General features: G+C 63.4%; 55 protein-coding genes and 1 tRNA gene (1 of these 56 only partly in view). 26 read left to right on the top strand and 30 right to left on the bottom strand.

The annotated features are described in order from the left end of the window. The first annotated feature begins 337 nt into the window (after nt 1-337). Nucleotides 338-547: a cold-shock protein gene (locus tag FNA46_RS17980; protein WP_143126589.1), complete on the top strand. Its 210-nt coding sequence runs from the start codon at nt 338-340 to the stop codon at nt 545-547. Between the two features lie 355 nt (nt 548-902). Here FNA46_RS17980 and FNA46_RS17985 read toward each other — a convergent pair whose 3' ends face one another. Then, complete coding sequence (locus FNA46_RS17985; RefSeq protein WP_143126590.1) at nt 903-2,285, bottom strand: dipeptidase; 1,383 nt, start codon at nt 2,283-2,285, stop codon at nt 903-905. Between the two features lie 50 nt (nt 2,286-2,335). Then, the gene (locus tag FNA46_RS17990) at nt 2,336-2,839 is read right to left on the bottom strand and encodes a MarR family winged helix-turn-helix transcriptional regulator (protein WP_143126591.1); all 504 of its coding nucleotides are present in this window, start codon (nt 2,837-2,839) and stop codon (nt 2,336-2,338) included. A 556-nt stretch (nt 2,840-3,395) separates the two neighbouring features. Between FNA46_RS17990 and polA the strand changes: the two genes are divergently transcribed. Further along, nucleotides 3,396-6,389, top strand: a complete 2,994-nt coding sequence (polA, locus tag FNA46_RS17995) for a DNA polymerase I (protein WP_143126592.1) — start codon at nt 3,396-3,398, stop codon at nt 6,387-6,389. 37 nt (nt 6,390-6,426) lie between these two features. Here polA and FNA46_RS18000 read toward each other — a convergent pair whose 3' ends face one another. The 10 genes from FNA46_RS18000 to mepA form a co-directional block, all read right to left on the bottom strand. Then, entirely contained in the window at nt 6,427-6,720 is a 294-nt protein-coding gene (locus FNA46_RS18000) for a hypothetical protein (RefSeq protein WP_143126593.1), read from the bottom strand. 106 nt (nt 6,721-6,826) lie between these two features. Beyond that, entirely contained in the window at nt 6,827-7,435 is a 609-nt protein-coding gene (gene phnN / locus FNA46_RS18005; RefSeq protein WP_143126649.1) for a phosphonate metabolism protein/1,5-bisphosphokinase (PRPP-forming) PhnN, read from the bottom strand. Beyond that, nucleotides 7,435-8,574 carry an alpha-D-ribose 1-methylphosphonate 5-triphosphate diphosphatase gene (locus tag FNA46_RS18010; RefSeq protein ID WP_143126594.1) on the bottom strand — a complete coding sequence of 380 codons (1,140 nt, stop codon included), beginning with the start codon at nt 8,572-8,574 and terminating at the stop codon, nt 7,435-7,437. The genes phnN and FNA46_RS18010 overlap by 1 nt, the downstream gene beginning before the upstream one ends. Beyond that, entirely contained in the window at nt 8,571-9,284 is a 714-nt protein-coding gene (locus FNA46_RS18015) for a DUF1045 domain-containing protein (protein ID WP_143126595.1), read from the bottom strand. The genes FNA46_RS18010 and FNA46_RS18015 overlap by 4 nt, the downstream gene beginning before the upstream one ends. Before the next feature lie 323 nt (nt 9,285-9,607). Next, entirely contained in the window at nt 9,608-10,243 is a 636-nt protein-coding gene (locus FNA46_RS18020; RefSeq protein WP_143126596.1) for a 2,3-bisphosphoglycerate-dependent phosphoglycerate mutase, read from the bottom strand. Nucleotides 10,244-10,270: 27 nt separating this feature from the next. Beyond that, on the bottom strand, nt 10,271-11,092 hold the full coding sequence (gene dapB, locus FNA46_RS18025) for a 4-hydroxy-tetrahydrodipicolinate reductase (protein ID WP_143126597.1): 822 nt from the start codon (nt 11,090-11,092) through the stop codon (nt 10,271-10,273). A gap of 77 nt (nt 11,093-11,169) precedes the next feature. Beyond that, nucleotides 11,170-12,954 (bottom strand): ABC transporter ATP-binding protein, encoded by a 1,785-nt coding sequence (locus tag FNA46_RS18030; RefSeq protein WP_143126598.1) that lies wholly within the window; start codon nt 12,952-12,954, stop codon nt 11,170-11,172. A 126-nt stretch (nt 12,955-13,080) separates the two neighbouring features. Next, nucleotides 13,081-14,103 (bottom strand): glucokinase, encoded by a 1,023-nt coding sequence (locus FNA46_RS18035; RefSeq protein WP_143126599.1) that lies wholly within the window; start codon nt 14,101-14,103, stop codon nt 13,081-13,083. Nucleotides 14,104-14,178: 75 nt separating this feature from the next. Continuing rightward, nucleotides 14,179-14,553, bottom strand: a complete 375-nt coding sequence (locus FNA46_RS18040; protein ID WP_143126600.1) for a methylglyoxal synthase — start codon at nt 14,551-14,553, stop codon at nt 14,179-14,181. Nucleotides 14,554-14,697: 144 nt separating this feature from the next. Then, nucleotides 14,698-15,729 (bottom strand): penicillin-insensitive murein endopeptidase, encoded by a 1,032-nt coding sequence (mepA, locus tag FNA46_RS18045; protein WP_425468780.1) that lies wholly within the window; start codon nt 15,727-15,729, stop codon nt 14,698-14,700. Nucleotides 15,730-15,946: 217 nt separating this feature from the next. Between mepA and FNA46_RS18050 the strand changes: the two genes are divergently transcribed. The 8 genes from FNA46_RS18050 (at nt 15,947) to pncB (ending at nt 24,568) form a co-directional block, all read left to right on the top strand. Continuing rightward, on the top strand, nt 15,947-17,785 hold the full coding sequence (locus FNA46_RS18050; protein ID WP_143126601.1) for an extracellular solute-binding protein: 1,839 nt from the start codon (nt 15,947-15,949) through the stop codon (nt 17,783-17,785). A 140-nt stretch (nt 17,786-17,925) separates the two neighbouring features. Further along, a complete protein-coding gene (locus FNA46_RS18055) occupies nt 17,926-19,011 on the top strand; it encodes a microcin C ABC transporter permease YejB (RefSeq protein ID WP_143126602.1) in 1,086 nt (361 codons plus the stop codon). Then, the gene (locus FNA46_RS18060) at nt 19,011-20,165 is read left to right on the top strand and encodes an ABC transporter permease (protein ID WP_143126603.1); all 1,155 of its coding nucleotides are present in this window, start codon (nt 19,011-19,013) and stop codon (nt 20,163-20,165) included. Before FNA46_RS18055 ends, FNA46_RS18060 begins: the two co-directional genes overlap by 1 nt. Nucleotides 20,166-20,235: 70 nt before the next feature. After that, nucleotides 20,236-20,526, top strand: a complete 291-nt coding sequence (locus FNA46_RS18065; protein ID WP_143126604.1) for a hypothetical protein — start codon at nt 20,236-20,238, stop codon at nt 20,524-20,526. Beyond that, on the top strand, nt 20,523-21,020 hold the full coding sequence (locus FNA46_RS18070) for a type II toxin-antitoxin system VapC family toxin (protein ID WP_143126605.1): 498 nt from the start codon (nt 20,523-20,525) through the stop codon (nt 21,018-21,020). Before FNA46_RS18065 ends, FNA46_RS18070 begins: the two co-directional genes overlap by 4 nt. Then, complete coding sequence (locus FNA46_RS18075) at nt 21,017-22,645, top strand: ABC transporter ATP-binding protein (protein ID WP_143126606.1); 1,629 nt, start codon at nt 21,017-21,019, stop codon at nt 22,643-22,645. The genes FNA46_RS18070 and FNA46_RS18075 overlap by 4 nt, the downstream gene beginning before the upstream one ends. A gap of 121 nt (nt 22,646-22,766) precedes the next feature. Then, nucleotides 22,767-23,063 (top strand): hypothetical protein, encoded by a 297-nt coding sequence (locus FNA46_RS18080; protein ID WP_143126607.1) that lies wholly within the window; start codon nt 22,767-22,769, stop codon nt 23,061-23,063. Between the two features lie 197 nt (nt 23,064-23,260). Further along, a complete protein-coding gene (gene pncB, locus FNA46_RS18085) occupies nt 23,261-24,568 on the top strand; it encodes a nicotinate phosphoribosyltransferase (protein WP_143126608.1) in 1,308 nt (435 codons plus the stop codon). A 53-nt stretch (nt 24,569-24,621) separates the two neighbouring features. On the opposite strand, the gene FNA46_RS18090 is transcribed toward pncB, so the two are convergent. Beyond that, nucleotides 24,622-25,017: a DUF1236 domain-containing protein gene (locus FNA46_RS18090; protein ID WP_143126609.1), complete on the bottom strand. Its 396-nt coding sequence runs from the start codon at nt 25,015-25,017 to the stop codon at nt 24,622-24,624. 218 nt (nt 25,018-25,235) lie between these two features. Here FNA46_RS18090 and FNA46_RS18095 point away from each other — a divergent pair, with 218 nt between their 5' ends. Together FNA46_RS18095 and FNA46_RS18100 are read left to right on the top strand one after the other, a co-directional pair. Beyond that, on the top strand, nt 25,236-26,354 hold the full coding sequence (locus FNA46_RS18095) for a carbohydrate kinase (RefSeq protein WP_143126610.1): 1,119 nt from the start codon (nt 25,236-25,238) through the stop codon (nt 26,352-26,354). Between the two features lie 2 nt (nt 26,355-26,356). Further along, the gene (locus FNA46_RS18100) at nt 26,357-27,283 is read left to right on the top strand and encodes a pseudouridine-5'-phosphate glycosidase (RefSeq protein ID WP_143126611.1); all 927 of its coding nucleotides are present in this window, start codon (nt 26,357-26,359) and stop codon (nt 27,281-27,283) included. Between the two features lie 63 nt (nt 27,284-27,346). Here FNA46_RS18100 and FNA46_RS18105 read toward each other — a convergent pair whose 3' ends face one another. Beyond that, nucleotides 27,347-28,294: a nucleoside hydrolase gene (locus FNA46_RS18105; protein ID WP_143126612.1), complete on the bottom strand. Its 948-nt coding sequence runs from the start codon at nt 28,292-28,294 to the stop codon at nt 27,347-27,349. A 199-nt stretch (nt 28,295-28,493) separates the two neighbouring features. On the opposite strand from FNA46_RS18105, the gene FNA46_RS18110 reads away from it, so the two are divergent. After that, a complete protein-coding gene (locus FNA46_RS18110) occupies nt 28,494-29,267 on the top strand; it encodes an SDR family NAD(P)-dependent oxidoreductase (protein WP_143126613.1) in 774 nt (257 codons plus the stop codon). Nucleotides 29,268-29,330: 63 nt separating this feature from the next. Here FNA46_RS18110 and FNA46_RS18115 read toward each other — a convergent pair whose 3' ends face one another. Genes FNA46_RS18115 through FNA46_RS18125 form a run of 3 tightly spaced genes read right to left on the bottom strand, consistent with a single transcriptional unit; the run spans nt 29,331 to nt 32,688 of the window. Continuing rightward, nucleotides 29,331-30,551, bottom strand: coding sequence for an SAM-dependent methyltransferase (locus tag FNA46_RS18115; RefSeq protein ID WP_143126614.1), 1,221 nt, complete (start codon nt 30,549-30,551; stop codon nt 29,331-29,333). Further along, nucleotides 30,548-31,348 (bottom strand): DUF1365 domain-containing protein, encoded by an 801-nt coding sequence (locus tag FNA46_RS18120; protein ID WP_143126615.1) that lies wholly within the window; start codon nt 31,346-31,348, stop codon nt 30,548-30,550. Before FNA46_RS18120 ends, FNA46_RS18115 begins: the two co-directional genes overlap by 4 nt. Continuing rightward, nucleotides 31,345-32,688: an NAD(P)/FAD-dependent oxidoreductase gene (locus FNA46_RS18125; protein WP_143126616.1), complete on the bottom strand. Its 1,344-nt coding sequence runs from the start codon at nt 32,686-32,688 to the stop codon at nt 31,345-31,347. The genes FNA46_RS18120 and FNA46_RS18125 overlap by 4 nt, the downstream gene beginning before the upstream one ends. Nucleotides 32,689-32,711: 23 nt before the next feature. On the opposite strand from FNA46_RS18125, the gene FNA46_RS18130 reads away from it, so the two are divergent. From FNA46_RS18130 to FNA46_RS18140, 3 genes are all read left to right on the top strand, one after another. Continuing rightward, nucleotides 32,712-33,482: a sigma-70 family RNA polymerase sigma factor gene (locus tag FNA46_RS18130; protein ID WP_342782397.1), complete on the top strand. Its 771-nt coding sequence runs from the start codon at nt 32,712-32,714 to the stop codon at nt 33,480-33,482. Next, complete coding sequence (locus FNA46_RS18135) at nt 33,479-34,162, top strand: ChrR family anti-sigma-E factor (protein WP_143126617.1); 684 nt, start codon at nt 33,479-33,481, stop codon at nt 34,160-34,162. The genes FNA46_RS18130 and FNA46_RS18135 overlap by 4 nt, the downstream gene beginning before the upstream one ends. Nucleotides 34,163-34,496: 334 nt before the next feature. Further along, nucleotides 34,497-34,898, top strand: coding sequence for a DUF2177 family protein (locus FNA46_RS18140; protein ID WP_143126652.1), 402 nt, complete (start codon nt 34,497-34,499; stop codon nt 34,896-34,898). A 181-nt stretch (nt 34,899-35,079) separates the two neighbouring features. Here FNA46_RS18140 and FNA46_RS18145 read toward each other — a convergent pair whose 3' ends face one another. The 8 genes from FNA46_RS18145 to FNA46_RS18180 form a co-directional block, all read right to left on the bottom strand. Then, nucleotides 35,080-35,895 (bottom strand): glycosyltransferase family 2 protein, encoded by an 816-nt coding sequence (locus tag FNA46_RS18145; protein ID WP_143126618.1) that lies wholly within the window; start codon nt 35,893-35,895, stop codon nt 35,080-35,082. Further along, on the bottom strand, nt 35,888-36,322 hold the full coding sequence (locus FNA46_RS18150; protein ID WP_185969901.1) for a GtrA family protein: 435 nt from the start codon (nt 36,320-36,322) through the stop codon (nt 35,888-35,890). The genes FNA46_RS18145 and FNA46_RS18150 overlap by 8 nt, the downstream gene beginning before the upstream one ends. Beyond that, nucleotides 36,319-37,482: an FAD-dependent oxidoreductase gene (locus FNA46_RS18155; RefSeq protein WP_143126620.1), complete on the bottom strand. Its 1,164-nt coding sequence runs from the start codon at nt 37,480-37,482 to the stop codon at nt 36,319-36,321. The genes FNA46_RS18150 and FNA46_RS18155 overlap by 4 nt, the downstream gene beginning before the upstream one ends. Further along, the gene (locus FNA46_RS18160) at nt 37,479-38,543 is read right to left on the bottom strand and encodes a hypothetical protein (RefSeq protein ID WP_143126621.1); all 1,065 of its coding nucleotides are present in this window, start codon (nt 38,541-38,543) and stop codon (nt 37,479-37,481) included. The genes FNA46_RS18155 and FNA46_RS18160 overlap by 4 nt, the downstream gene beginning before the upstream one ends. Next, nucleotides 38,540-39,391, bottom strand: coding sequence for a sugar phosphate isomerase/epimerase family protein (locus tag FNA46_RS18165; RefSeq protein WP_143126622.1), 852 nt, complete (start codon nt 39,389-39,391; stop codon nt 38,540-38,542). Before FNA46_RS18165 ends, FNA46_RS18160 begins: the two co-directional genes overlap by 4 nt. Continuing rightward, complete coding sequence (locus FNA46_RS18170; RefSeq protein ID WP_210245897.1) at nt 39,388-40,188, bottom strand: hypothetical protein; 801 nt, start codon at nt 40,186-40,188, stop codon at nt 39,388-39,390. Before FNA46_RS18170 ends, FNA46_RS18165 begins: the two co-directional genes overlap by 4 nt. A gap of 379 nt (nt 40,189-40,567) precedes the next feature. After that, complete coding sequence (locus tag FNA46_RS18175) at nt 40,568-40,834, bottom strand: hypothetical protein (RefSeq protein ID WP_143126624.1); 267 nt, start codon at nt 40,832-40,834, stop codon at nt 40,568-40,570. 222 nt (nt 40,835-41,056) lie between these two features. Further along, nucleotides 41,057-41,146: transfer RNA gene (locus FNA46_RS18180), tRNA-Ser, on the bottom strand. Nucleotides 41,147-41,369: 223 nt separating this feature from the next. On the opposite strand from FNA46_RS18180, the gene FNA46_RS18185 reads away from it, so the two are divergent. The 10 genes from FNA46_RS18185 to deoA all read left to right on the top strand — a co-directional run bounded on the left by FNA46_RS18185 (nt 41,370) and on the right by deoA (nt 50,707). Beyond that, nucleotides 41,370-41,684, top strand: coding sequence for a hypothetical protein (locus tag FNA46_RS18185; RefSeq protein WP_143126625.1), 315 nt, complete (start codon nt 41,370-41,372; stop codon nt 41,682-41,684). Between the two features lie 43 nt (nt 41,685-41,727). Beyond that, entirely contained in the window at nt 41,728-42,381 is a 654-nt protein-coding gene (gene msrA, locus FNA46_RS18190; RefSeq protein WP_143126626.1) for a peptide-methionine (S)-S-oxide reductase MsrA, read from the top strand. Nucleotides 42,382-42,622: 241 nt separating this feature from the next. Beyond that, nucleotides 42,623-43,615 carry a BMP family lipoprotein gene (locus FNA46_RS18195; RefSeq protein WP_143126627.1) on the top strand — a complete coding sequence of 331 codons (993 nt, stop codon included), beginning with the start codon at nt 42,623-42,625 and terminating at the stop codon, nt 43,613-43,615. A gap of 79 nt (nt 43,616-43,694) precedes the next feature. Continuing rightward, on the top strand, nt 43,695-45,206 hold the full coding sequence (locus tag FNA46_RS18200) for an ABC transporter ATP-binding protein (protein ID WP_185969902.1): 1,512 nt from the start codon (nt 43,695-43,697) through the stop codon (nt 45,204-45,206). 13 nt (nt 45,207-45,219) lie between these two features. Continuing rightward, nucleotides 45,220-46,323, top strand: a complete 1,104-nt coding sequence (locus tag FNA46_RS18205; protein ID WP_143126629.1) for an ABC transporter permease — start codon at nt 45,220-45,222, stop codon at nt 46,321-46,323. 10 nt (nt 46,324-46,333) lie between these two features. After that, nucleotides 46,334-47,305, top strand: coding sequence for an ABC transporter permease (locus FNA46_RS18210; RefSeq protein WP_143126630.1), 972 nt, complete (start codon nt 46,334-46,336; stop codon nt 47,303-47,305). A gap of 2 nt (nt 47,306-47,307) precedes the next feature. After that, nucleotides 47,308-47,700: a cytidine deaminase gene (locus tag FNA46_RS18215; protein WP_143126631.1), complete on the top strand. Its 393-nt coding sequence runs from the start codon at nt 47,308-47,310 to the stop codon at nt 47,698-47,700. Continuing rightward, nucleotides 47,697-48,500, top strand: a complete 804-nt coding sequence (locus tag FNA46_RS18220; RefSeq protein WP_143126632.1) for a purine-nucleoside phosphorylase — start codon at nt 47,697-47,699, stop codon at nt 48,498-48,500. The genes FNA46_RS18215 and FNA46_RS18220 overlap by 4 nt, the downstream gene beginning before the upstream one ends. Nucleotides 48,501-48,623: 123 nt before the next feature. Further along, entirely contained in the window at nt 48,624-49,394 is a 771-nt protein-coding gene (deoC, locus tag FNA46_RS18225; RefSeq protein WP_143126633.1) for a deoxyribose-phosphate aldolase, read from the top strand. A gap of 2 nt (nt 49,395-49,396) precedes the next feature. Further along, complete coding sequence (deoA, locus tag FNA46_RS18230; protein ID WP_143126634.1) at nt 49,397-50,707, top strand: thymidine phosphorylase; 1,311 nt, start codon at nt 49,397-49,399, stop codon at nt 50,705-50,707. A gap of 84 nt (nt 50,708-50,791) precedes the next feature. Here deoA and upp read toward each other — a convergent pair whose 3' ends face one another. From upp to FNA46_RS18255, 5 genes are all read right to left on the bottom strand, one after another. Further along, the gene (gene upp / locus FNA46_RS18235) at nt 50,792-51,421 is read right to left on the bottom strand and encodes a uracil phosphoribosyltransferase (protein WP_143126635.1); all 630 of its coding nucleotides are present in this window, start codon (nt 51,419-51,421) and stop codon (nt 50,792-50,794) included. A gap of 78 nt (nt 51,422-51,499) precedes the next feature. Beyond that, nucleotides 51,500-52,513, bottom strand: a complete 1,014-nt coding sequence (locus FNA46_RS18240) for an adenosine deaminase (RefSeq protein WP_143126636.1) — start codon at nt 52,511-52,513, stop codon at nt 51,500-51,502. Continuing rightward, on the bottom strand, nt 52,510-53,730 hold the full coding sequence (locus FNA46_RS18245) for a phosphopentomutase (protein WP_143126637.1): 1,221 nt from the start codon (nt 53,728-53,730) through the stop codon (nt 52,510-52,512). Before FNA46_RS18245 ends, FNA46_RS18240 begins: the two co-directional genes overlap by 4 nt. A gap of 93 nt (nt 53,731-53,823) precedes the next feature. Beyond that, nucleotides 53,824-54,426: a TadE/TadG family type IV pilus assembly protein gene (locus tag FNA46_RS18250; protein WP_143126638.1), complete on the bottom strand. Its 603-nt coding sequence runs from the start codon at nt 54,424-54,426 to the stop codon at nt 53,824-53,826. Next, a protein-coding gene (locus tag FNA46_RS18255; protein ID WP_143126639.1) for a TadE/TadG family type IV pilus assembly protein crosses the window boundary here: on the bottom strand, nt 54,423-54,561 show its final stretch. It continues 491 nt past the right edge of the window; 139 of the gene's 630 nt are visible here — the last part of the coding sequence; its start codon lies off the right edge, out of view — the gene reads right to left on this strand; its stop codon occupies nt 54,423-54,425. Before FNA46_RS18255 ends, FNA46_RS18250 begins: the two co-directional genes overlap by 4 nt.

Genomic DNA, 54,561 nt, shown 5'->3' on the forward strand with positions numbered 1-54,561 from the left:
TGGCAACACCTCCTCCTCCCGGTTGCCGGTCAGTTTCTGAAGCCTGGCGCTCCTCCTCCCGCGCCAGGCTTCTTTCGTTTCAGCCAATCCTTATAAAGCTTGTATTCCAGTCGTTTCAGCGATGGGACGTGCAGTCCGCATGCTCTCTGCGACCATCATGTCGCGTGGGCCGGTCTTGACACCGTACCCCCGCCGACGTTACCTGAGGCGCATCGATATTTGTTTGACGAGCGGCACGACGCGCTGACGCGCGAGACCTTTCCTGCAAATTCGACATTCCGCGCTCCCTGCATTCGTGCGAGGGGCAAGTCAACGTTGCGAGCGAAAGGACTTCGTAATGGCTACTGGTACTGTAAAGTGGTTCAACGCCACCAAGGGTTTTGGCTTCATCCAGCCGGATGACGGCGCACAGGACGTTTTCGTCCATATCTCGGCTGTTGAGCGCGCTGGTCTCTCCGGCCTCAAGGACGGCCAGAAGATCGCCTACGAACTGGTCACCGACAAGCGTTCGGGCCGCGTTTCGGCTGATCACCTCAAGGCAGCCTGATCAGGCCTGTCTGACGCATTTTTGCGAGATTTCTGAATGGCGCCCTTGCAATCGCGGGGCGCCATTCCCATTTCAGGATCAAGCGGCAAGACGATCGATGTCGGCAGCAGCAGGCTGCACCGTCCATCAGCAAGGGTGAATATCTTTACGGGATGTTAACCGAAGCGAGCGACGATGAGACATCAGCGATGGCAGACGCCGTCGCGATCGACATGCCAACCCCGTTTCGTGGCTGACCACGGATGTACTGGCAGGACAGAAACGGGAAGGAAAGGTCGGGTTGCTCCCGGCCTTTTTGCTTTTTGGGGCTTCCCGTCTGCAGGACAGGCGGGAGGCCCTTTTGCGCTGCTGCGAATCAGAGCGCGTCCAGAATGCGGATCCAGGAACGGATGCCCTTGTGGAACGAGGTAAGATCGTACTTCTCGTTCGGCGAATGGATGCGGTCATCGATCAGGCCGTAACCGACCAGCAGCGAATCCATGCCGAGATAGGTCTGGAAGTCGCCGACGATCGGGATCGAGCCGCCCATGCCCACCACCACGGCCGGTTTCGGCCATTCCTCCGACAGTGCCGATTTCGCCTTGGTCAGCACCGGCGAATCGAAGGCCAGCTGGATGGCGGGGGAGGCGCCGTGTTCGTGGAAGTCGACGCGGCAATCGGCCGGCAGCTTCGAGCGCACATAGGCGCGGAAGCTCTCGCGGATGCTCGCCGGATCCTGCGTGCCAACCAGGCGGAAGGACACCTTGGCGGAGGCCTTGGCGGCAATCACCGTCTTGAAGCCTTCGCCGGTATAGCCGCCCCAGATGCCGTTGACTTCGCAGGTCGGGCGGGCCCAGGTCAGCTCCAGCACCGAGCGGCCCTTTTCGCCTGATGGTTCCGACAGGCCCACCTCGCCGAGGAAGCTTGTGGCATCGCGGCCGAGCGTTGCCCAGCTGGCCTTGATGTTTTCCGGCGTTTCCTCGACGCCATCGTAGAAGCCGTCCAGCGTCACGCGGCCGGTCTCGTCGCGCAGGCCGGCCAGGATCTCGGCCAGGATGTGGATCGGATTGGCGGCGGCACCCCCGAACAGGCCGGAATGCAGGTCGCGGTCGGCGGCCGTGATCGTCAGTTCCTCGCCGACCAGCCCGCGCAGGGTGGCGGCGATCGCCGGCGTTTCGCCGTCCCACATGCTGGTGTCGCAGACCAGCGCATATTCGGCCTTCAGTTCGTCCCGGTTGGCCTCCAGGAAGGGCTTCAGCGAGGGCGAACCGGATTCCTCTTCGCCTTCGAACAGGATGGTGATCGTCACCGGCAGCGCGCCGTGGACCTCCTTGTAGGCGCGGCAGGCCTCGACGAAGGTCAAGAGCTGGCCCTTGTCATCGGAGGTGCCGCGGCCCGTCACCACCTTGCGGCCATTGCCGAGATCCTTGATCTTCGGATCGAAGGGATCGCTTTCCCAGAGTTCGAGCGGATCGACGGGCTGCACATCGTAATGGCCGTAGAACAGGACGTGCGGGGCATCGGCGCGGCCGGCCGCGTGGTGTGCCACCACCATCGGGTGGCCGGGCGTATCCCGCACCGAGGCATCAAAGCCCAGTTCCGTCAGCGCTGCGACCAGCCATTCGGCCGCCCTGCGGCATTCGGCCTTGTAGGCGGGATCGGTCGAGATCGAAGGGATGCGCACGAGGTCGAACAGCCGCTCGAGGCTTGAGGAGAGATTGCTGTCGGCCCGGGCGAGAACGGTGGAAAGATCGGTCATTGCGAAGACTGCCTTGCGGGGAATATTGGCGAAGGCCGTCAGGTTAGCGGTTATTCCCCCGCGAGGGAACCACCGGTGGCCGCTTTGTCGGCGACCTGGCTTTGCTCGCGCTCCGGTATCCGATCCATGCGCCGGGCATTGGCAATCGCCATGCGCATGTATTCCAGCAAAAGCTCCCGCTCGAAGCGGCGGAAGCCCGAAAAGACCTCGTCGTCGGCGCAAGCGGCCGCATCGGTCGCCACCGGTTCCAGCGCCCGCCCCTGCTCGGTCAGCCGCACGATCTGGGCGCGCCGGTCGGCCGGATGCGGGCTGCGCCGGATCAGCCCGTCGCGTTCCATGCGGGCCAGCGTATTGGCAAGTGTCGCCTGTTCCACCTCCAGCCTGTCCAGCAGTTGCCGCTGCGTGAGGCCGTCTTCCTGCCACAGGGCAAGCAGCACGGGAAACTGTCCGGGAGAAAAGCCGAGCGCTGTTGCCCGCTTCTGCAGGGCGCGTGAGAGACCCTTGGCCAGCTGCGTGGCCAGATACAGTGCCGAATCCGAGCGTTCAAAGCCCATGCCGCCGACAACCTCTCGTCCTGTCTCTGCCGAGACAGCGGGCTGCCGTGCCGCTGAAGACGGCCCGGCCGAGCCCGGCACGGGCCTGCGTCTAGAGGGGAGCAGGCGCTTCGCTGCAACCACAGGATAGATAGCACGATATTCTTTGGTGCTTGCCTTGGCAACCACGCCCTTGTTCGGGTGCCACATGCAAAAACCGCCACGGCCGGAGGGGACGGCCGTGGCGGCGGATGAGAGGACAAAGGCCCGGAGAGGGGGTAAGGCCTTTGTCCGGTCTGACGCGGCGGGGGACAAGCCTGCAGTCAGACGGCGGCGTGATCAGTGCCGTCTTCAGGGAAATGGCCGTCACAATGCGGCTTTTCAAGGGAAGCTCCGATGACGGCCGGGTAACGTTGCGGTGAGCGGCTTTTCCATCCGCAGCCCCTGCCGGTCGGAGGGTTGCACGGTCGGCATCGGTCGGTGTTGCGGTCTGCCTGATTGGTACAGCCTGCTTTTTTGCCGGGCGCATCGCGCCTGCGCAATGGACCTTTGGCCTGCATCGCGCTATCCATCGCCCATGAAAAAAGGCGATCACCTCTTCCTCGTAGACGGTTCCGGCTTCATCTTCCGGGCCTTCCACGCGCTTCCCCCGCTGACGCGCAAGAGCGACGGCCTGCCGGTCGGCGCCGTCTCCGGTTTCTGCAACATGCTGTGGAAGCTGCTCACCAATGCCCGCGATACCAGCGTAGGCGTCACGCCGACGCATTTCGCCGTGATTTTCGACTATTCGTCGAAGACGTTCCGCAAGGAACTCTATCCGGACTACAAGGCCAACCGCTCCGCGCCGCCGGAAGAGCTGGTGCCGCAGTTCGGGCTGATCCGCCAGGCGACGCGGGCCTTCAACCTGCCCTGCATCGAGACCGACGGTTTCGAGGCCGATGACATCATCGCCACCTATGCGCGGGCGGCGGAGGCGATCGGCGCCGATGTCACCATCATTTCCTCCGACAAGGACCTGATGCAGCTGGTGACGCCGAACGTCCACATGTACGACAGCATGAAGGACAAGCAGATCGGCATCCCCGACGTCATCGAGAAATGGGGCGTGCCGCCGGAAAAGATGATCGACCTGCAGGCGATGGTCGGCGATTCCGTCGACAACGTGCCGGGCATTCCCGGCATCGGTCCGAAGACGGCCGCCCAGCTGCTCGAGGAATTTGGCGATCTCGACACGCTGCTTGCCCGCGCCTCCGAAATCAAGCAGGTCAAGCGTCGCGAAAATATCGTCGCGAATGCCGATCTGGCCCGTCTTTCCCGCCAGCTGGTGGCGCTGCGCACCGATGTCCCGCTCGAGCTTGGCCTCGATGCGCTGGTGCTGGAAAAGCAGGACGGGCCGAAACTGGTCGCCTTCCTGAAGGCCATGGAATTCGGCAGTCTGACGCGCCGCGTGGCGGACGCCTGCGATTGCGATGCGGGCGCCATCGATCCGGCCACCGTCACCGTGGAATGGGGGGCGGAGGCCCGCGGCCCGGATCTCGATCCGGGGGCAGGCGACGCACAGGCTGTCGATCCGGCGCCTTCCGGTCCAGTCGCCGACGCCCGTCCGTCCGCCTCGGAGAAAGCCGAGGGCGCAAGGGCCGCAGACCTTGCAAGTGCCCGCCATGAAGCCTTCATGGGTAAACCCATCGATCGTGCCGGCTATGTGACGATCCGCGATGTCGCGACGCTGAAGAGCTGGGTCGCGGCCGCGCGCGAAACGGGTCTCGTCGCCTTCGACACGGAAACCACCTCGCTCGATCCGATGCAGGCGGATCTGGTCGGCGTTTCGCTCGCCGTTCAGGACAACGCTGCATCGCCCGCCGCGGGTCCGATCCGTGCCGCCTATCTGCCGCTCGGCCACAAGGCCGGCGGCGACGACCTGTTCAGCGACGGCGTGAAGCTCGTCGAGGGGCAGGTGCCGATGGCCGAGGCGCTGGCACTCCTCAAGGATCTGCTGGAAGATCCGTCCGTCCTCAAGGTCGCGCAGAACCTGAAATACGATTATCTCGTCATGAAGCGGCACGGCATCACCATGGTCGGCTTCGACGACACCATGCTGATCTCCTACGTGCTGGAAGCGGGTGTTGGCGCGCATGGCATGGATACGCTTTCCGAGCGTTGGCTCGGCCACACGCCGATCGCCTACAAGGACGTGGCCGGCTCCGGAAAATCCGCCGTCACCTTCGATCGGGTCGATATCGACAAGGCGACCGCCTATGCGGCGGAAGATGCCGATGTGACGCTTCGGCTCTGGCTTGTGCTGAAGCCGCGGCTGGCGGCCGAGGGCTTGACCCGCGTCTACGAGCGTCTCGAGCGGCCGCTGGTGCCGGTGCTGGCCCATATGGAAGAGCGTGGCATCACCATCGACCGGCAGATTCTCTCGCGGCTCTCCGGCGAACTGGCGCAGAAGGCGGCAAGCTTCGAGGACGAAATCTACGCGCTTGCCGGCGAGCGGTTCAACATCGGTTCACCCAAGCAGCTGGGCGATATCCTGTTCGGCAAGATGGGGCTGCCCGGCGGTTCCAAGACCAAGACCGGGCAGTGGTCCACCTCGGCCCAGGTGCTGGAGGATCTGGCCGCGCAGGGTATAGAGCTGCCGCGCAAGATCGTCGACTGGCGCCAGCTGACCAAGCTGAAGAGCACCTATACGGACGCGCTGCCCTCCTATGTGCATCCTGAAACGAAGCGCGTGCACACCAGCTATTCGCTGGCTTCCACCAGCACGGGGCGCCTGTCTTCCTCCGAGCCGAACCTGCAGAACATTCCGGTGCGCAATGCCGAGGGCCGCAAGATCCGCACGGCCTTCATCGCAACCCCCGGCCACAAGCTCCTCTCGGCCGACTACAGCCAGATCGAACTGCGCGTGCTGGCGCATGTTGCGGACATTCCGCAACTGCGTCAGGCGTTTGCCGATGGTATCGACATTCACGCCATGACTGCCTCGGAAATGTTCGGCGTTCCCGTGGAAGGCATGCCGTCGGAGGTGCGTCGCCGTGCCAAGGCGATCAATTTCGGCATCATCTACGGCATTTCCGCCTTCGGCCTTGCCAACCAGCTCGGCATCGAACGCTCGGAAGCGGGCGACTACATCAAGAAATATTTCGAGCGCTTCCCGGGCATCCGCGACTACATGGAAAACACCAAGGCCTTTGCCCGCGAGCACGGCTATGTGGAAACCATCTTCGGGCGGCGCGCGCATTATCCCGAAATCAAGTCCTCCAACCCCTCGGTGCGGGCCTTCAACGAGCGCGCGGCGATCAACGCCCCGATCCAGGGATCTGCGGCCGACATCATTCGTCGGGCCATGGTGCAGGTCGAGCCGGCGCTCGCCCGCATGGGTCTTTCCGAGCGTGTGCGGATGCTGCTGCAGGTGCATGACGAACTGATCTTCGAGGTGGAGGACGAGGCGATCGAGGCGGCGATGCCCGTCATCGTGTCGACCATGGAGCATGCCGCCATGCCGGCGCTCTCCATGCGGGTGCCGCTGAAGGTGGATGCGCGTGCGGCCCATAACTGGGACGAAGCCCACTGAGGTTGACGCATGACAATGCAGGCCGTTCGGCCTGCACTCAGTTCAGGCTGGCGGGATAAAGCGACGAAAGGGCGGTGCCGAGCAGGCTGCGTGCATAGTCCTGTGCCGATTTCTGGCATTGCTGCGAAAGGCCGAGTTCGTCACAGCGGTGGTCGACCGTCTGCAGGATGAGCTGCATCAGGCTGTTGGCCTGTTCCCTGTCGGCCGTCTCGGATGTGTCCATCACCATGGCAAGTGCCGACATGGTAACGATTTCCAGGACCACGAGGCGGGCTTCCAGAGCCGTGATCGCTTCATAGGTCGGCATGTCCCGGATCGTGGATTGCGCCATCTGGACTCCTTTTTGGAATGCGTGCCACTCACCGGCCGCTCTTTCTGCCTGCCGCCAGTCTAACGAGGGAATAACCTCTGTGCCACTCCCGCATTTCAGGGAGCTTTCAGGCTTTGTGCAGCGCTTTCGAAAGAATATCCACGAGTTTGCTTCCCGCGCGCGCGATGTCATCACTGTTGTCGATGGTCACCACACTGTAATCGCCGACGACGGACAGCTGCGCTCGCTCCAGTCTTGCCAGAATATCCTCCCGTGTTTCTCGTCCGCGGACCACAAGACGCTCGGCCAGGATCTCCGGACGCGCGGTAATATTGATCACCAGCAGGTTCTTGTAGGCCTCCTGGAAGTGCGGCAAAGCGGAGCGGGAACCATTGGCGACCAGCACCATGCCGGCGGCCAGTTCCGCCTGTGTGCGGCGTGGAATGCCATAGTGGAGGCCGTGCGCCATCCAGGATACGGCAAAGCCGCCCGCCTGTTCCATGGCGGCGAAATCCTCGGAGCTGACCCCTTCGTGATCCTCGCCGCCGGCATCGGCGGGCCGGGTAATGAAACGGCGCACGAAGCGAAGGCGCGGCTCGTCGCGAAAATGAGCCGCCGCAAAGGCCATCAGCGTATCCTTGCCCGCGCCGCTCGGGCCGACGACGACGGCCATGGTGCCGCCTCCAGCGGCATGTTCCGGTGTGCCGGCTGCGGGTTTCTCCTCTGTACTGCCCATCACGCCACCCGTCGTCCTGCACGCCAGACCGAGCGACTGACCGGAACGCCTTCCTGCCGGTGGACCCGCACCAGATCGGCGCGCAGGCCGGGTGCAATGCGGCCGCGATCCGTGAGGCCGACCGTCTTGGCAGGGGTCGCGCTCACCATGGCGATTGCCTGCGGCAGTGACAGCCCTTCAACGGTATCGGCCAGAATGAAAGGCGCGTGCAGGAGGCTCAGCGGCACGTAATCGGAGGAGAGCACGTCGAGCACGCCGAGATCCGCGAGGTCGCGGGCGGCGATATTGCCGGAATGGGATTTGCCGCGCACCACATTCGGTGCCCCCATCAGCACGCTCATGCCCGCCGCATGCGAGGCGCGCGCCGCCTCCAGGCTGGTCGGAAACTCTGCCAGCCGCACGCCATGGCCCCTGGCCTCTTCCACATGGGCAAGCGTCGCATCGTCATGGCTCGCGACCGTGATGCCGCGTTCGGCGCAGCGCGCCGCCAGTTCATCACGGTGCTTGGCCGAATAGCGTTCGGAGGCGTCTTTTCTGACCTTCATGAAGGCCTCGAACGCCTCGTCCGAGAGGCCGCGCTTCTTCTTGTAGAAGAAGACATATTGCTCCAGCGACTGGAACTGGCGCTGGCCGGGCGCATGGTCCATCAGCGAGGCAAGCCGCACGCGGGGATCACCCTCGAAATCGGAAAACTGGTCGATCACGTCGGCGCAGGGCACCTCGCAGCGCAGGTGGATCAGGTGCTCGGCCCTGAGACGCCCGGCCGCTTCGGCCGCCTCGATCGCATCGGCAAGGCGCCGCATCTCGCCGCGCTCGAAGCCACCATCCTCATCCGAGCCGAGGCGCAGGCAATCGAAGACGGTGGTGATGCCCGATGTCGCGATCTGTGCATCATGCGCCTGGATGGCGGCTGTCGTATCCCAGCGCACGCCGGGACGGGGCGAATAATGCTGTTCCAGATGGTCGGTGTGCAGTTCCACCAGGCCTGGAATCAGGAAATCTCCTTCGAGATCCTCGCCGGTCGCAAGCACACCTTCCGAAATATCTGCGATCTGTCCGTCAATGATCTGAAGGGCGCCATCGACGATCCTGTCTTCGAGGACGATGCGGGCGTTTTTCAGGATAAGTTCCTGGCTCATGCGTGGCTCCTGTCGGTATTCGGCGTGCCGCCGAGGGGGGCATGGCGGTCAACACGGAAGGGGGCACCCCGCGTGGGTTCCACGAAGAGGCCGAGATGGGCAATGGGAAGCGGCCGGCCGATAAAGGTGGAAAAGCGGGATTCGAGAAGCGCACGCATTCCTGGGCGTGCATCTTCCGGCACGGGCCCCGTCAGCGTCATGTGAAAGCGGAATTCCTCGAAGACGTAAGGATAGCCCCATTCGTCGAGCAGGGCGCGCTGACGCTCGGTGAGCCGCTCCGGCTTGCGTCGCGCCACATCCTCCGGCGACAGCGGCGCACGAAACGGCTCGAAGGCGCGGGTGATCTCGGCGCAGAGCGCGTCGATTGCCTGCGAATCGCCGTCCGGCACCAGCGCGAAGAAGGGGCCGATCCCCGCCAGGCAGAGTTTCGGGATCGTCACAGGTGCCGTTCGATTGCAGAAGGTGTCGAAGGCTTCGGCAAGATCCTCCACCGTCTTTTCGGAGGAAAGCGTGAAGGGGGCCTTCAGCGTGGCGTGAAAGCCGTAGCGGCGCGGCTCCGCCGTCAGCGCCTGCCATTCCTCCAAGGGAAGGCCTGAATCGGCGGGTGGCGAGATACCCTGTTCCGAAAATGCGTCGCGGCCGAGCCAGAGGGCTGCGGCACGGTTCAACGGATCATCCTGGGGCGGAGCGAAATAGACGGCATGGCGCATGAGAGGGAGACTCACCCGTGACTGGGGACTGGAAGAAGGTCCCTCTAGCGGAAAGCCGTGACGCAACGATGTCAAGCATCAACATTCCCGAAACGGATTCGTGCAACTCTTTATGCCGCTCGTGCATTGAAAGGCAGGCACGACACGCAAAACGGGAGAATTCGCATGGAACCCGGCATCCTCATCGGCACCTTCCTCTCTGTCCTCGCCGCCAGCGGCCTGATCAGCGCCTACTGGTACGGCCGCTGACGGCAGCTGCGATCCCCAATGAAAAGGCGCCGCCGGATGCCGGCAGCGCCTGAGAAAGACTCTGGCGGGATGTGTCAGTGGGCGCCGGACATGTCGCCCAGCACGTCCTTGGAGGCGACGGTCGAATCGGCATTCAGCTTGTAGACCATCGGCACACCCGTCGCGAGGTTGAGCTTCAGGATCTCTTCCTTCGACAGACGGTCGAGCACCATCACCAGCGAGCGCAGCGAATTGCCGTGGGCGGCCACCAGAACCGTTTCGCCGCGCAGCACGCGCGGAAGAATTTCCGTCATGAAATAGGGCCAGACGCGGGCGCCGGTGTCGCGCAGGGACTCGCCGCCGGGCGGCGGCACGTCATAGGAGCGGCGCCAGATGTGCACCTGCTCTTCGCCCCACTTTTCGCGGGCATCGTCCTTGTTGAGGCCGGAGAGGTCGCCGTAGTCGCGCTCGTTCAGCGCCTGGTCGCGAATGGTTTCGAGATCCGGCTGGCCGACCTTTTCGAGAACGATGCGGCAGGTCTCCTGGGCGCGCTTCAGCGCCGAGGTGAAGGCGATGTCGAACTTGATGCCGTAATCTGCCAGCGCCTGGCCGCCGGTCTCGGCTTCCTTTACGCCAAGCTCCGTCAGGTCGGGGTCCTTCCAGCCGGTGAAAAGGTTCTTCAGGTTCCAGTCGCTCTGCCCGTGGCGAACGAGGACGAGGGTTCCGCTCATGTATGCCTCCAGTATGGGATCAAAGGATCAGTGGGACAGCCCGAGGACGTCGAGCATGGAAAACAGGCCGGGCTTCTGGTCGCGCGCCCAGAGCGCCGCCGCCACCGCGCCGCGGGCGAAGATCGAGCGGTCGAGTGCCGAGTGCGAGAGGGTAACGAGTTCGCCTTCGCCGGCCAGGATCGCCGAATGCTCGCCGACGACCGAACCGCCGCGCAGCGTGGCAAAGCCGATGGAGCCCACGGGACGGGCGCCGGTATGGCCGTCGCGCACGCGCACCGAACTGGATTTGAGATCGATGCCGCGACCCTTCGCAGCCGCTTCGCCGAGCAGCAGCGCCGTGCCGGAGGGGGCATCCACCTTGTGCTTGTGATGCATTTCGAGGATCTCGATGTCCCAGGCGGATGGCGGAAGCGCGCGCGCGGCTTGCTCCACGAGAACGCCGAGCAGGTTGACGCCGAGGCTCATATTGCCGGATTTCACGATGCGGGCATGGCGGGCAGCGGCTGCAATGCGCGCTTCGTCATCCTCGCCGCAACCGGTGGTGCCGATCACATGCACGATGCGGGCCTGCGCCGCCAGCCCTGCAAATTCCACCGTGCCGGCCGGCGAGGTGAAGTCGATCACCCCATCGGCATGCAGGAAGGCCTGCAGCGGATCGCTGGTCACCGGTACGCCGAGCGTTCCCGCGCCTGCCAGTTCGCCGGCATCCTTGCCGATGAAGGGGGAACCTTCCCGCTCGATGGCGGCATGCAGCGCAACGCCCTGCGTTTCCTTGATGACGCGGATGATGGTCTGGCCCATCCGTCCGGCGGCGCCGACCACCACCAGCTTCATGTCATGCTCGCTCATGCGGAAATGCGGCTCCCTGTCGTGTGGATCTGGCGTGGCGAAGGGCTCGCCGGAAGGTGCGGTCCATGGGGCGCCCGTCAGACGGGCGCCTGCAGATTGTTGAGGCGAGCGTAAAGCCCGTCCGGGCGGCGCGCAAGGCTCTCGTGGTTGCCTTCCTCCATCACCCGTCCCTCGGCCATCACGATGATCTTGTCGGCCTTGACGATGGTGGAGAGGCGATGGGCGACGACGACGACGGTGCGGCCCTTCATGGCCGTGTCGAGCGCCTTCTGCACGGCCGCCTCCGATTCGTTGTCCAGCGCCGAGGTCGCCTCGTCGAGGAGCAGGATCGGTGCCCGGCGGACCAGCGCGCGGGCAATCGACAGGCGCTGGCGCTGGCCACCGGACAGCGTCACGCCGTTTTCGCCGACCGGCGTCTCGTAGCTCTGCGGCTGGGCCAGGATGAAGTCATGGGCGTAGGCGAGGCGCGCGGCCTCCTCCACCTCCGCATCACTCGCCTCCGGGCGTCCGTAGCGGATGTTGTCGCGGATCGTGCCCTCGAACAGGTAGGGCTGCTGCGACACATAAGCCAGGTGTTGGCGCAGCGACGCCTTCGTGACCTGCGAAATGTCCTGGCCATCGATCAGAATGGCGCCTTCGGACGGGTCATAGAAACGCGGAATGAGCGAGATGATGGTCGATTTTCCGGCACCGGAGGGGCCGACAAGCGCTGTCGTCTTGCCGCCTTCGGCGACAATGTCGACGGCTTTCAGGATCGCGTCGCCCTCGCCGTAGCGGAAGGTGACACCCTTCAGTTCCACGCGGGCCTCGCTCACCACCAGGTCCGGCGCGCCGGGCCGCTCGCGCTGCTGCGGCTGCAGGTCGAGAAGCGCGTAGATCATCCGGGCATTCACGACGGCACGTTCCATCTGCACCTGCAGCTTGGCGAGCCGGCGGGCCGGATCATAGGCCATCAGCAGCGCGGTGATGAAGGCGAAGAAGGCGCCCGGCGGTACGCCATCATAGATCGAGCGGAAGGCGGCATAGCCGACGACGCTGGAAATCGACAGGCCGGCAAAGGTTTCGGTCAGCGGCGAGGTGCGTTCCGTCAGCCGGGCAATGCGGTTGGAACGGTTTTCGGCGGCATCGATGATGCCGTTGACCTTGCGGCTGAGTTCCTCTTCCATCGTGAAGGCCTTGACGATGGCAATACCCTGAATGGTTTCCTGCATCGCGCCGAGCACGTGGCTGTTCAGCTCGACCGATTCGCGGGTGGCGCTGCGCAGGCGCCTCGAGACGTAGCGCAAGGCATAGAGCAGCGGCGGCGCCACGCCGAAGACGATCAGCGACAGGATCGGATCCTTGGTGATCATCACGAAGATCAGCGCGATCAGGCTGAGAAAATCGCGGGCGGTCGAGGTGACCGTGAGGTTCAGGACGTCGCGGATGCCGTTGACGTTCTGGCTGATCTGGGCGGCGAGATGCGCCGAGCGGGACTCGCTGTAGAAGCCGACCGACAGCTTCATCAGGTGGGTATAGAGCCGCTTCTGATATTGTGCGACGATGTTGTTGCCGATCTTGGAGAGCGTGACGGCCTGCCCGTAGCTCGCCAGGCCTCGCAGAACGAAGGCGATGAAGATCGCGCCACAGATGATCCAGACCAGATCGGCGCGCTTGTTGGCGAAGGCCTCGTTCACCACCGATTCCATGATCCAGGCGGTAAAGGCGGTCGATAGAGCCACGGCGACGAGACACAGAATGGCGAAAAGATAACCGCGCACATGTTCACGGCCGTTTTCGGCGATGATGCGTTTCAGCACGCTGGTCAACGTACCGGAATCGAGCTGTGCATTGCGTTGCTGGGCTTTTTCGGCTTCTTCCAACAAGATGGTCCTATCATAGAACGCGGCATTCTTGTCCGCGAGGCGGTCTTACCCAGTCGCGGCAGGCTTGGCTAGCGCCCGGCCACGATTCCGGGTTCCTGTTGCATTCGCGCCTTGATCCTGCGCTCAACCGCGCCAGCGGCGTCCGTCTGTCGAGATGCCGAAATGGCCGGGCGTGCGGGCAAACGAGGCAAGACCGGCGAGTGCTGCCTGCGGATGGGTGACGACGAAGGTCGGGATATGCCGCATCAGCGCCGTGTGCGGGGCCTTGTCCTCGAAGGCGGCGCGGAATTCCGGGCGCTTGAGGGCAGGCACGATCTTCTGCGAGATGCCGCCGGCCAGATAGACGCCGCCCTTCGCCATCATCACCAGCGCCATGTCGCCGGCCACACGGCCGAGATAGGTGACGAACAGCACCAGCGTTTCGGCCGCCTGGGCGTTCTCGCCGGACAGGCCGTGGGCCGTGATATCCGCCGGCACGGACAAGACCGGCGCGACGCCATCAGCGGCGCAGACGGCGCGGTAAAGGTTCACGAGACCGCGTCCGCAGAGGATCTGTTCGGCCGAAACACGGCCCTCGATGCGCTCGATATGCGGAAACACCGCGGCATCACGCGCCGTGCGCGGACCGAGATCCACATGGCCGCCTTCGCCGGGCACCGGAAACCACATGTCGCGGGCATGCACGAGGCCGGCAACCCCAAGCCCGGTTCCGGGGCCTAGCACCACGCGCGAGGCCAGCGGCGCGGAGGAGACGGTGCCGACCGTCTCGCGCGCCTCTTCCGGCAGTGTCGCGACCGCCAGCGCCTGCGCCTCGAAATCGTTGATGACGAGAACGTCGCCGAAGCCGAGGTCGCCGATCAGGATCTTCGGCCGAACCACCCAGTCGCAATTGGTGAGCGGAATCTCGTCGCCCTCGATCGGACCGGCAATGGCCAGGATTGCCGAGCGCGGCTTCATCGATGTCTTGTCCAGCACGTCCTTCTGGATGGCTTCCTCGATGGTCGGGAAATCGGCCGTACGGATATTGGGAAACTGCATCGGTTCTGCGAAGGCGTCCGTCAGGATCCAGAACCGCGCATTGGTGCCGCCGATGTCGCCGATCAGGATCGGGAAGGCGGGCTTGTCAGTGTCCAGCGTTCTTGCCATCACAAAGGTTCCGTCGTTGCAGCCGTTCATCGGCCTATTCGCGCCAGGGTTTCACCGGCGGTTCTAGCGGTGGTCTTACTGGAAATCGATCAGCTTTTCAGCCGTGGCGCGGTTGAGGGCCATCGGAATGTCGTAGACGGTGGCGAGCCGCGTCAATGCCTTGACATCCACGTCATGGGGCAGCGGCGTCAGGGGATCGGTGAAGAAGATCAGCATCGAGACTTCGCCGGTGGCGATCATCGCGCCGATCTGCTGGTCGCCACCGAGCGGACCGCTTTTCAGCCGCGTCACGTCGAGGCTCGGCGCTGCCTCCAGCACGCGTCCGCCCGTCGTGCCCGTCGCGACGATGCGAAACTGCGACAGTGCCCTCTCGTGCTGTCTGGCGAAGGCGGCCATCTCGTCCTTCTTCTGGTCATGCGCGATGAGTGCGATGCAGGGTCTGTCCGCCACGGGCCTATCCTTGGATGTTCCTCTCCAGGCCGGTTTCTATACCGAACAGGGGGCGCAAGAAAAGGCTTTAAAACGATTTATATGCGGATCGCCGGTGGCATTCACCCTGGCTGTCGCGCGCCTGCCGCAAGGGTGTTCCACGCTTTACTGCGCGGGCCTTGCGCGCGGCATCGGCACGTCTTCCGAGGGCGTGGGGCCATTCGCGTCATCCGCCTCCGGCCCGGCCTGCATCGGCGCCATGGCGGCGCTTGGCATTGTCCCGGCGGCGGCCGGTGCCGACAGCAGGGCAGCGCAGGCGCGTGGCAGATCCGACACCATCACCGGGCGCGGCGGCGCCGGAGGCTTCTTCTTCGGATCGGGTTTGGCCCAGGGCTCGTCAGTGAACCACCAGGCAAGCGACTTGTCGCAGCCGTCGCCGGCTGCCACCGGCGCCTGCGGCTTGCAGCTGGCAAGGCCGGGCGGGCAGGTGAGGCGGATGTGGAAGTGTTCGTCATGGCCGTACATCGGCCGCACCTTGCCGAGCAGCGACCGGTCGCCGGTCCAGCTCTCACAGAGCTTCTTCTTGATCGCCGGATTGACGAAGATGCGTTCCACCTGCGGATAGCTTGCCGCCGTCATCACCAGCCGCGCGGCCGTCGGCGTGAACCTGCGGGTATCGACGGTCAGGAACTTGCTCTTGTCCAGCATCGAGGTGAAGGGCAGCGTTTCGCGCTGCTGGCGGGTCAGACGCTGCTCCGGCATCGGTGTGAACCAGACATCCACATCGAGCCCGATCTGGTGCGAGGCATGGCCGGAGGCCATTGGCCCGCCGCGCGGCTGCGACATGTCGCCGACGAGGATGCCGTTGCCCCAGCCGATGCGCGCCGCATCCTGCGACAGGCGCTCCAGCAGGGAAACCGTTTGCGGCATGCCCCAGTGGCGGTTGCGCGACAGGCGCATGGCCTGCCAGTGCGGCCCGTCATCGCCAAGCGCCACGGCACCCGAAATGCAGCCTTTGGCATAGGAACCAATCGGCGTGGGAGCGCCGCCGCTGGGGGCGGCAACGGCACCAAAGGCCTTCTTGGCCTCCTGATCGGCAAGGGCAGCCGCCGGAAAGGTGGCGGGAAGCGAAAAGGCCGTCAACAACAGAAGCGCGGTGGCGGCCATGCGGCGGGACAGGGGGCAAGACGTCGGCATCAGATCCAGGACTGCGAGAAGCGGCGGAGGCGCCCGCCGGGTTGCGCCCGATTCTAGACTGATTTGGGCGTATGGTGAATGCTCACCCGATGAGGAAGGCGAGACGATGGCGCATTTCCTTCTAGATCGTCAAAAGCTTGTGAGGCAAGGCAGGCTGTACTCTGGCCGGCTTTGCCTTATGCTTCGGAGAATTCAACAACGACGAAGGGACCGGTGAATGCTGCTGGCGCGCATCCGCAAGACATGTCTGGTTTTGACCTGTGCCGCGATGGCACTCGTTCCGATCGCGGCAGCCGCCGAAGAGCAGACATGGCACCATGCGATCGGCACGCTGGAGCCACCGAAGCTGCCCGCCGATTTCAAAGCGCTTCCCTACGTGAATACCAAGGCGCCGAAACAGGGCGAACTGAAGCTTGCGGACGAAGGCACCTATGACAATTTCAATCCGCTGGTGGACAAGGGCAATCCGGCCTCCGGCACGGGACTTCTCTTCGATACGCTGCTGACCTCCTCCGAGGACGAGATCGGCGTGCGCTACGGCCTGCTGGCCGAGGCTCTGACCTGGCCGGAAGATCGCTCCTCCGTGACCTTCCGGCTGCGGCCAGAGGCAAAGTGGGCGGATGGCCAGCCGGTGACGCCGGATGATGTGGTCTTCAGCTTCGAGAGCGCCAAGGCCAACAGCAATCTGCTCGCCAATTACTATCGTCATGTCACCTCAGCCGAAAAGACTGGCGAGCGCGAGGTCACCTTCCGCTTCGACGAGAAGAACAACAAGGAACTGCCCGCCATCGTCGGCGAGTTCCCGATCCTGCCCAAGCACTGGTACGCGGCAAAGGATGCAAAAGGCAATCCGCGCGATGTCTCCAAAGGCAGCCTCGAGCCGCCGATGGGCTCCGGCCCCTATCGGATCGCCTCCTTCCAGGCAGGCGCCACCATCCGCTACGAATTGCGTGAGGATTATTGGGGCAAGGACCTGCCGATCAATATCGGGCAGAACAATTTCCGGGTGATCAGCTATACCTATTTCGCCGACAGTGACGTCGAGTTTGAGGCCTTCCGGGCCGGCAACATCGATTATCGGCAGGAAAACAGCTCCAGCCGCTGGGCGACCCGCTATGATTTCGATGCGGTCAAGGATGGCCGCATCAAGCGCGAGGCGCTGCCCAATGCCTTCCGCGCCCGTGGCATTATGCAGGCCTATGTGCCCAACCTCAGGCGTGACCAGTTCAAGGATGCGCGTGTTCGCGAGGCCTTGAACTATGCCTATGACTTCGAGGATCTGAACAAGAATCTTGCCTATGGCGGGCTGAAGCGTGTCGACAGCTTTTTCTGGGGCACGGATCTGGCCTCGTCCGGCCTGCCGCAGGGCAAGGAACTGGAGATCCTCGACAGCCTCAAGGACAAGGTGCCGGCCCGTGTCTTCACCGAACCCTACACCAACCCGGTGAATGGCGATCCGCAGAAGGTGCGCGACAACCTGCGCAAGGCGATCGCGCTGTTCAAGGAGGCGGGCTGGGAGCTGAAGGGCAACCGCATGGTCAACGTCAAGACCGGCCAGCCGATGCGCTTCGAGATCCTGCTCAACAATCCCTCCATGGAACGCACCGTGCTGCCCTATGTGGCAAGTCTCAAGAAGATCGGCATCGATGCCAGCATCCGCACCGTGGATTCCTCGCAATATGTCAACCGCGTGCGCGCCTTCGACTTCGACATGATCTTCGGCGTCTGGGCCCAGACGATGGATCCCGGCAACGACCAGCTGGTCTACTGGGGGTCTGCCGCCGCCAGCCAGCCGGGCTCGATGAACTATGCCGGCATTGCCGATCCGGCGGTCGATGACCTGATCCGCCGGATCATCCAGGCTCCGACGCGCGAAGATCAGGTGGCCGCGGTGCATGCGCTCGACCGCGTGCTGCTGGCCAACCACTTCGTCATTCCGATGTTCTATTCCGGCGAAAGCAAGATCGCCTACTGGGCCAAGCTTGCCCATCCGGAACCGCTTCCGGAATATGGCATCGGCTTCCCCGCCCTCTGGTGGGCCAAGGGTGCGGAATGAACCGCTAAAATGCTTGTGCGACGGCGGCCGGACAGGCCACATAGAGACATGCTGATTCTTGCCCCAGTCACGACGAAGGAACCGGACCCCCTGATGCCGAACGAGATCTGCGGCGCTGACCGCCGAACGGGAGACGCCTGATGGGAGCCTATATCCTTCGCCGTCTTCTCCTGATGATCCCGACCATCATCGGCATCATGGGCATTTCCTTCCTCGTGGTGCAGTTTGCGCCCGGCGGGCCGGTGGAACAGGTGATCGCCCAGATCCAGGGATCCGACAGCGGCGACCGCCTGTCCGGTGGCGCGTCGGATCTGCAGCCGGCCGGCGGCGGCGGCGAGGAGGCGCGCTACCGTGGTGCGCAGGGTCTCGATCCCGAACTGATTGCCCGGCTGGAAAAGCAGTTCGGCTTCGACAAGCCGCCGCTCACCCGCTTCCTCGACATGATGTGGAACTATATCCGTTTCGATTTCGGCGAGAGCTTCTTCCGCAACACGCCGGTGCTCGATCTCATCATCGACAAGCTGCCGGTCTCGATGTCGCTTGGCGTCTGGATCATGATCGCTTCCTATGCGATCTCGATTCCGCTCGGCATCCGCAAGGCGGTGAAGGACGGCTCGACCTTCGACGTCTGGACTTCCGGCATCATCATCATCGGCTATGCGGTGCCGAGCTTCCTGTTCGGCATCCTGCTGATCGTGCTGTTTGCCGGCGGCTCCTTCTTCGACTGGTTCCCGCTGCGCGGCCTCGTGTCGGACAACTGGAGCGACCTGCCCTGGTGGCAGAAGATCCTCGACTATTTCTGGCATCTGACGCTGCCGCTGATCGCGCTGTCGCTCTCGGCCTTTGCCACCACGACCCTGCTGACGAAGAACTCCTTCATCGACGAGATCAAGAAGCAATATGTGGTGACCGCGCGCGCCAAGGGCCTCAGTGAACGGCGGGTGCTCTATGGCCATGTCTTTCGCAATGCCATGCTGATCGTGATCGCCGGCTTTCCGGCCTCCTTCATCTCGGCCTTCTTCACCGGTTCGCTCCTGATCGAGAACATCTTTTCGCTCGATGGGCTCGGCCGCCTCGGCTATCTCGCCGTCATCAACCGCGATTATCCGATCGTGTTCGGCACGCTCTACATCTTCTCGCTGCTCGGCCTCGTCGTCGGTCTGGTGTCCGACCTGATCTACACCTGGATCGACCCGCGCATCGATTTTGAAAAGAGGGAGGTGTGATGAGCGCTCCCGCATCCGCCATTGCTCGCGATACCGTGGCCGCAACGCCGCCCGCCCGCCGCCGGCTGTCGCCGACCAATCTGCGCCGCTGGCAGAATTTCAAGGCCAACCGGCGCGGCTACTGGTCGTTCTGGATCTTCCTGGTGTTGTTCGGCCTGTCGCTGTCAGCCGAACTCATCGCCAATGACCGGCCGATCCTCGTCTCCTACAAGGGCGAGCTTCTGGTGCCGGTCTTCGTCAATTATCCCGAGGAAAAGTTCGGCGGCTTCCTGGCGACGACCGATTACCGTTCCGACTTCATCCAGGAAGAAATCAACGCCAATGGCTGGATGGTCTGGCCACCGGTGCGCTACTCCTACCAGACGGTGAACTCGGAAATTCCCCATTCGGCGCCAACCCAGCCCTTCTGGCTGATGGGCGCCGAGGAACGTTGCAGCGCCTATCCGAAGGGTGTCGACGATCCGAAGTGCACGCTCGGCAATCTCAACTGGCTCGGCACCGATGACCAGGCGCGCGACGTGCTGGCCCGCCTGATCTACGGTTTCCGCATCTCGGTTCTGTTCGGGCTGGCGCTGACGGTGCTCTCGGCGCTGATCGGTGTCACGGCTGGCGCCATCCAGGGCTTCTTCGGCGGCTGGACGGATCTCCTGATGCAGCGCTTCATCGAGATCTGGTCGTCGATGCCCTCGCTCTACATTCTGCTGATCATCGCCGCCATCCTGCCGCCCGGCTTCTTCGTGCTGCTCGGCGTGATGCTGCTGTTCCAGTGGGTCGGCTTCGTCGGCGTGGTGCGCGCCGAATTCCTGCGCGCCCGCAATTTTGAATATGTGCGGGCGGCCCGTGCGCTCGGTGTCGGCGACTGGACGATCATGTTCCGCCACCTGCTGCCGAATGCCATGGTTGCGACCCTGACCTTCCTGCCCTTCATTCTCTCCGGCTCCATTGCGACGCTCACCTCGCTCGATTTCCTCGGCTTCGGCATGCCGCCAGGCTCGCCCTCGCTCGGTGAAATGATCGCCCAGGGCAAGAACAACCTGCAGGCGCCCTGGCTGGGGCTGACCGCCTTCTTCTCCATGTCGGTCATGCTGTCGCTGCTGATCTTCATCGGCGAAGCCGTGCGCGATGCCTTCGATCCGAGGAAGACCTACCGGTGAGGAAGGGTCGCGTTATTCTCGTTGTGAGGCTATATTGGCGAAGGCGTCACGCCTGCCCGAGGTCGCTTGGATGAACAAGATCGTTCTGGAGCATTACCCGATTTCCAAACTTCCGGAAGAGATGCGGACCGGACTACCCGATGCCGAGTCGGCGCGTGTGACCGTTGAGGTCATGCCGGATGAGGTCGACCCTCTGAAGTCGTTCTTCGACCTGAAGGACGAGGAGGTTGATCCTGGTGAAAACCTCATGAAGCTTCTGAAGCATCGTGAGGATTATCCGGAACGCTATCGTCATGGCACATCCATGGCTGAAGCGGTGCAGCGCATTCGCGAGCTACGCGACGAGTGGGATGACGAATGAGGTCACCTGCCCGTCTGTACCTCGACACGAATATCCTCATTCTGTTCAAAGAAATTCAAGGCCCGGAGCAGGAAAGGCTCGCTGCCCTTCTGGCTGCCTGCCGCAGCTTGGGCAACATACCCTTCACAAGCATGCTGACCTACAGCGAGCTGCTTGTGAAACCGCTGGCGAATGGCAACCGCGACCTGATCGAAACTTACGAAGGCTGGATGGGCCGTGCTTCCTGGCTGAACACGGTTCCGATATCTTCGAAGGTTCTTTTGATCGCTTCGCTCATCAGAGCCGGTTCACGCAAGACGAAGCTTCCGGACGCCATTCACCTCGCAAGCGCCATTGTCGCGGGATGTGGCGTCTTCCTGTCAGCTGATACAGGTCTATCGGACATTGACGAACTCGTTCACCCGCTGCGCGGCAAATTGCCGATCACGCCCTTGACGGTGCAGCGCCCCGACGAGCCAACCCTCACGACCCTTCTGGAAAGTCTGATTGCATGACCAACGCGCTCCTCTCCGTCCGCGATCTGTCCGTCGCCTTCCATCAGGGAGGCAGCCAGACTCTCGCGGTCGATCGGGTCTCCTTCGAGATCGGCGAGGGGGAAGTGCTGGCGCTCGTCGGCGAAAGCGGATCGGGCAAGTCGGTCACCGCCAATTCCGTGCTGCAGTTGCTGCCCTATCCCTCGGCCAGCCACCCGTCCGGAAAAATCCTGTTCGATGGCCGCGATCTGCTGACGGTGTCGGAGCGGGAACTGCGCGACGTGCGCGGCAACGACATTACCATGATCTTCCAGGAGCCGATGACCTCGCTCAATCCGCTGCACACCATCGAGCAGCAGGTGGGCGAGATCCTTGAACTGCATCAGGCGATGACGCCGCAGGCGGCGCGCAGCCGCACGCTGGAGCTTCTGGCCGAGGTCGGCATCCGCGAGCCGGAAAAGCGGTTGAAGGCCTATCCGCACGAACTGTCCGGCGGGCAGCGCCAGCGCGTGATGATCGCCATGGCGCTCGCCAACCGGCCGAAGCTGCTGATCGCCGACGAGCCGACGACGGCGCTCGACGTGACGGTCCAGGCGCAGATCCTCGAGCTTCTGAAGAAGCTGCAGCGCGATTACGGCATGTCCATCCTGTTCATCACCCATGATCTCGGTATCGTGCGCCGCTTTGCCGACCGTGTGTGCGTGATGACCAAGGGAAAGATCGTGGAAACCGGGCCGGTCGAGCAGGTCTTTCGCGATCCGCAGCATGACTATACCCGTCACCTCCTGTCGTCCGAGCCGCGCGGCGAGCCGCCCGAGGCCGATCCCTTGCGAGCGGTCGTGATGGAGGGCCGCAACATCCGGGTCTGGTTCCCGATCAAGGCCGGGTTCCTGCGCCGCGTGGTCGATCATGTGAAGGCGGTGGACGGCATCGACGTGACGCTGCGCGCCGGCGAAACGGTGGGCGTTGTCGGCGAAAGCGGGTCAGGCAAGACGACGCTCGGCCTGGCGCTCGCCCGTCTGATTTCCTCCGAAGGGCGTGTCAGTTTCATCGGCAGCGATATCGGCCGCTATTCCTTCCGCCAGATGCGTCCGCTGCGCGACCGGCTGCAGGTGGTTTTCCAGGATCCCTATGGGTCGCTCAGTCCGCGCATGTCGGTGGGCGAAATCATCGCCGAGGGCCTGAAAGTGCACCAGCCGCGGCTCTCGTCCGAAGAGCGCGACCGTGCCGTGGCCGCCGCGCTGGACGAGGTCGGCCTTGATCCTGCGACGCGCTGGCGCTACCCGCACGAATTCTCCGGCGGCCAGCGGCAGCGTATCGCGATTGCCCGCGCCATGGTCTTGAAGCCGCGCTTCGTGATGCTGGACGAGCCGACCTCGGCGCTGGACATGACGGTGCAGGCGCAGGTGGTGGATCTGTTGCGCGATCTGCAGAAGAAGCACGATCTCGCCTATCTCTTCATCAGCCATGACCTGAAGGTGGTGCGGGCGCTGGCCAACCACGTCATCGTGATGCGGGCCGGCAAGGTGATGGAGGAAGGTCCATCGCAGGAGATTTTTGCCGCTCCGAAGAGCGATTACACCCGCGCGCTGATGGATGCCGCCTTCAACCTGCGCGCTGTCGAGGCCGCAGCCGTCGCGCAGTAGCTTGCGGGAACCCTCGTAGCCGGCGAGAAGCCTGTGCTGGCGGGAACAAAGAGGATCGCTGCCGGTTTGCTCTTCCATCCTGCGCCGCCCTTCTGGCGGTGTGCTGCCGGAGGAATGTCCCATGAGCGATCGAAACGAGACGGACCGCCGCCCCTTTCCGCGCGAGAATGACGTGGCTTCCGTCACGCCGTCGGCCGCCCCCGAAGCGCCGCTGAGCGCCACCGAGGCGCGGCAGGGCCGGCGCGGCATGCCGGTCATGGTCGTGCTGGGAGCCAGCCTTGTGCTCGCCATGCTCGCCTGGGGCGGCGTGGAATGGTGGGCGCAGACCAACGAACCGCCGGCCGAGCAGACTGCCACGCCGCCCGCCGGCGACAATACGCCCGTCAATCCCGATGCACGGCCTCCCTCGACACCGTGAGGGCGCATGCTATCGGCGGACCTCGCCTGTCGACAGCATCCAGGCGGGTGGCACGGACCAACATCAATCGATTTGATGATCGGGTCACTGGACTTTGATCCCCGTTTTTTCGATAACGTGCGGGGAGGTTGTCGGCCGATGCCTCTGATGTTGAGGGAAGGAGCCCTCTGCCGGATACGGCGAGGGCAAAGGCAGCCATGGCAGCAAAGACCGATATCGCCAGACGCGTGTATAACCACACGTGGAAGCTCGACCCCATCGTTCGCAGCCTGATCGATACCGATTTCTACAAGCTGCTGATGCTCCAGATGATCTGGAAGCTCTATCCGGATACGGATGTCACCTTTTCCCTGATCAACCGCACCAAGAGCGTGCGGCTGGCGGATGAGATCGACGAGCAGGAACTGCGCAACCAGCTGGACCACGCCCGGTCCCTGCGATTGTCGAAGAAGGAAATGATCTGGCTCGCCGGCAACAGCTTCTATGGTCGCTCGCAGATCTTCGAGCCGGAATTCCTGGCCTGGCTCGCAAATTATCGCCTGCCGGACTACGAGCTTTCCAAGCGTGACGGCCAGTATGAGCTGACCTTCCATGGCCGCTGGACCGATACCACCATGTGGGAAATTCCGGCACTTGCCATCATCAACGAGTTGCGGTCGCGGGCGGCAATGAAGTCGCTCGGCCCCTTCACGCTCGATGTTCTCTATGCGCGTGCCAAGGCGAAGATGTGGGAAAAGGTGGAGCGGCTCCGGACGCTGCCGGGCCTGCGCATCTCCGATTTCGGCACCCGCCGCCGCCACAGTTTTCTCTGGCAGCGCTGGTGCGTCGAAGCGTTGAAGGAAGGCATCGGCCCAGCCTTTACCGGCACCAGCAACGTGCTTCTCGCGATGGATTCCGATCTCGAAGCCGTCGGCACCAATGCGCATGAACTGCCGATGGTGGTGGCCGCGCTTGCCAATACGGATGAGGAACTGCGCGCGGCGCCCTACAAGGTCTTGAAGGACTGGAACCGTCTCTATGGCGGCAACCTGCTGATCGTGCTGCCGGATGCCTTCGGCACCGCCTCCTTCCTGCGCAATGCCCCCGAATGGGTGGCGGACTGGACGGGGTTTCGCCCGGATAGCGCCCCGCCGATCGAGGGCGGCGAGAAGATCATTGCCTGGTGGCAGAAGATGGGGCGCGATCCCCGGCAGAAACTGCTGATCTTTTCCGATGGCCTCGATGTCGATGCGATCATCGATACCTATCGCCATTTCGAAGGCCGGGTGCGCATGGGCTTTGGCTGGGGCACCAATCTCACCAACGACTTTGCCGGCTGCGCGCCGCGTGAAATCGACGGGCTGAAGCCGATTTCCATCGTCTGCAAGGTGAGCGAGGCGAACGGCCGACCGGCAGTCAAACTCTCCGACAATCCCCGCAAGGCGACCGGCACGCCGGAAGAGGTGCAGCGCTATCTGCGTTTCTTCGGCCAGGAGGACCGCGTGGAACAGGCTGTTCTGGTATAGAACCGGGAAGGCGGCCTCCGTCTGGAACCCGCCCACGTTCTTGATGCTGGAGATCACTCGAGGATCTGCACGACCGTGTGTGTTTTCGGGTCGACAATCACCCGCTGCTCATTGACCACGGCATAGGCGTAGTCACGGTGCTCCGGAACCGGCGTCAGCACGACCGTTTCCGGGATCGGCTTGCCAACCACAATCTGGCGCTCGACTATCACCGGCTCGGGGGCTGGCTGGGCGCGCACATAGGTCACAACCTCCTGCGGCGGCGGGTCAATGGCGGTGCCGATGGCAGCGCCGGCAATGCCGCCGACTGCGGCACCAATCGGGCCGCCGACGATGGCGCCAGTGATCGCGCCACTGGCGGCGCCCGTCGTCGTCCCATCCTGCGCTGCAGCAAAATTTGCGAAACCTGCTGCGAGAGCAGCAGTTGATGTCAGTAGAAACTTACGCATACGGTTTCTCCTCTCGGGTCAAGGGCGTGGCAGGACAACACGCGCGCCCGCAATTCGTTCCGCCCGCTGCATCATCTTCCACCGTTCCGGCGCAGGGGATGGGACGCTGCTGCACCGCGGCATCTGACGTCCGACGTCGCGGATAAGATCCACAAAACAGATGTTGACATGAAAAACAAAAGTTACGATAAGTTGCCCGACGAGAGATCGAGGCTTCCATGGAAGAACTGAGCGCCCAGGAAAACGCCGTCCTGACGATGATCCGGGACAATCCCTTTGCCGGCCAGCAGGAGATTGCCGACCAGCTGGGCCTTGCCCGGTCCACGGTGGCGGCGCATGTGGTGCAGCTCGTCAACAAGGGCTATATCCTCGGCCGCGGCTATCTTCTGCCGGAGCCTTCGCGGGCGGTGTGCATCGGCGGCGCCGTGTTCGATCGCAAGTATCGCGCCCGTCAGGCCATCATTCCCGAAACCTCCAATCCGGTCGATGGCGCCAAGAGCTTTGGCGGCGTGGCCCGCAATGTGGCGGAAAATCTGGCGCTGCTCGGCACGCCGGTCAGCTTCATTTCCATCCTCGGCGAGGATGAGACCGGCAGCGCCATGCTCGCGCATCTGAGGGAACGCGGCGTGGATGTCAGTCAGGTCGTCACCGTCCGCGAGCGCCCGACGGCCGAATATGCGGCCGTGCTGGATCCGGCCGGCGATCTGGTGCTGGGGCTTGCCGATATGGGCATTTTCGATTTGTTCCAGCCCGGCCATATCGACCGCGCCTGGTCGCATCTTGCCTCCGCAAGCCTTGTGTTTGCCGATTGCAACCTGCCGGCTGTGACGCTGCAGCATCTCATCATGCGGCGACAGGGTGCCCGCTTCCGGCTGGCGATCGATGCCGTCTCGACGCCGAAGGTGGTGCGGTTGCCGGAGGATCTGACCGGTATCGACCTGCTGTTCATGAATCTCGACGAGGCGAACGCGCTGCTTTCCCGGCAGGGGAAACCGCGCGTGGAGGACAGTTTCCAGGCCGCAGCCGCTCTTACCCGGCTCGGCGTCACGGAGGCCATCGTCACCATGGGACCCCGCGGCGTCGCGGTGGCGGCCGGCGAAACGGTGTGTCACGTGCCCGCCGTCCATGCCAAGCCTGTCGACATGACCGGCGCCGGCGATGCGATGATTGCCGCGACGCTGCATCGCCTTCTGGCCGGCGACGAGACGGCCCGGGCCGCACGAATGGGCGCGCTGCTTGGCGCGCTGACCACAGAAACGGCTTCCAGTGTGCATGCGGAGCTTTCGCCCCGCTTCCTGGAGGCAAACCTCCATCGGCTTGCCGAAGAGAAAGGATGATCATGACCCTTCTGAAACCGAAACTCAGCCGTGAGGTTGCCGATGCGCTTGCCGCCGGTGGTCCCGTCGTGGCGCTCGAATCGACCATCATCACCCACGGCATGCCCTATCCGGCCAATCTGGAAACGGCGCTCGCGGTGGAAGCCGTCGTGCGCGAGAACGGTGCCGTACCGGCGACCATCGCCGTGATCGATGGCGAGCTGCGCGCCGGTCTCGAGCAGGCCGAACTGGAAGCGCTTGCCCAGGCCAAGGGTGTGGTGAAGGCTTCCGGCCGCGATCTGGCGGCTGCCATGGTGCGCAAGGCCTCGGCCGGCACCACGGTCTCTGCCACCATGCTGCTCGCCGATCTCGCCGGCATCGACATCTTTGCGACGGGCGGCGTCGGCGGCGTGCATCGCGGCGCCGAGCAGACCTTCGACATTTCCGCGGACCTGACCGAACTCGGCCGCACCAAGACCGCCGTCGTCTGCGCCGGCGTGAAGTCCATCCTCGATATCGCCAAGACGCTGGAATATCTGGAAACCCAGCGCGTGCCGGTCATCGCTTACGGCACCGAGGAATTCCCGGCCTTCTTCACCCGCCAGAGCGGCTACAAGGCCGATCACCGCCTCGATACGCCGGAAGAGATCGCACAGGCCATGCACCTGCACCACAGGCTCGGCACCGGCACCGGCCTGATGATTGCCAATCCGATTCCGGAAGCCTTCGCCCTGACGCCGGACTTCATCGACGGCACCATTGCCGACGCTGTCCGTGAAGCGGATGAAAAGGGCATTGGCCGCAAGGAACTCACCCCCTTCCTGCTCGCCCGCATCAACGAACTGTCGAAGGGCGAAAGCCTGAAGGCCAATATCGCGCTGGTGAAGAACAATGCCGCCCTCGCCTCCCGCATGGCGGTTGCCTATGCGGCGCTGAAGAAGAGCGCCTGACAGACATGACAGCAAAAAGGGGCGTCGGCACGCAGCCAATGCCCCTTTTCTTGATCTTGAGGATCAGCCCTTGGCCGGCAGCCGCGCCAGGCGTTCGGTCAAGAGCGCGTAGAAGCCGTCGGCATCGACGTGGCGCATGAACGTGGCATTCTTTGGCCGGTCGGTCACGCCCCACCAGTCGGCAACCGTCATGCCCTTGGTCAGCACCGAGTCCGTTTCGATTTCCACATTGCAGAGGCGCCCCTCGTAAAGCTCCGGCTTCAGCAGGTAGGCAATCACGTTCGGATCATGCAGCGGGCCGCCATCGGTGCCGTATTTCTGCTCGTCGAAGCGTTCGAAGAATTCCAGCCAGCCGACCACGGCGTCTGCCAGCGGCGTGCCGATGGCCTTGATCGCAGCCACGCGCTTGGCCGTTGTCAGCGTCTGGTGAGTCACGTCGAGCGGCATCATGACGATCGGCGCGCCGCAGCCGAAGCAGATCCTGGCGGCCTTCGGATCGACGAAGATGTTGAATTCGGCGGCGGGCGTCACGTTTCCGCCCTCGAACAGGCCGCCGCCCATCAGAACGATCTGCCGGATGCGTGCGGCAATCGCCGGCTCGCGGGCAATGGCGGTGCCGAGATTGGTCATCGGGCCGAGCGTGCAGATCGTCACGGTGCCCGGCTCGTGCGCCATCAGCGTCTCGATGATGAAGTCGACGCCATGCATTTCCTGCAGCGGCATCTCGGGATCGGGCAGATCGGCGCCGTCCATGCCGGTCGCGCCATGCACGTATTCGGCAGTGAACAGGCTGCCTTCCATTGGACCTTCGCAGCCGGCAAACACCTTCACGTCGGTGCGGCCGGCCAGTTCGCAAACCTTGCGGATGTTCTTCGAGGTCAGCGTCACCGGCACATTGCCGGCCGCCGCCGTAATCCCCAGCACCTCGATCTCCGGGCTTGCCAGGGCAAGCAGGATGGCCAGCGCGTCGTCCTGGCCGGGATCGGTATCGATGATGATCTTCTGGGGCATGTCGGTCTCTTTATCCTGGAAGGGTTTTTTGCGGACGCCGGTGTTGAAGCATGTCGCGACGCGCCGGGCAAGCGGGTCTCCGCCGGAGGAAGGCGGTAGCGCGCCCATTCGCGGCATCCTGGGCAAAGAGCCTGTGTCGCGCGGCGAAAGAGAACCAAACCACCTGTGCGGCGTAGTATCGGTTAAAACGGAGGCTTGCATGCACGAAACCAGCTCATCAGAGACGGGGAAGCTTGCCTGGATCACCGGTGCCAGCACCGGCATCGGCCGGGCGGTGGCTGAACGGCTTGTGCGCGATGGATGGCGGGTCGCCGTCAGCGCCCGCAGCGCTGACATGTTGGAAGCCTTTGCCGCCGCGCATCCCGGCCGCGTCCTGGCTTACCCGCTCGACGTCACCGATCGTGAGGCGACGCTGACGGTGGGGGACAGGATCCGTGCCGAGCACGGCCCGATCGACCTCGCTTTGTTCTCCGCCGGCACCTACAAGCGCGACAGCGTGCGCCAGTTCGACAGCCGCGATCTCGCCACCACCATCAACCTCAATGTACTCGGCACTGCACAGGCCATGGAGGCGGTGATCCCGGCCATGGTGGCGCGGCGCAGCGGCGAGATCGCGGTGATCGCCTCGGTCGCCGGTCTGGTCGGCCTGCCCGGCGGCGGCTTCTACGGCGCGACGAAGGCAGCGCTCAACAATCTCTGCCAGTCGCTCGCGCCGGAACTGGCACGGGAGGGCGTGCGGCTGCGCATCATCAATCCGGGCTTCGTCGAAACGCCGCTGACGGCAAAAAACGACTTTCCGATGCCCTTCCTGATCTCCTCGGAACAGGCGGCGGATGCGATTGTCGCGGGGCTGAAGCAGGATCGTTTCGAGATCATCTTCCCCTGGAAGATGGCCTTGGCGATCAAGCTTCTGTCTCTGCTGCCTTACGGACTGTTCTTCCGTGTTACCCGCAGGATGCTGCGCAAGCCGTAAGCCAAAGGAAAAGGGGCAGCCGGACCGCTACCCCGTTTGCCGCCCCTTGCCGACCGGATTTCGTCAGGCGGATTTGCTCAGCCTGAACTGCGCGACATCAATACGGCCGGTGCGAAAGCCGGCGGCGCAATAATGCAGATAGTAGTGCCAGGTGCGGAAGAAGCGTTCGTCGAAGCCGAGCGGCGCAATCCGGTTCCAGCTGGCGCGGAAGCTCCTGTCCCAGGCGAGCAATGTGCGCTCGTAATCCCGCCCGAACCGGAAGCAGTCGCTGACCGTCAGCCTTGCCTTGCGGGCAATCTCCGCAAAACCCGTCAGCGTGGGCAGCATGCCGCCCGGAAAGATATAGGTCTGGATGAAATCGGCGTGGCGGCGATAGTGTTCGAAGCGGCTTTCCTCGATGGTGATGACCTGGATCATTGCCTCGCCGCCCGGCACCAGAAGCTCGCGCACCTGCTCGAAATAGATCGGCCAGTGTTCCTCGCCGACCGCCTCGAACATCTCGATGGACACTATCTTGGTAAACTGGCCGCGGCAGTCGCGGTAGTCCTCAAGGCGGATATCGCCCTTGTCCGCCAGTCCGGCATCCGATAGCCGTTGGCGGGCATAGGCCGCCTGCTCCTTGGAGAGCGTCAGCCCGGTCACGCGGCAGCCGGTCTCGCGGATCGCCTGCTCCATGAAGCCGCCCCAGCCGCAGCCGATTTCCAGCACATGATCCTGCGGCCCGATGCCGAGTTCCCGGATGATGCGGCCGTATTTCTCCCGCTGCGCCTCTTCGAGGCTTGCCTCGGGATGCGTGTAGATCGCCGAGGAATAGGTCATCGTGCGGTCGAGCCAGTGGCGATAGAAGGCATTGCCGAGATCGTAGTGAAAGGCGATGTTGCGGCGGCTGCCGGCCTTGGAATTGCGGCGCAGGCGGTGACGCCAATGCGCGAGCCGTGCCATCACCGCCATCGGGCGGGCAAGCTTTGCCCAGTCCTGCTCATTGGCAATCGCAAGATCCAGTACCTGACCGAGATCGGGCGTCGACCAGTCGCCATCCATGTAGGAGCGGGCAAAGCCCAGCCCGCCGTGGGTGATGATCTGGCGCAGCACGCGCGGCCGGGTGAAGCGAATGGTCGCGTTCGGACCCTGCCTGCCCTCGCCGAAATGGTGCTCGCGCCCGCTCGGAAAGACCACCGTCAGGCGGCCGTGGCGGGTGCGGGCCAGCATGCGGCACAGCATGCGTTCCCACAGCGGTGCGCGGTCTGCAACGAGAATGGGATCTCCGTGTCCGGCATGCGTCATGTCTGCGTTCCTCCACTCACGACTGGATGTTCCACCGAACTGGCGATGCGGCTGGCGGCGGGCCGGTGCCGATGGATCGGCACGCCCTTCAGCCAGAGGCGCAGGGCCTCCCAGTGGATGCCCGCCATGACCTTCATGGTCATCAGCGGAAAGGTGATCAGCGCGCGCGCCAGACTGGCATCGGACAGCGACCGGCGGCGGCCGGCAAAGCTGGCGAACAACAGGTTGCCTTGCGCGTCCCGCTCGTTGATCGCGATTTTCACATGCTCGCCCGGCGGCAGGATATCGAAGTCGTAAGTGCAGTCCATCGGCACGAAGGGCGACACATACATCGCCTTGGCGCAGGAGTGCCTCACAACCGTCTCGGACTGGCCGCCGGCCGGAATGATGTATGTATGACGTTCCATGAATGTATTGCAGACCTCATACAGCAAGGCCAGCAGATTCCCGTTGCGATCCTCGCAGAAATAGACAGTCAAGGGATTGAAGACATAGCCGAAAATGCGGGGATAGCAGAGCATGCGGATGCGCACGTCGACGGTCGGCAGGCCGGCTTCGCGCAGATGGCTTTCCACCCAGGCCCGCAGGCCGCCTTCCTCGCCCGTACCGTGATCCTTGTCCCAGAAACTGTAGACGGCGGCGCGGTTGTGCCCGAACAGCCGAAGGCCGCGATCAAGGCTGTCCAACTCGTCGAGATCGAGCAGCAGGGAAAACACGCTGTAGCGCAGACTGTGCTGCTTCGGCCGATGGCGCTGATGCACCACCGTGCCGACATAGAGGGCGGAAACGGAGTTCATTCGGCCGCCGCCAGCAGCGGTGCCGCAAAGATGCGGCCGGATTCGTTATCCACCTGCCAGGGACGGCGCAGGCCGGTGGCCGCTTCCGCCGCGGCAAGTCCCGCCTGCAACCCGTCCTCGTGAAAGCCGCTGCCGAAATGCGCGCCGCAGAACCAGGTGTTGCGGCGGCCCTGCAGCTGCCAGAGCTGACGCTGCGCGGTGGCGGCCGCCTGATCGAACAGCGGATGCGTGTATCGATAGGTGGCGATGACCTTGTCCGCATCGATCTTTCGGCAGGCATTCAGCGTGACGAACAGCGGATGGCGGGGATCGAGATTCTGCAGCCGGTTCATCCAGTAGGTCACGCAGAGCGGCGCCTCGTCATCCACCCGCTTTCCGCCGATATAGTTCCAGCTGGACCAGACACCCTTGCGCTTCGGCATCAGGCGTTCGTCGGAATGCAGCACGGCGATGTTTTCGGTGTAGCGGAAGGCGCCAAGGACCGAACGTTCCATCGGGTCCGCATCGGCGAGCATGGCAAGCGCTTCGTTGGCGTGAGCCGCAATCATCACGTCGTCGAAACGGTCCTGATGGCCGCGACTGTCGGTGACCAGAACGCCGGCCTTGGTGCGTACGACCGAGACCACCTTGCTGTTCAGGCGGATCTCGCCGGAAAAATCCGCTGCGATCCTTTGCACGTATTCGCGGCTGCCGCCGGTGACGGTGCGCCATTGCGGCCGTCCCTTCAGAAGGATCAGACCGTGATGGACGAAGAAGCGGACGAAGCTTTCGAGCGGATAGGCACGCATGTCGGTGGTGGTCATCGACCAGATGGCGGCGCCCATCGGCAAAAGGTGATCCTCGATGAAAGCCTCGGAATAGCGCTCGCGCGCGAGATAATCGCCGAGTGTCAGCGCCTCCAGATCGGGCCGCTCCAGCAGCTTTTCCGCCTCGCGGTAGAAGCGCAGCACATCGGAAAGCATCCGCCAGAAGCGGGGTCGCACGATGTTGAGCCGCTGGCTGAGCAGGCCCTTGAGCCCGGTGCCGGAATATTCGAAGGCGCCGTCATCGATCGAGGCGGCAAAAGACATGTCGGAGGCCTGCGTACAGACACCGAGATGCTCGAACAGCGCCACCAGATTGGGATAGTTGCGGTCGTTGAAGACGATAAAGCCGGTATCGACCGGGATCTCGCCATGTGACGTCGGAACCATGGCCGTATTGGAATGGCCGCCCAGGCGGTCGGCCGCTTCATAGAGCACCACGTCGTTGCCGCGGGCGGCAAGCCAGGCGGCGGACAATCCGCTGATGCCGGAGCCGATGACGGCGAAGCGACGATTATTTCCCCCAGATGCAACCATGAGCCCTTGTCCGTTGTTTGCCTATGCTTGGCCTTTACGCCAGCGGCAGGCAAACGGATTGTCGGCGATTTTTCTTTTGCGCTGTGATCTGCTGCGGAGACGCTGGCGTAAAGCCTGCCATGAACGCAACTGTTTCCATATCGTCAGGGACGTGCCACAACGATGCCAGACCGGCTTCTCGTCCGGTGTCGCGTGTGAAGCATGGCCTGAAGATGAAACGGACTGACAGACAGTTTGCCGACCAGGACCTTTCGCCGATGGAGCTGTCCAACCTGCTCACGGCGGTGGGACAGGACCGCAGCATTGAGGCGTTTGAGACGATCTTTCGTTATTATGGCCCGCGGGTGCGTTCCTTCATGGCCATGAAGACGCGCGATGCGCAGCTGGCGGAAGAGCTGATGCAGGAAACCATGACGGCCGTGTGGAACAAGGCTGTCCAGTTTGATCCGGCCCGTGGCAATGTCTCGGCCTGGATTTTTACCATTGCGCGCAATCTGCGCATCGATGCCTTCCGCCGCAAGCGGCCTGTCTTCGACGAGAACGATCCGGTTTTCGTGGCGGACAATGCCCCGGCGGCAGATGTGGAACTGGAAGGACGACAGGATGCCGAACTCTTGCGCGAGGCCATGGAATCATTGCCTCCGGAACAGCTCGACGTTCTCAAGCGTGCCTTCTTCGATGAAGCCTCGCATTCGACGATAGCAGAAGACATGGGCATTCCCTTGGGTACCGTCAAATCGCGCATCCGGCTCGCTTTCGACAAACTGCGGACCGCGCTGGAGGGCCGCCGATGACCATCAACCACCATATCAGCGACGCGCTCCTGATGGATTATGCGTCCGGCAACCTGTCGGAAGGCTGGAGCCTTGCGGTTGCCACCCATCTGGCGCTGTGCCCTGGCTGTCGCCGGCGCCTTGATGCGATGGAGGGCGCTGCCGGTGCTCTCTTCGACAAGTTGATTGCTCGCGAGCCCGTCACCGGCAGCGACTGGGAAAAGATGAAGGCGCGGATTGCCTGCGAACCCGGTGCGGTCACAGCCGTCGCGGAAAAGCCGCCCGTCGCTGCGGCGCCGAAGCCGGCGCGGTCGGCCGGCGTGATTCCCGAGCCGCTGCGTTCTTATCTCGGCGGCGATGTGGATACGCTGAAATGGCGCGCGCTTGGGCGCGGTGCCTATCAGATCCGCATCGAGACCGGCGATCCGGAAACCCAGGTGCGTCTCCTGAAAATCCCGGCCGGCCGGCCGGTGCCCGAACACACGCATGAGGGGCGCGAACTGACGCTGGTGCTGAGCGGCAGCTTTCGCGATGGCAATGACCTGTTTGCCCGCGGCGATCTGGAGGAAGCCGATGGCGATCTCCTGCACACGCCGACCGCTACCGAGGACGAGGACTGCATCTGCCTCGCCGTGACAGAGGCGCCGCTGAAATTCTCCAGCTGGATCGTGCGTCTTATCCAGCCGGTGCTGAAGATCTAGGGCAAGTCCAGCGAAAGCGTGCGCCGATTTCACGCCTGTACTTGCTGGAAAACAGCGAGACAGATCGTCCCGCATGTATGTTTCGGAGGCAACGCCTCGGCAGGCTTTCACGAGTGCGATGGTCCGTTGTTAATCTGCCGGAGCGCCAACCGTGGGATGTCGACGCGACATTGGTCCTCTCTGGAACTGACGGGTGTCAGAGATGTTCAGCCGGTCTGTCGCGTCTTGCGAAGTGTCCTCTGCCGCGCTGGATATGTCCCGGTTTCGACCGAAGGAACTGAGTGCGTTGTTATCACGCGCCGCGCTGCGGCATCTTACGGAGAACAAGGCCATGCTGACCTATGCGCTTGCCTATGGCGCGACCGCGCTTGTGTTTTTCGGGCTTGATTTTCTCTGGCTCGGCCATGTGGCGACCGGCTTCTACCGCAACCAACTCGGCGACATGATGCGCGAACGGCCGGACTTCGTCGCGGCAGGCCTGTTCTACCTCGTCTATGTCGCCGGCATCGTCTATTTCGCCGTCGGCCCCAATCTCGCAGGCGGAGGTCTTCGCCAGGCCGCACTGTCCGGTGCGATCCTCGGCTTGATCGCCTATGGCACCTACGACATCACAAACCTCGCCACGCTGAAGAACTGGCCGCTTGCCATGAGTCTCGTGGATCTCGCCTGGGGCACAGCCCTCACCGCGACCGCCGCGACCGCCGGCGTCTGGATCACGGAGAAAATCCTCGGATGACGTGATGGGCGCGACGCGGGATCCCGTTCCTGAACTCGGTACGAGATGATCAGCTTTCGCGACAGGCTTTCAGCATGCGTTCGGCTCTGTTGCGCCGCACTACCGTGGCCCTGCGTGTCAGCGGCGGGTCTACACGCATCACCGCCGCGCGGTTACAGCCGGAATGATAGCGGTCTGTCGATCACCGTTCGGCAGGAGGCGGCGCGTAGTGACCCAGCGCTGCCTTGAACAACTGCTTGAGAACCGCGAATTTCGCCCCGTGTCCCTTGATCTTCGTGGGTACGGCCTCGCCCTTGGGATAGGAACGCACGACCGGAATTTCGCAGACGCGATAACCGAGCTGGCCCGCCCGGGCCGTGAGATAGAACAGCAATTCGTAGTTGACGAAGACATCGCGGAAGGGGGCGACGCGCGGATCGAGCAGATAGCGCGCGGAATAGCCGCGATAGCCATTGGTGGTGTCCGTGAAGAAACGCCGGCCGGCCAGGCTCAGGACGGGGGCATGGATGCAGCGGTTGCCGATGGTGCGCTCGAAGGGGGTGTTTTCCGCGCGGCCGCCGGGGCGGTAGCGGGAGCCCTGCACGTAATCGTAGCCGCTTTCCAGCCTGGCGACGAATTCCCGCACCGCCTCGACATTGTCCTTGCCGTTGCCGTCTATGGTGATGATGCCGCGATAGCCCTGATCCAGACACCAGGCATAGGCCATGCGCAGCTGCGCGCTAAGCCGGCCGGGGCCGGTCTTGGTCAGCACGGCGCGCACCCCCTGTTCCTTCACGAAGGAGGCTTCCAGCGATCCATCGGTCGAGCCGCCATCGGCGACGATGACATCGACCGGCAGACGGGCAGCAGCCGTCCTGCGAAGCTGTTCCTGAATACGCCTGCCTTCGTTGATTACGGGGATCACCAGCACGTAATCATGGGTCTTGCCTGCATATTCATCAATGCGGTGGGCGGGAAGCTGGCGGGAGCTGGAAGCGGCGTGCGCCTGTTCAGTCATGATGGGGGGCTTTCACGGATGTCGCGCCGGCGCGCGCGAAAACGAGATGGCGGCTGACGATATAGTTGACGACGAAGGAAAATGCGGTAGCGGTGACGAGAACGCCGAGGCCCTGGCCAATGGAACCCAGAATGGGCTGCAGGACCATGACGGCGGCCAGTCGCGCGACCAGCGTGACCCCCACGGCGACGAGATAGAGCAGGCCGCGGCGCATCGATACGGATGAGGAGGCGTCGCGGAACGTCCAGAACTCATGCATCAGATAGTTCACGATGGCGCCGCAGACAAAGCCCGCGAAGGCAGCAAGCGTCAGTGGCAGGCCAAGCTTGGCAGCGAGCGTCCAGGCAGTGCCGAGATCGACGCCGAGGCCGATCACGGCAACCACGCCGAAGCGCAACAGGGATGACTGGAGCAAACGGCCGATCATGCGCTGGCCGCCAGGGGATGGTCGTGGCCCGTCACGAGACCCGAATGCGCCTCGCGCCATTCGGGATGCATGTGACGCACGAGATCGAACAGATCGTAGATATTGTCGATCTTGCCGCCGAGGATCGACGTGACGCGCGATGTCTGCGGCAGGCGCTGATAGAGGATTGGCCGCCCGTCATCGGTTTCACTCTTCACCAGCACGGTCTTGACGTCATAGATCGATTTCACCCACTGCGCTTCCGCAAGGCTTGGAACATACCGCTGCCCGTCGGCAATCATGTGACGGTAACGGTCATCGGCGCTGTAGCCGCTCAGCACGTCATAGGGTTTGCGCGGGTCCGTCGCATCCGTCCAGCTGTGGTGGGGCGTGTAGCGAACATGGGTCAGCGAATAGAGTTTCTCCGAAGGATAGGGCATGACCGATAGGAAGGGGCCGTCCATGATGGTGATGCCGTAGCCCTCCATCTGCCGGGGCGGCTCCACCAGGGCAATCTCGGTGACCTCGTATTTCAGATTGGCCTGCGGTAATGCAGCGGAGCGCAGCAGGCTGTTGATCTGGGCATAGGTCACGTTGAACACATGCCGGGCCGAGATCTCGCTGCCGTCCGACAGCCGGACGATGGTGTAATCCGCGCGTTCCTCGATCTCGAGCGCCTCCGTCTTCAGGCGCACGTCGACGCCGCTGGCCGGAAGCCGCTCGGCCATCAGGTCGCGCAGCACCGAAAAGTCGAAGGCATATTCCTGGCAGGCGAACACATCCTCGATGGTCTCCCGGCTGAAAAGGGCTGCCTGCATGGGATTGGCCGCTGCGATTGGCGCGCCCATGTCCGAAAACATCTTGAAGAATCGCTTTGCAGACACCTTCGACCGCTTGCGCGCAATCGCGTAGAGCATCTGGAAGTTGCTGGTGACCGCGTCTGGAAAATCCATCGCGAAACGGCGGTGCAGCACCATGGACTTGACGGCCGTCAGAACGCTTCTCGGATAGTGAAAGCCGGTATGGATACGCGCCTGGTTGACGCGCGACGCCCGGTTCATCAATTGCGTGTCGGCTTCGACGACCAGTACGCGATCCGTCACGGACCTGAGGAACAGAGCGAGGCAACAGCCGTAGAAGCCGCCGCCGATGATCAGGCAATCGACATCGGTCCGCGTCATTTGCGCATGCCCGCCGCAACATAGCCGTCGCTCCTGGCCGCGTCCGCCGGCTCGATCTTGACCGGGGCCGTCTCGTTTTCCATGCCGACCTCCACGTTCAGTTCGTGCAGCACGCGGTTGAACAGGTCCGTCACGCTGCGTTCGCCGACCACGTCGTCCATGGCGTCGACGGAGAGCAGCCGAATGACCTTCTGCAGCCCGATCGACAGAACGAATGTGGCACCTGCCATGAAGGCGGCGCTCAGACCAAGGATCAGCGAGGTACTGAACCAGCCCGGCTGAATGCCGCTCATGGTCAGCCACACGATCACGGCATAGATTACATAGACGACAGAGGAGATCGCGACCAGCAGCGCGCCAAGCGCCATCATGGTCAAGACCCGCGGCGCGGCGCTGATCAGCAGATCCTGCATCAGTGACAGGCGACGGCGAAGGCCATGGCGGGTCACGGGCGTCGGCTGCTGCTCCCTTGCCGGTATCCAGCGCACGGGAATGCCGGCCGCCATCGGCGGAAAGCGCAGGGCGAGCTGTCGGTCGGAATCTGCCATCACCCGGTTGAGCCAGGTCTTGGGCAGGGCAACGGTCAGCATGTCGCGGGCATCGGCATGAAAGCCTGCCGTCTTGCCAAGACTGTTGAGGAGCGGATTCAGGCTGTAGCGGAAGGCGCCGGAGCGGCCGCGCAGCACGAGGATCGCATCCTGGCGCAGCGCGGATTCGATCATTTCGACCGGCTCGAAACAGTCCTGTTCTTCGAGCGAGGTCAGCAACACGACATCGCCAATGCTTTCCGCGGCCAGCAGCAATCGCTTGCGGTAAAATGTCGTTCCGTGCCGTGTGCTCAGCAGGCGGATGTTCGGCACGTTCGCCAGCAGCCGGTCTTCAGCCTGCTTGCGCTCGGCCTCTTCGCCGCCGTCTCGCGCGATCAGAAGAATTTCCCAATAGCGGAAGGCCAGGCCCAATTTCTGGGCCAGGCGCTTCAGCGTGGTTTCGCTACTGACGTCCAGCGCCACGTCTGCCAGGCAGACTGAAACGAAAATATCTTCCCGAAGCGCCCGCGTCATGCGGCAATCTCCCTTGCCAGTTCTGCGGCGGCGCAAAGCCGTGCCAGAACCTTGTCCAGATCATCGAGCGGTGTCGCTGTCTGTTTCATTTCGATGGATGTCCAGCCCGTATAGCCCGCCCGGTCAAGCGCCCGCAACACGATGACCACCTGTTCCGCGCTGGCCGGCGCCGGTGCGAGATCGGGTTCACTGACATGCACGTGGCTGATATGCGCAGCAGCGCGCGCAATCAGATCCTCGACCTGCGAAAACTCCTGGTTCATGTGCATGGCGCCCAGATCCAGGATCAGCGTCACCGCCGGATGGTCGACCGCTTCGACCATGGCAAGCGCCTCATCGGCGCGGTTGAGGAAGTTGGTGCCATAGGCGACGGGATTGAACTCCAGGCCGAATTTCGTGCCTGCAGCCTCTGCGGCATCGCCGAGTGCGCGAAAGGCCTCGATTGCGATCGTCTTGACCGTATCCGCCGGCATGTCCGCCGGTACGACCCGCTGGCGCGGCGAGCCAAAGACCAGGTTGGGAATCTTCAGGCGCCCCGCAAAGTCGATTGCCCGCCGCAGCGCCTGCGTCAGTGTCTTCTGGCGTTCCTCGCCTTCGAACAGGGCCGCACCCTCCACCCCGAACAGCAGCGATTGCATCGAGACCAGCGTCAGGCCATGGGCCTGCATCGCGGCGAATTCGGCGGCGACGCGCTCGTTCGAGGGCAGAAGCGGATCCGGGCTTCCGTGAAACAGTAGCCCCGGCGCAATTTCGAGACCCGAAATGCCATGGCGCTTCAGCAGGGCGTAGGCGGCATCGCGGTCGCCCGGAGCCCAGGCAATATTGGAGACGGCAAGTTTCCGGGTCATTGGGCAGCCTGTGCGAAATAGGCTTTCAGTCGTGTCCGAACATCATCAGCGGACTGGCTGTAGACATCGTCACGGCCCCACAGATCGGCATGGCGGGTGCGCATGTCCTCCTTGTGCAGTCGCGCGGCATTGGGAGCCATCGTGTGGCCCGTGGCCAGTTCGAACACCGCACCGGCCTTCAGCGGCGCCGGCGCAAAATGGATGGTGGAGAGGCCGGCCTCCATGGCGCGCTCGATATCCGACCATATCTGCGACATGTCGTAATACTGGAATTCGCTATCCGGATTGGTGAATGTCAGGGCAGAGTAACCGAGATCCGTTGCGGCCGCCTCCAGCGGTGCGCGCAGGCCCGTGGCGTCCAGCGCATCGCGATCCACGACCATCATGCCGAGTTCGGCATCCTCGTTGTAGATCGCTTCCACGGCGCCCGAGAGTTCCGTTGGCAGGGCGGCGCAGAACGCCTGGAAGCGCGTCGGCGGCAGCATGCTGGGCATCGGGTTCATGATATCGAAGACGAAGTTCTTCTTCAGACCTTCCCCGAACAGCGCTGGCAGGCGTACGATCAGGCAGGTCTTGAAATGCTCGGCGCAGAACGCCTCCAGACGGCGCCGGTTGTGACCATAGGCCAGATCCACCTGATAGGCATTGGTTGTCTCGTCCAGTCCCTCGTCGAAGGAGGCGAGCACGGCGATGCTCGACAGAAGGACGAAACAATCCGCCGTTACAGTCGACAGAATGTCTATCAATCCGTCGATGCGCGCTGCGTCGCGCTCAGGAAACCGGTTGGCTTCAAACATGGAGCCCGGCGCGGCCGCACAAGCCGCCAGGCTGAAGTGCTGTTTGCGCGCCCCTTCAATATTCTTGCTGTTGAAGAGATGATCAAAGACATGTTGGCGAGAAATTGCACCGCCTACGAAGCCGGTGTAACCAATGAGCGCAGACGACATTACAGACCTACAGTAAGTTTTTGTGCACTGCAGTCTATCATGGTGCCGGAGGCAAGCAAGGCGTTACTCCTTCCCGAGCTTGCGTGCGGCCATGTTGTCGATCTGCGTGATGGAATTGAGCCACAGTATCGACTTTGACAAGACAGATGGTCGAGGGAAAGGTTCCGGGCGAGAAGGATGCGACGCCAACGATGACGGTTCACTCGTCGCATCCGGTCGGGGTCGAAGGTTATTTGTCCGCGAGGTGCTTGTCGCCCATGGCTTGATAAAGCTCGAAGAACGCCAAATGTGCCTTCGAGGCGAGTGCGTAGAGGTTGGCGTCGAGCAGGATGGCCGGGTGATCCAGAAGATGACTTTCGGTCGAATCGATCATGACAGATGCCATATGAAAAGCCTCGTGATAGCCGAAGGTCCCGGGCAGAAAGTCTTCCGGCTTCTCGATCTCCAATTGCTCCAGCGCTTCAAGCCTTTGTTGTTCGGTTTCTTGGTGGCTCATTTTTCTTCCTCGGTCTGACGTCTGGACGTTCGATGCTGTCTGGACCAAGGATAATACCGGCGGCCACGACTGGCGAGCCGAGCTGAAGAAATTCCTTCTCCAGCGCCTTGGTCAATCCAGTTGCTCCGGCGAATGCTGTCCCGGCCGACCGTTGGTCAAGGATGACGGATGCGCCTCGCCTACACAAAAAATGCAACGAAGGTCGGGAATTGACGCCAGGCATGGCGGACAGAGAGGGATTCGAACCCTCGATACGCTTTCACGTATACACGCGTTCCAGGCGTGCGCCTTCAACCACTCGGCCACCTGTCCTTGATCCAAGGGCTGCCCGGCCGGTTTGGCGAAGCAGCGGTCGGGGCGGATATATACCGATGAATTTCGCGCAATCAACCGGAATCTGAAACTTTTGTGACCTCTGGCTCAAGTCGCTGCTTTTGCTGGCGGAAAACTCCCGCGGTGGCGGCCGCATTGCCAAGTGGAGGGTGCGGCCCTAATCTTCGCTTCCCATCGGCTGCCAGCAGGATCGGACAGGACCATGGCATTTTTCTTCCGGTTTCTGAGCTTTCTCGCGCTTGTGCTGGCGATTGCCGCCGGCACGATCGATGCGATCGCTTCGGTGGCATCCTCATCCGTGGTCCTGACCAGCGTGGAAGAGGATTGGCTGGCAGCAAGCCCCCGGAGTCTGCCTCTGGTGCAAGGCATGGTCGAACACTATATCCACCCGCAAGTCTGGCAGAACGGGTTTGCCGTGATCATCCGCCAGCCGGCATTCGCGGTGTGCCTTGGTCTGTCGCTGGCGCTGTGGATGATCGGTTACCGGCGCCCCCGGCCACGAAGCCTGTTTGCCTGAAGCGACGGCGCGTGCGACGCGACCGCAACGAGGGAGGTTCGAAATGTTCCTGATCGACATGTTCAACAAGAAGACCGTGATGCCGAGTGCCGATGCGGCGCTGCCCGGACGCGCGGAGGCGCTGCCCACCGCGGAGCACCATTTCGTCAACGGCAACCCCTTGCAGGGCCCCTATCCGGATCACCTCCACGTGGCCTATTTCGGCATGGGCTGCTTCTGGGGTGCGGAGCGTCTGTTCTGGCGGCTGCCGGGTGTCTGGGTTACCGCGGTCGGCTATCAGGGTGGCTTGACGCCCAACCCGACCTATCATGAAACGACGACGGGCCTCACCGGTCATGCCGAAATCGTCAAGGTGGTCTTTGATCCCGCCATCATCTCCTACGAAACCCTGCTGAAGACCTTCTTCGAGGAGCATGACCCGACCCAGGGCATGCGTCAGGGCAATGACATTGGCACGACCTACCGGTCGGCGATCTATACCACGACCGCTGACCAGCTGGAGAAGGCGGAGGCTGCGCGCGCAGCATTCCAGGCGGCGCTCAAGGCGGCGGGACGCACTTCTGTCATCACGACCGAGATCGCCCCGGCAGACGTTTTCTATTACGCGGAAGACTATCACCAGCAGTACCTGGCCAAGAATCCGGCTGGCTATTGCGGTCTGCGTGGCACCGGCGTCAGCTGCCCCATTGGCGGCTGATCTGTCTGTTTCGGCGGCGTAAAGCCGCCCTCTTGTGCAGTCCTGCGGGGAAAATGGCGATCGGTTGCGCAGATTTTTCGTTTTTGACCAAACGAAAAATTTCTGGTGAATTTTGCTGAAACCCATGCAAGGATAAGGGCCTGCCAGGCATAATGATGAAGAGGCCGGCAACCGCAGACATGCCTTCGCGAGACAGGCGTGCGGGGGGACCCACAATGACGAGCAAAAACAGGGCTGCACGATGAAGAAAACCCTTTTGACACTGATTGCCATGGCAGCGCTTTCGACCACGGCGCTGGCGGCTGACATCAAGCCGGCGCTGGTCTATGGCACCGGCGGCAAGTTCGACAAATCCTTCAACGAAGCGGCTTTCCAGGGCGCAGAGAAGTACAAGAAGGAAACCGGCACCGATTTCCGTGACTTCGAGCCGACCAGCGACACCCAGGGCGAGCAGGCGATCCGCAACTTTGCCTCGCGCGGGTACAATCCGATCGTTGCCGTCTCCTTCGCCTGGACCTCGGCCATGGAGAAGGTGGCTGCCGAATTCCCGGACACCAAGTTCGTGATCGTTGACTCCGTGGTGAAGCTGCCGAACGTGCGCTCCGTCGTCTTCAAGGAAGAAGAGGGCTCCTATCTCGTCGGCATCCTGGCCGGCATGGCGTCCAAGTCCGGCAAGGTCGGCTTCATTGGCGGCATGGATATTCCGCTGATCCGCAAGTTCGCCTGCGGCTATGCCCAGGGCGCCAAGGCTGCCAATGCCAAGATCGAAGTTCTGCAGAACATGACCGGCACCACCGGTGCTGCCTGGAACGACCCGGTTCGCGGCGGCGAGCTGACCAAGAACCAGATCGACCAGGGTGCGGATGTCATTTACGCGGCTGCCGGCGCCACCGGTCTCGGCGTGCTGCAGACGGCTGCCGACAACAAGAAGCTGTCGATCGGCGTCGATTCCAACCAGAACCATCTGCATCCGGGTTCGGTGCTGACCTCGATGGTCAAGCGCGTCGATCTCGCGGTCTACAATGCCTACAAGGATGCCGCAGCCGGCAAATTCACCGGTGGCATCCAGACCAACGGTGTGAAGGAAGACGGCGTTGCCTATGCGCTGGACGACAACAACGCCAAGCTGATCACGCCGGAGATGAAGACTGCCGTCGAAAAGGCGAAGGCCGATATCATCTCGGGTTCCGTCAAGGTTCATGATTACATGTCGGACAACAGCTGCCCGATGTAATTCATCACGGTCAGGGCGCATCGCGGGTTCCGCCATGCGCCCTTACCATGTCCGGCTTCCGGAAAGGAAAGGCCAGCGCGTGAGCCAGCATCCCGCTATTGAACTGGTGGGCATCGACAAGAGTTTCGGTGCCGTTCATGCCAACAAGAACATCAATCTGAAGGTGGAAAAGGGAACGATCCACGGCATCATCGGGGAGAATGGTGCCGGCAAGTCGACCCTGATGTCCATCATCTACGGCTTCTACCAGGCCGATCGCGGCGAGATCCGCATCGACGGCAAGCCGCTCGACATTCGTGACAGCCAGACCGCGATTGCCGCCGGCATCGGCATGGTGCACCAGCATTTCATGCTGGTGGAGAACTTCACGGTTCTGGAAAACGTCATGCTCGGTGCCGAGGGCGGGCAACTGCTCGCCAAGGGCGTTTCCGGCGCGCGCAAGGAGTTGAAGCGTCTGGAGACCGATTACGGTCTCGACGTCGATCCTGACGCGCTGATCGAGGATCTGCCCGTCGGCAAGCAGCAGCGCGTTGAAATCCTGAAGGCGCTCTATCGCAGCGCCGATATCCTGATTCTCGACGAGCCGACCGGCGTTCTGACGCCCGCCGAGGCCGACCACCTGTTCAAGGTGCTGAAGGTGTTGCGCGACCAGGGCAAGACGGTGATCCTCATCACCCACAAGCTGCGCGAGATCATGGCGATCACCGACGAGGTTTCCGTCATGCGCCGCGGCGAAATGGTTGCCACCCGCAAGACCGCCGAGACGACGGTCGAGGAACTGGCCGAACTGATGGTCGGCCGCCGCGTTCTGCTGCGCGTCGAAAAGGGCGCCGCAAAGCCCGGCAAGGTGCTGCTGTCGGTGAAGAACCTCACCGTCAAGGACGCCCGTGGCGTCACCATGGTCGATAACGTCTCCTTCGATGTACGCGAAGGCGAGATCGTCGGCATTGCGGGCGTCGCCGGCAACGGCCAGTCGGAACTGCTGGAGGCGATTGCCGGCATCCGCAAGCCGGCCTCGGGCGAGATCCTGCTCGATGGCCAGCCGATCGCCAATGCCGATCCGGCGCGGCTTCGGGCGCTTGGTCTTGCCCATATCCCGGAAGACCGGCACCACATGGGCCTCGTCTTGAAGTTCGAGGAATACGAGAATTCGGTGCTCGGCTATCACCGCGATCCCCGCTATGGCCGCGGTGCGCTGCTTGATCTGAAGGCAATCCAGGCGGATGCCGTAGAAAAGATCGAAAAGTACGACATCCGCCCGCCGAATCCGCGCCTGAAGACGGCGAACTTCTCCGGTGGCAACCAGCAGAAGATCGTCGTGGCGCGCGAGATCGAGCGCGACCCCAAGGCGCTGATCATCGGCCAGCCCACCCGCGGCGTCGATATCGGCGCGATCGAATTCATTCACCGCCGCATCGTGGAAATGCGCGATGCCGGCAAGGCGCTCCTGCTCGTTTCTGTCGAACTGGACGAGATCCGATCCCTGTCCGACCGCATCCTCGTGATGTTTGCCGGCAAGGTGGTTGGCGAAAAGACCCCGGATGCCGGCGAGCAGACACTGGGTCTGATGATGGCAGGCATTGCCGCATGAGGACGAACCTTTCATGAGTACCGCTTCCGTACCCTTGCCCAACTGGATCACCTACGGGTTGATGCCGCTCCTCAACCTGCTGGTCGCCTTCTTCATCTCCGGGCTCGTGGTCTGGTGGATCGGCGAGGATCCCTTGGCTGCGCTGAAGCTTCTGATCGAAGGCTCGCTCGGACGCGGCGATGCGATCGGCTTCACGCTGTTCTATGCCACCAGCTTCATCTTCACCGGCCTGTCGGTGGCGGTCGCCTTCCATGCCGGCCTGTTCAACATCGGCTCGGAAGGTCAGGCCTATCTCGGCGGTCTCGGCGCGGCGCTGGTCGCGCTTGCGCTCGATCGCTACGTGCCCTGGTATGTGACGATGCCGTTTGCCGTGATCGGCGCAGCCCTGTTCGGTGCCGCCTGGGCCTTCATTCCGGCCTGGCTGCAGGCCAAACGCGGCAGCCATGTCGTCATCACCACCATCATGTTCAACTTCATCGGCGCAGCGCTGATGGTCTACCTGCTGGTCAACGTGCTGATCGTGCCGGGCAAGATGGCGCCGGAAACGCGCACCTTCTTGCCTGGCGGACAGTTGCCGAAGCTCGACTGGCTGATGGCCTGGTTCGGCCTGAAGCTCGGGCCGGCGCCCTTCAACGTCTCCTTCCTGATCGCGCTGGTCATGGCCTTTCTTGTCTGGGTGCTGATCTGGCGCACCAAGCTCGGCTATGAGATGCGCACGCTCGGCATCAGCCCCTCTGCTGCGATCTATGCCGGTATTCCCTATGGGCGTACCGTCATCATCGCCATGCTGATCTCCGGGGGGCTGGCCGGCATGATGGCGCTGAACCCGGTGATGGGCGCCTCTGCCCGCCTGCAGGTGGAGTTCGTCGGCGGCGCGGGCTTCGTCGGCATCGCCGTTTCGCTGATGGGGCGCAGCCATCCGCTCGGCATCGTGCTGGCCGCCCTTCTGTTCGGCATTCTCTACCAGGGCGGTGCCGATCTCTCCTTTGAAATGCCCAACATCACCCGCGAGATGATCGTGGTGATCCAGGGTCTGGTGATCCTGTTTGCCGGCGCGCTGGAATACATGTTCCGGCCGGCCATGGTGCACCTGTACCAGCGTCTGAAACGGGCCTGAGGAGCAAGAGATGGAATTCTACGATATCGTCGTCAGCATTCTCGGCTCGACCATTCGCCTGTCGATCCCGCTGCTGTTCACCGCGCTGGCCGGCCTCTTCACCGAGCGTGCCGGGGTCTTCGACATCGGGCTGGAGGGCAAGATGCTGGCGGCTGCCTTTGCATCCGCCTGCGTCGCCTATGTCACCGGCAATGCCTGGCTTGGCCTTCTCGGCGGCATCGGGGTGTCGATCCTGTTCTCGCTGATCCACGGTTTTGCCTCGATCACCAATCGCGGCAACCAGATCGTCTCCGGTGTGGCGCTGAACTTCGTGGCGGCCGGTCTCACCGTCGTTCTCGGCCAGGCCTGGTTCGGGCAGGGAGGACGTACTCCCCAGATCTCCGGCGAGGCGCGCTTCTCGCCGATCACGCTGCCCTTTGTCGATGCCATGCGCGACGTGCCCTTCATCGGGCCGCTCTATGTGCATGTCATCTCCGGCAACAACATCCTGACCTATCTCGCCTTCCTCGCCGTACCGATCACCTGGTGGGTGCTGTTTCGCACCCGCTTCGGCCTTCGGCTGCGTGCGGTCGGCGAAAATCCGGGCGCGGTGGATACGGCCGGCATTTCCGTCACCTGGCTGCGCTACCGCGCCGTCATCGTGGCGGGCTTCCTCTGCGGCTTCTCCGGTGCCTATCTGTCGATTGCCCAGTCGGCCGCCTTCATCAAGGACATGTCGGCCGGCAAGGGCTATATCGCGCTCGCCGCCCTGATCTTTGCCAAGTGGAAGCCGGTGCCGGTGATGTTTGCCTGCCTGCTGTTCGGCTTCCTCGATGCCTTCGCCAATTTCATGCAGGGCAAGGCGGTGCCGGGAATCGGCGAAGTGCCGGTTCAGATCTTCCAGGCGCTGCCCTATATCCTCACCTGCATCCTGCTGGCCGGGTTCATCGGCGTCGCCCACCCGCCCAAGGCCGGCGGCGTGCCCTATACGAAGGAACGTTGATCATGGCGCAAGACCTGTTCGAGGCGGCCCGCGCGGCAATGGGAAGGGCCTATGCGCCCTATTCCAAGTTCCCGGTCGGTGCAGCCATCCGCGCCGATGACGGCAAGATCTATCTCGGCGCCAATGTCGAGAACCTGTCCTTCCCGCAGGGCTGGTGCGCCGAACCGACCGCCATCGGCAACATGGTGATGGGCGGTGGCCGCAAGATCGTCGAGATCGCGGTGATTGCCGAGAAACTGGCCTGCTGCCCGCCCTGCGGCGGCTGCCGCCAGAAGATCGCCGAATTCGCGGGCCCCGACACCCGCGTCTACCTCTGCGACGAGGTCGGCGTGCAGAAGACGCTGACCATGGACGAACTTCTGCCCTTCTCCTTCCAGACGGATGTAATCGGATGAAGTCCGTCATCGATCTGCTGGTGGACCGGCTAGGCGGCCTGATGCCGCGTCATGCCATCGTGCTGGGCTCGGGCCTTGGTTCGCTGGTGGCGGAGGTCGAGAAGCCTGTGCGGATTTCCTACGGCGAACTGCCCGGCTTTCCGGCAAGCGGCGTCACCGGCCATGCGGGCGAGCTCGTGGCCGGTTTTCTCAGCCGCCATCCTGTCATCATGCTGTCCGGCCGTGCGCACTACTACGAACACGGCGATGCCTCGGCCATGCGCTTTCCCATCGAGGTGCTGCAGGGGATTGGTGTTCAGGCGCTGATCCTTACCAATTCCGCAGGGTCACTGAAGGACGACATGCCGCCCGGTTCGGTGATGCAGATCGCCGATCACATCAACTATTCCGGCATGAACCCGCTGATCGGCGAAAGCGGCGACCGGCGTTTTGTCGGCATGACCAGCGCCTATGATGCGGGCCTCGCACTTGCCATCCGCAATGCCTCGATCCGCACCGCCACGCCCCTTTATTCCGGCGTCTACATGTGGTTCTCCGGCCCGAGCTTCGAAACGCCGGCAGAAATCCGCATGGCGCGCATTCTGGGCGCCGATGCGGTCGGCATGTCCACCGTGCCGGAGGTGATCCTCGCCCGCTATGTCGGACTGAAGGTCGCCGCCTGCTCGGTCATTACCAATTTCGGCGCCGGCATGACCGGGGCGGAATTGTCGCACGAGGAGACGAAGGAAATGGCGCCGCTGGGCGGTCGCCGCCTCGCCACCATTCTCAAGGACCTGTTCGCGCAGGACACCATTGCCTGACAGGCCGTTCGATCGAACCCGTGCCGCCCGGTCAAGCTTGCCGGGCGGCCGGTCCTTCCTGTCTTGCGTCTAATCGATTGAAGGATAATGATGCACACTCCGAAAAAGCCGGGAGGTAAGCCCATGGAACTGTTGAGCCCGCGCGAGGCGGCTGCGTTCGCACTGTCGCTGCTGGACCTGACGAACCTGCGTGACGATTGCGATGCCGCCGCAATCGCGGCCTTGTGCGCCCGTGCGCAGACGCCGAACGGCCATTCGGCCGCCATCTGCATCTGGCCGCGCTTCGTGGCGCAGGCACGCGGCATTCTCGGGTCGGATCATCCGGTGCGGATTGCCACTGTCGTCAACTTTCCGTCCGGCGATCTGCCGGTCGAGACCGTCGTCGCGGAAACCCGCCAGGCGATTGCCGATGGCGCCGACGAGATCGATCTCGTCATTCCCTACAAGGCCTTCCTCGCCGGCGATGAGGCGGCCGTCACAGCGATGGTCACTGCCGTGCGCGCCGCCTGCCCGGAGGCCTGCCTGAAGGTGATCCTCGAAACCGGCGAGATCCGCGACAGTGGCAAGATCCGCCGGGCATCCGAACTGGCGATCGAGGCCGGCGCCGATTTCATCAAGACCTCGACGGGCAAGGTCTCCGTCAACGCCACGCTCGAAGCGGCCGACATCATGCTGCAGGCGATCCGCGACAGCCGCAGGAAGGTGGGCTTCAAGCCGGCCGGCGGCATTTCCACGGTGGCGGATGCCGATCTCTACCTGCGGCTTGCCGAGACGATCATGGGCGCCAACTGGCTGATGCCCTCCACCTTCCGCTTCGGCGCGTCCAGCCTGCTGGACGATATCCTGAACGTGATTGCCGGCGCGCCCTCCAGCCGCGTGTCGAGCGGTTACTGAGCATGATCCCGCAGGAGGTCATCCGCCGCAAGCGCGACGGGGTGGAACTGTCGCCCGCGGAAATTGCCGGCTTCATCGAAGGACTGACGGCGAATCGCATTTCCGAGGGGCAGGTGGCGGCCTTTGCCATGGCCACCTTCTTTCGCGGCATGACGCGCGCCGAAACCGTGGCGCTGACGCTTGCCATGCGCGACAGCGGCGACGTTCTCTCCTGGGCGGAGATCGGCCGTCCGGTCGGCGACAAGCATTCGACCGGCGGCATCGGCGACAATGTCTCGTTGATGCTGGCGCCGATCGTCGCTGCCTGCGGGTTGGCGGTGCCGATGATTTCCGGCCGCGGCCTCGGCCATACGGGCGGTACGCTGGACAAGCTGGAAGCGATTCCCGGCTATGATGTGGCGCCTTCGGAAGCGCAGTTTCGCCGGGTGGTCCGCGAGGCGGGGGCTGCGATCATTGGCCAGACGGGCGATCTCGCGCCGGCCGACCGGCGCCTGTATGCGATCCGCGACGTCACGGCGACGGTCGAATCCATTCCGCTGATCACCGCCTCGATCCTCTCGAAGAAACTCGCCGCCGGGCTTGAAACGCTGGTTCTCGACGTGAAGTTCGGCAATGGCGCCTTCATGCAGGGCGTCGAGGAGGCCGAGGCGCTGGCCCGCTCGCTGGTCGAGGTGGCGAACGGGGCAGGGGTGAAGACCTCGGCCCTGCTGACCGACATGAACGAGCCGCTGGCGGATGCCGCCGGCAATGCGGTCGAGATCGCCCACGCCGTCGATTTCCTCGCGGGCCGCAAGGGCGGAACCCGCATCGAGGCGGTCACATTGGCCTTTGCCGCGGAAATGCTGCTGCAGGCCGGCCTCGTTTCCACCCTCACCGAGGGGCAGGAGAAGGCAACAGCGGCGCTTGCCTCCGGCCGTGCGCTGGAGCATTTCGGCCGCATGGTGCATCTGCTGGGCGGCCCGGCCGATTTCGTCGAACGCTTTGCCACCTATCTTCCGGCAGCACCCGTCATCCGTCCGGTGCCTGCGCCGGACAGCGGCATCCTGGCGGCCACCGATGCGCGCGGCATCGGCCTTGCCGTGGTGGAACTCGGCGGGGGACGGCGGCTTGCCAGCGATGGCATCGATCACCGCGTCGGCTTCGATCGTATCCTGCCGCTCGGCACCCGTGTCGAAAGGGGCGATCCGATCGCCTTTGTGCATGCCGCGGATGCGGCTCAGGCGGAAAAGGCCGTGGCCAGCATGGCTGCGCTTTACCGCATCACGGATCAGGCACCTGTGGCGCGGCCGGTCATCCTCAAGCGCATCGGCTGAGGGCTGCGTGCTCTGTTTCGGCCATGAAAAATGCCCGCGACCATCCGGTCTGCGGGCATTGTTCAATCCATAGGGCGCCGAGGCTTACTTGGTGCCGTACATGCGGTCGCCGGCATCGCCGAGGCCGGGCATGATATAGCCCTTCTCGTTGAGATGGCTGTCGATGGAGGCCGTGAAGATCGGCACGTCCGGATGGGCGGCCTGGAAATTCTTGATGCCTTCCGGAGCGGCGAGCAGGCAGAGGAAGCGGATGTTCTTTGCGCCGCGTTCCTTCAGCTTTTCGATCGCGGCAATCGAGGAATTGCCGGTGGCCAGCATCGGGTCGACGACGATCACGAGGCGCTCCGAGAGCGCATCCGGCGCCTTGAAGTAATATTCGACCGCCTGCAGCGTCTCATGGTCGCGGTAGACGCCGACATGGGCGACGCGCGCGGCCGGAACCAGTTCCAGCATGCCTTCCAGCAGGCCGTTGCCGGCGCGCAGGATCGACGCGAAGACCAGCTTCTTGCCTTCCAGGATCGGCGACTGCATCTCGGTCAGCGGCGTCTCGATCGTCTCCATGGTCAGTTCGAGATCGCGGGTGACCTCGTAGCAGAGCAGGGTGGAAATTTCGCGCAGCAGCCGGCGGAAGCTCGATGTCGAGGTTTCCTTGCGGCGCATGATGGTGAGCTTGTGCTGCACAAGCGGGTGATTGATGACTGTTACGCCGTCCATGGGAAGCTGCCTTCGTCCTTCTTCTTGTGTGTTCTCTTGTGATCTTTCTTTCATGGAAAGGCGGACAACCGCAAGCGTTCACCGCAGGTTTGGTGCATCTTCCCCAGCCGGCTGTACCGATTCATCGAAGCGAGCAAGCAGCCGGCCCCGCGTTTCCTCGTCCACGAAGGCACATTCCAGCGCCGTGCGCGTCATCGCGTTGATCTCAGCCGTGCCGAAACCCATCACGCCGGCAGCGATCTCGTATTCGCGGGAAAGGGAGGTGCGGAAGAAGGGCGGATCGTCGGAATTGAGGCAGACGCGCACGCCGGCCTCCCGCAGGCGGCGCAAGGGATGGCTCTCGAAATCGGGATAGACGGCAAGCGCAATGTTGGAGCCGGGGCAGACTTCCAGCACCACGCCGGTTTCGGCAAGCCTTGCGACCAGTGCTGCGTCCTCGATGGCGCGCACGCCATGGCCGATGCGCGAGGGCCGCACGAGATCGAGCGCGTCGGTGACACTGAAGGCGCCGCAAACCTCACCCGCATGGATCGTCAGGCCAAGGCCCGCATCGCGGGCGATGTCGAAGGCCCGCGCATAATCGGCCACCCGGCCCATGCGTTCCTCGCCGGCCATGTTGAAGCCGGTGACCAGCGGATTATGGCTGCGCGCCGCGTATTCTGCGGCGGCGACTACCCGCTCCGGCCCGAAATGCCGCTCGCCCGTCACGATGATGCGGGCCTCGATGCCGGTCTTCTCGCGGGCCGACAGGATGCCGTCGGTGATGCCGGCGAGATAGGCGTCGGCACCAAGACCGATGCGGTCGCCATGGTCGGGCGAAACGATGATCTCGCTGTAGATCGTGTTGATCGCGGCCAGGTCCAGCAGGTAGCTTTCCGTCAGCAGCGCATAGTCGTCCTCGGTGCGAAACAGCGCGGCGACCCGGTCATAGGCCTGAATGAATTCGGCAAAGTCGTGCCAGGCATAGCCGTCGCCGGCCATGAAGCCGGAGGGATCGACACCGTATTTCTCGGCCTGCCGCAGCGCCAGCGCCGGCGGCGCTGCACCTTCGATATGGCAGTGGATCTCGGCCTTCAGCAGATGCGTCGTCACAGGAAGCTCCGTCCATGGCGGCCGGGCGCAATGCCGAGATGGGCCGCAACTGTTTCGCCGATATCGGCATAGGTATTGCGAATACCGACCATGCGGGCCGCGATGCCCGGACCATAGGCCATGATCGGCACGCGCTCGCGGGTGTGGTCGGTGCCGCGCCAGGTCGGGTCGCAGCCGTGGTCGGCGGTCAGGATCATCAGGTCGCCCGGCTTCATGCGTCGGTGCACGTCGAGAAGCCGCTTGTCGAGTGCTTCGAGTGCCGCCGCATAGCCCGGCACGTCGCGGCGATGGCCGTAGAGCATGTCGAAATCGACGAAATTGGTGAAGACCAGATCGCCATCCTGAGCCGTCTCGATGGCGGCGAGCGTCGCATCCATCAGCGCCTCGTTGCCGTTCGCCTTGATGACCCGGGAGACGCCCTGATGGGCGAAGATGTCGCCGATCTTGCCGACCGCATGCACGGTGCGGCCCGCCTCCACCAGACGGTCGAGCAGCGTCGGCTCCGGCGGCAGCACGGAAAAGTCGCGGCGGTTGCCGGTGCGCTCGAAGGTGTCGGCGGTTTCGCCGAGGAAGGGGCGGGCAATCACGCGGCCGATGTTCAAGGGATCGATCAGCCGGCGCACGCTTTCGCAAAGCGCGATCAACCGGTCGAGCCCGAAATGGGTCTCATGCGCGGCGATCTGGAAGACGGAATCGGTCGAGGTGTAGCAGATCGGCTTGCCGGAGCGGATATGCTCCTCGCCGAGGCGGGCAATGATCTCCGTGCCGGAGGCATGGCAGTTGCCGAGGATGCCCGGCAGGTCGTTCTCGCGGCAGATCGCCTCCACCAGTTCGGGCGGAAAGGCCTCGCCTTCCGCGGAAAAATACCCCCAGTCGAACATCACGGGGGTACCCGCGATTTCCCAGTGGCCCGACGGCGTATCCTTGCCGCGCGACACTTCGCTTGCCGCACCATGCAGGCCGAAAACGCGCTCCGGCATCGGCATGCCGGCCGGCAGATCGCCGCTGGCGAGCCTTGCCACATGCACGAGGCCAAGCGCCGACATGTTGGGCAGCTTCAGCGGCCCCTTGCGCAGACCGGCACGATCGGCGGCCCCGGCGGCACAGAATTCGGCGATATGGCCGAGCGTGTTGGCGCCGAGGTCGTTATAGCGTTCGGCATCCGGGGCGCCGCCAATGCCGAAGGAATCGAGTACGAAAAGGAAGGCGCGTGCCATCGTTCACCTGATCTGAAGGGCAGCCAAGCCCGACGCAAGGCGGCTGTCAAAGCCTCCCTCTTACAGTTCCAAGGGCGGATTGGCAAAGCCTGCTCAGCAGTCGCTGCAGGCGATGCTGTCGCCGACCCGCTGGCGATAGAAGAAGGTGCGGCTGATGGTGATGGTGCGCGTCTCGGTGGAGATGCCGGGCAGGAACATCAGCAGTTGATGTGGCACGGACAACTCGGCGCGCACCAGAAAGCTGTTGGCGGTCTTCAACTCGTCCGGCACGTCGCTGACGCTGGTGCCCACGCCGTAGGGCCGGGTGCCATCCTGCTGCCATGACCACAGAACCCTGGGCGTGGCATTGGCATCCATGGCAATGCCGGTGATCTTGAGGCTCACCGCATCGGCTTCCGTCCTGTAGGGAACGAAGATCGCCTCGGTCACATCCGGCATGGTCGCGAGAAAGGCCTTGTTGACGGAGGTCTGCTGCGTGACCAGATCGGCGATGGTGGAGGCCGAGCGGGTGGCGCGCTTGGCGACGCTGAGGCCCATCGTCAGCTCGAAGCAGGTGATGTAGAGCGAGATCAGGATCGGCGCCAGAATGGCGAATTCCACCCCGCCGACGCCCTGCCGGTCGCGGAAAAACCGGCGAAGCGTCAGCATCAGGCCGCGCGGGCGGTGCTGTCTGTCGCGCGGTCTCTGCGGCCTCATGGATAATCCTCGTTCTGGAAGGCGGAGGTGGCCACGATCAGGAAATCGGTCGGCAGCGACCCGTCGGCCGGCCGGATATTGGTGATATAGGGGCGCACCAGATCGGTGATCACCTGCCAGCGATAATAGGCGCGC

The organism is Affinirhizobium straminoryzae (genome assembly GCF_007004135.1).
GTDB classification, from domain to species: domain Bacteria; phylum Pseudomonadota; class Alphaproteobacteria; order Rhizobiales; family Rhizobiaceae; genus Neorhizobium; species Neorhizobium straminoryzae.

What these genes read in the sequence shown, in the direction of transcription:
- FNA46_RS17980 (WP_143126589.1), top strand. Translation starts at nt 338, where the DNA reads ATGGCTACTGGTACTGTAAAGTGGTTCAACGCCACCAAGGGTTTTGGC.
- FNA46_RS17985 (WP_143126590.1), bottom strand. Translation starts at nt 2,285, where the DNA reads ATGACCGATCTTTCCACCGTTCTCGCCCGGGCCGACAGCAATCTCTCC.
- FNA46_RS17990 (WP_143126591.1), bottom strand. Translation starts at nt 2,839, where the DNA reads ATGGGCTTTGAACGCTCGGATTCGGCACTGTATCTGGCCACGCAGCTG.
- polA (WP_143126592.1), top strand. Translation starts at nt 3,396, where the DNA reads ATGAAAAAAGGCGATCACCTCTTCCTCGTAGACGGTTCCGGCTTCATC.
- FNA46_RS18000 (WP_143126593.1), bottom strand. Translation starts at nt 6,720, where the DNA reads ATGGCGCAATCCACGATCCGGGACATGCCGACCTATGAAGCGATCACG.
- phnN (WP_143126649.1), bottom strand. Translation starts at nt 7,435, where the DNA reads ATGGGCAGTACAGAGGAGAAACCCGCAGCCGGCACACCGGAACATGCC.
- FNA46_RS18010 (WP_143126594.1), bottom strand. Translation starts at nt 8,574, where the DNA reads ATGAGCCAGGAACTTATCCTGAAAAACGCCCGCATCGTCCTCGAAGAC.
- FNA46_RS18015 (WP_143126595.1), bottom strand. Translation starts at nt 9,284, where the DNA reads ATGCGCCATGCCGTCTATTTCGCTCCGCCCCAGGATGATCCGTTGAAC.
- FNA46_RS18020 (WP_143126596.1), bottom strand. Translation starts at nt 10,243, where the DNA reads ATGAGCGGAACCCTCGTCCTCGTTCGCCACGGGCAGAGCGACTGGAAC.
- dapB (WP_143126597.1), bottom strand. Translation starts at nt 11,092, where the DNA reads ATGAGCGAGCATGACATGAAGCTGGTGGTGGTCGGCGCCGCCGGACGG.
- FNA46_RS18035 (WP_143126599.1), bottom strand. Translation starts at nt 14,103, where the DNA reads ATGGCAAGAACGCTGGACACTGACAAGCCCGCCTTCCCGATCCTGATC.
- mepA (WP_425468780.1), bottom strand. Translation starts at nt 15,729, where the DNA reads ATGCCGACGTCTTGCCCCCTGTCCCGCCGCATGGCCGCCACCGCGCTT.
- FNA46_RS18050 (WP_143126601.1), top strand. Translation starts at nt 15,947, where the DNA reads ATGCTGCTGGCGCGCATCCGCAAGACATGTCTGGTTTTGACCTGTGCC.
- FNA46_RS18055 (WP_143126602.1), top strand. Translation starts at nt 17,926, where the DNA reads ATGGGAGCCTATATCCTTCGCCGTCTTCTCCTGATGATCCCGACCATC.
- FNA46_RS18060 (WP_143126603.1), top strand. Translation starts at nt 19,011, where the DNA reads ATGAGCGCTCCCGCATCCGCCATTGCTCGCGATACCGTGGCCGCAACG.
- FNA46_RS18065 (WP_143126604.1), top strand. Translation starts at nt 20,236, where the DNA reads ATGAACAAGATCGTTCTGGAGCATTACCCGATTTCCAAACTTCCGGAA.
- FNA46_RS18070 (WP_143126605.1), top strand. Translation starts at nt 20,523, where the DNA reads ATGAGGTCACCTGCCCGTCTGTACCTCGACACGAATATCCTCATTCTG.
- FNA46_RS18075 (WP_143126606.1), top strand. Translation starts at nt 21,017, where the DNA reads ATGACCAACGCGCTCCTCTCCGTCCGCGATCTGTCCGTCGCCTTCCAT.
- FNA46_RS18080 (WP_143126607.1), top strand. Translation starts at nt 22,767, where the DNA reads ATGAGCGATCGAAACGAGACGGACCGCCGCCCCTTTCCGCGCGAGAAT.
- pncB (WP_143126608.1), top strand. Translation starts at nt 23,261, where the DNA reads ATGGCAGCAAAGACCGATATCGCCAGACGCGTGTATAACCACACGTGG.
- FNA46_RS18090 (WP_143126609.1), bottom strand. Translation starts at nt 25,017, where the DNA reads ATGCGTAAGTTTCTACTGACATCAACTGCTGCTCTCGCAGCAGGTTTC.
- FNA46_RS18095 (WP_143126610.1), top strand. Translation starts at nt 25,236, where the DNA reads ATGGAAGAACTGAGCGCCCAGGAAAACGCCGTCCTGACGATGATCCGG.
- FNA46_RS18100 (WP_143126611.1), top strand. Translation starts at nt 26,357, where the DNA reads ATGACCCTTCTGAAACCGAAACTCAGCCGTGAGGTTGCCGATGCGCTT.
- FNA46_RS18105 (WP_143126612.1), bottom strand. Translation starts at nt 28,294, where the DNA reads ATGCCCCAGAAGATCATCATCGATACCGATCCCGGCCAGGACGACGCG.
- FNA46_RS18110 (WP_143126613.1), top strand. Translation starts at nt 28,494, where the DNA reads ATGCACGAAACCAGCTCATCAGAGACGGGGAAGCTTGCCTGGATCACC.
- FNA46_RS18115 (WP_143126614.1), bottom strand. Translation starts at nt 30,551, where the DNA reads ATGACGCATGCCGGACACGGAGATCCCATTCTCGTTGCAGACCGCGCA.
- FNA46_RS18120 (WP_143126615.1), bottom strand. Translation starts at nt 31,348, where the DNA reads ATGAACTCCGTTTCCGCCCTCTATGTCGGCACGGTGGTGCATCAGCGC.
- FNA46_RS18125 (WP_143126616.1), bottom strand. Translation starts at nt 32,688, where the DNA reads ATGGTTGCATCTGGGGGAAATAATCGTCGCTTCGCCGTCATCGGCTCC.
- FNA46_RS18130 (WP_342782397.1), top strand. Translation starts at nt 32,712, where the DNA reads ATGCTTGGCCTTTACGCCAGCGGCAGGCAAACGGATTGTCGGCGATTT.
- FNA46_RS18135 (WP_143126617.1), top strand. Translation starts at nt 33,479, where the DNA reads ATGACCATCAACCACCATATCAGCGACGCGCTCCTGATGGATTATGCG.
- FNA46_RS18145 (WP_143126618.1), bottom strand. Translation starts at nt 35,895, where the DNA reads ATGACTGAACAGGCGCACGCCGCTTCCAGCTCCCGCCAGCTTCCCGCC.
- FNA46_RS18150 (WP_185969901.1), bottom strand. Translation starts at nt 36,322, where the DNA reads ATGATCGGCCGTTTGCTCCAGTCATCCCTGTTGCGCTTCGGCGTGGTT.
- FNA46_RS18155 (WP_143126620.1), bottom strand. Translation starts at nt 37,482, where the DNA reads ATGACGCGGACCGATGTCGATTGCCTGATCATCGGCGGCGGCTTCTAC.
- FNA46_RS18160 (WP_143126621.1), bottom strand. Translation starts at nt 38,543, where the DNA reads ATGACGCGGGCGCTTCGGGAAGATATTTTCGTTTCAGTCTGCCTGGCA.
- FNA46_RS18165 (WP_143126622.1), bottom strand. Translation starts at nt 39,391, where the DNA reads ATGACCCGGAAACTTGCCGTCTCCAATATTGCCTGGGCTCCGGGCGAC.
- FNA46_RS18170 (WP_210245897.1), bottom strand. Translation starts at nt 40,188, where the DNA reads ATGTTTGAAGCCAACCGGTTTCCTGAGCGCGACGCAGCGCGCATCGAC.
- FNA46_RS18175 (WP_143126624.1), bottom strand. Translation starts at nt 40,834, where the DNA reads ATGAGCCACCAAGAAACCGAACAACAAAGGCTTGAAGCGCTGGAGCAA.
- FNA46_RS18185 (WP_143126625.1), top strand. Translation starts at nt 41,370, where the DNA reads ATGGCATTTTTCTTCCGGTTTCTGAGCTTTCTCGCGCTTGTGCTGGCG.
- msrA (WP_143126626.1), top strand. Translation starts at nt 41,728, where the DNA reads ATGTTCCTGATCGACATGTTCAACAAGAAGACCGTGATGCCGAGTGCC.
- FNA46_RS18195 (WP_143126627.1), top strand. Translation starts at nt 42,623, where the DNA reads ATGAAGAAAACCCTTTTGACACTGATTGCCATGGCAGCGCTTTCGACC.
- FNA46_RS18205 (WP_143126629.1), top strand. Translation starts at nt 45,220, where the DNA reads ATGAGTACCGCTTCCGTACCCTTGCCCAACTGGATCACCTACGGGTTG.
- FNA46_RS18210 (WP_143126630.1), top strand. Translation starts at nt 46,334, where the DNA reads ATGGAATTCTACGATATCGTCGTCAGCATTCTCGGCTCGACCATTCGC.
- FNA46_RS18215 (WP_143126631.1), top strand. Translation starts at nt 47,308, where the DNA reads ATGGCGCAAGACCTGTTCGAGGCGGCCCGCGCGGCAATGGGAAGGGCC.
- FNA46_RS18220 (WP_143126632.1), top strand. Translation starts at nt 47,697, where the DNA reads ATGAAGTCCGTCATCGATCTGCTGGTGGACCGGCTAGGCGGCCTGATG.
- deoC (WP_143126633.1), top strand. Translation starts at nt 48,624, where the DNA reads ATGGAACTGTTGAGCCCGCGCGAGGCGGCTGCGTTCGCACTGTCGCTG.
- deoA (WP_143126634.1), top strand. Translation starts at nt 49,397, where the DNA reads ATGATCCCGCAGGAGGTCATCCGCCGCAAGCGCGACGGGGTGGAACTG.
- upp (WP_143126635.1), bottom strand. Translation starts at nt 51,421, where the DNA reads ATGGACGGCGTAACAGTCATCAATCACCCGCTTGTGCAGCACAAGCTC.
- FNA46_RS18245 (WP_143126637.1), bottom strand. Translation starts at nt 53,730, where the DNA reads ATGGCACGCGCCTTCCTTTTCGTACTCGATTCCTTCGGCATTGGCGGC.
- FNA46_RS18250 (WP_143126638.1), bottom strand. Translation starts at nt 54,426, where the DNA reads ATGAGGCCGCAGAGACCGCGCGACAGACAGCACCGCCCGCGCGGCCTG.